This window comes from Pseudomonas congelans (assembly GCF_900103225.1).
In the GTDB taxonomy this organism is placed as follows: Bacteria; Pseudomonadota; Gammaproteobacteria; order Pseudomonadales; family Pseudomonadaceae; genus Aquipseudomonas; species Aquipseudomonas congelans.
Window position 1 is genome coordinate 219,185 of sequence record NZ_FNJH01000003.1, and the last position, 55,907, is coordinate 275,091.

The window sequence follows — 55,907 nt, forward strand, 5'->3', positions numbered from 1 at the left end:
CGCTGGAGCGTGAGGAACGAGAATCCCGACTATCGTGCGACGCTCTGCGTCGCATGCATTTCCGGACGCTCTGCGTCCGATGTTGAGTGGGCGTGGCGCGAGATCGTGCAGCCAATAAAAAGCCCCGCTGAAAAGCGGGGCTCTGTGGCGCGGGCAGTCAGGGCGATCAGCTACCTTTGACGGCCTTGCCGTTGACGGTGCCGTCCAGCAATACGATGTTGTATTCCTTGCCGTCGGTTTCAACCTGTTGCAGGCGGACCAGCAGGTAATCCCAGTCCTTGGCGAACCACAGCACGGTGGTGCGCTTGCTTTGCGTCGGGTCACGTACGCGCTCGACCTTGATCGCATCGACCTGGCCTGTCTTGGTGGTGACTTTTTCCGAACCCAGTACGCGGAAGTCGTAGGTGTCCACTTCATCACCGTCGACAACCTGGTAGCTCATGCTCTTCTTGCCCTCAGCGATGTCGTGTTGCAACGCCAGCTGATAGGTGGACTTGTCGAGGATGCCACGGTTGAGCGGCAGCTTGATCGCATCGCCACGGTCGGTGCCGGTGACGAACTTGGTGTTCCAGTCGAAGGCCAGATCGACCTTCTTGGATTTACCCAGGCCACTGCGCTCGAAGCTGTAGGTCTGTGGCAGCAGGGTGTCCTTGTCGACCTTCAGCGTGCTGACTTCCGTCAGGCTGGCGATCATCATCGAGGCCTTGAAACTCAGGGTCCAGGTGCCATTGGCGCCGGCTTCCAGGCTGCGTTCAGCCGTGCCGCTCATGGGCAGCTGTTTCCAGTCGGCGGTGTAGCTGGCGGAGAAGGGTTGAAGGTCTGCGGCCTGTACGGCAGGCAATGCGAGCAGAGCGAAAGCGAAGAGCAGAGCGCGACGCATAGTATCTCCTAATGTCGAATCAGATGGCCGCTGGCCGGGAGTAACTGGCTATCGAGTAACGCACCTTGTTCACCAAGGCTCAGTCGGCCTTCGGCAAACCAGCGAATGGCCAGTGGGTAAATACGGTGCTCTTGAACATGGACCCGTTGCGCGAGCGTTGCGGGCGTGTCGTGCAACTGTACCGAAATAACTGCCTGTACGACCAGTGGGCCGCCATCGAGTTCCTCGGTAACGAAATGCACGCTGCAGCCATGCTCGGTGTCGCTGGCTTCCAGTGCACGCTTGTGCGTGTGCAAGCCTTTGTAACGCGGCAGCAGGGAAGGGTGAATATTCAGCAGGCGGCCATGATAGTGGCGGACGAACCCGGCGCTGAGAATGCGCATGAACCCGGCCAGTACCACCAACTGTGGCTGAAAGGTGTCGATCAGTTCGATCAGCGCTGCATCGAAGGCCTCACGGCCGTCGTATGCGGTGTGATCCAGTACGCAGGTTTCGATGCCTGCGTCCCGGGCGCGTTGCAGGCCGAACGCATCTGCGCGGTTGGAAATCACCGCGCAGATGCGGACGGGGCTGGCCCCGTCCTTGAAGCTGTCGATCATCGCTTGCAGGTTGCCGCCGGTGCCTGACAGCAGCACCACGACGTCGCAGATGGCTGGCATCAATGCGCCTTGAGGTTTTTCAGCTCGACTTGCGCTGCGCCTTCGGCAGCGGTGGCGATCTGGCCGATCACCCAAGGCTGTTCGCCTGCGTCACGCAGCACCTTCAGTGCCACTTCAACGTGCTCCTGAGCTACGCAGATCACCATGCCCACGCCGCAGTTCAGCACGCGGTGCATCTCGTTTTCCGCAACGTTGCCCTGCTGCTGGAGCCAGTCGAACACGGCCGGACGCTGCCAGCTGGCGACGTCGACCACGGCCTGAGCGCCTTTCGGCAGTACGCGTGGAATATTGTCGAGCAGGCCGCCACCGGTGATGTGGGCCATGGCCTTGACTGCGCCGGTTTCCTTGATCAGCTTGAGCAACGGCTTCACGTAGATGCGAGTCGGCGCCATCAGCAGTTCGGTCAGCGGTTTGCCGTCCAGCTGGATGTTTTCGATATCGGCACCTGCCACTTCGATGATCTTGCGGATCAGCGAGTAGCCGTTGGAGTGCGGGCCGGACGATGGCAGGGCGAGCAGGGCGTCACCGGCAGCGACTTTCGAGCCGTCGATGATTTCGGCCTTTTCCACCACGCCGACGCAGAAGCCTGCCAGGTCGTAGTCTTCGCCTTCGTACATGCCCGGCATTTCAGCGGTTTCGCCGCCGACCAGCGAGCAGCCAGCCAGTTCGCAGCCGGCGCCGATGCCGGTGACGACCTGAGCGGCGGTGTCGACGTTCAGCTTGCCGGTGGCGTAGTAATCGAGGAAGAACAGCGGCTCTGCACCGCAGACCACCAGGTCATTGACGCACATGGCGACCAGGTCGATGCCGATGGTGTCGTGCTTGTTCAGGTTCAGCGCCAGACGCAGTTTGGTGCCCACGCCGTCGGTGCCGGAAACCAGAACCGGTTGCTTGTAGCCGGCTGGAATTTCGCAGAGGGCGCCGAAGCCTCCCAGGCCGCCCATGACTTCCGGACGCTTGGTGCGCTTGGCGACGCTCTTGATGCGTTCGACCAATGCTTCACCGGCGTCGATGTCTACACCGGCGTCTTTATAGCTCAGGGAGGGTTGCTTGCTCATAGAAAATCCAGGCCTTTAGGGGGGATTCGGAGGTATCGACCGCTGCGTTAGGGCCCGTTCAGCACCGCGCTGTGATGCGGTGGTAATGTTGGGGCCATGGCGATTGCCGGTCTGCGAAGGCGCGCGATTTTATCAGGCTTGCTCACCAGGGGCCATCCTTGCGCCGACAACAGGGCGGTGTTGCACCAAATAAACCTCAACCAGGTGGCCTGTCAGTGCGAGTCTGGACGTTTAAGGTGTACTTTATGCGCGAACTGAATGATGGGTGGCTTATGTCTGTCCCAGACTTGTACGCCTACTGAAACAGCTTCTTTTTACTTTTTTCCGTTCGGGAACTGTCCATGCGTTTTTCCAGAATTCTTTTAATCGGCTGTTTGTCCCTGATCAGCCTTCCCAGCCTTGCCGAAACGGTCAGCAACCTTTATCAGGTCCGCGAGCCGGTCAATGGCCAATCGCCCGATGAACGTACGCGGGCCACGCAGGCCGCCGTCGAAACCCTGGTGCTGCGCCTGACCGGCGACGCCAAGGCCGTGCAGGGTTCGGCCATCGCCGCGCTGCGCAAGGACCCACAGCAGATCATCAGCCAGTTCGGCTACGAGGCCGGACCGCCGGAAACCCTGCTGGTGGACTTCGATCCGGCAACCACCGACCGTGCCTTGCACGATGCGGGTCTGTCGATCTGGGGCAGCAATCGTCCGTCGATCCTCGGCTGGTGGCTGAATGACTCGGTGGAAGGTTCGAATCTGGTCGGCGACGGTCAGGCCGCCGCCGAACCCTTGCGCCAGGCCGCTCAGCACCGCGGACTGCCACTGCGTCTGCCGCTGGCTGATTTGAGCGAGCAGGGCATCGGTAACGCCAAAACCCTGGAGGGCACTGACCCCGCGCCGCTCAAGGAAGCCTCCGAGCGCTATGGCGCTGACGCGATACTGGCCGTGCATGCCAGGGAAGATGGTGGTCAGTGGCAAGGCAAATGGCGCCTGTGGCTGGGTGATCAGCGCGAACAGGGCACCGCAACCGGTGCCACCTCCGAGGCCTTGGCTGACGCGGTGCTGCTGTCGGTAAGCGAGCGTCTGGCGCCGCGCTTCGTGGCCAAGCCCGGTGCGTCGACCGGCATGCTGATCCAGGTTCAGGGCATGACGCTCGAGCGCTATGCGCAACTGCTTCAGTTACTCGAACCGTTCGGCGTGCGTCTGAGTTCTGTCGAAGGCGATAAAGTGGTGTTTGAGGTCAGTGGCAGCACCGAGCAGCTACGCTCGCAGTTGTCGCTGGCCAAACTGCAGGAAGTGCCCGCAGCCGAGGCAGCCGCTACCGCCACGCCGCCTGCTGCGCCTGTCGATGCGACTGCACCGGTTGCGCCGGCGAATGGAGCTGCTGCTGTTCCGGCACCTGCGCCCGCACCGATGATTGTTCCGGCGTCCGCGCCACAACTTTATTTCCGCTGGTAACCCGGCAAGAACGCTTTTCCATTGGCTTGAGGGATGTTGATGACTGATATGCGGCGTTGGTTCTGGATCGGCGGCCTGGCCTTGCTGGTCGCATTCGTGGTGCTCTTGCACCCAATCCTCACTCCTTTTCTGGTGGCGTTGTTACTGGCCTACATGGGCGATCCGCTGGTGGATCGCCTGGAGCGCGCCGGACTGTCCAGAACCCTGAGCGTGGTGGTGGTGTTCGGGCTGTTCACGCTGGTGCTGATGGCGTTGCTGCTGGTTCTGGTGCCGATGCTGGCCAAGCAGTTGTTCCGGCTCTACGAGCTGGCGCCGCAGATTCTCGACTGGCTGCAGCACGCGGCATTGCCGTGGGTCCAGGCCAAGTTCGGGCTGGCAGACGGGTTCTGGAAGTTCGACAAGATCAAGGCAGCCATCTCCGAGCACATGGGCCAGGCCGGGGACATCGTCTCTATCGTGCTGTCCCAGGCCACGGCTTCCAGCCTGGCGCTGATTGGCTGGCTGACCAACCTGGTGCTGATTCCCGTGGTGTGTTTCTACCTGCTGCGTGACTGGGACATCATGACCGGCAAGATCCGTGGCCTGCTGCCGCGTCAGCGTGAAGCGCAAATCGTCAAGCTGGCGGGCGAATGCCACGAAGTATTGGGCGCGTTCATACGCGGTCAGTTGCTGGTGATGGTGGGCCTGGGTGTGATCTATGCGGCCGGTCTGATGCTGGTCGGGCTGGAACTGGGCCTGTTGATCGGCGTCATTGCCGGTCTGGCGGCCATCGTGCCTTACATGGGCTTCGTGATCGGTATCGGTTCGGCGCTGGTGGCCGGGCTGTTCCAGTTTGGCGGTGACCTGTACCCGATGATGGGGATTGTGGCGGTGTTCATGATCGGTCAGGCCCTTGAGGGTATGGTGCTGACGCCGTTGCTGGTCGGCGATCGCATCGGCCTGCACCCGGTTGCAGTCATCTTCGCGATTCTGGCGGGTGGCGAGCTGTTCGGTTTCACTGGCATTCTGCTGGCCCTGCCGGTGGCGGCGGTGATCATGGTGCTGGTGCGCCACATGCACGATCTGTACAAGGACTCGGAAATCTACGCAGGCGCGGAAGATCCGGAGCTGTAGGAACGATGCAAGCCTCTTCGCCGCCCGGTGAAGAGGCTCATGCCTTGAGTGCATACACACCTTCAAACGCTCTTTCCTGAGCGGCGCTTTACTCACCCTGACGCAAACCTTTGATTTTGCTTGAGGTCTGTCGCATTGTGCGACCAGCGTCACGGGTATAAACTTTGCGCTCTTTACACAGAGGCCCTTGACGGTTTGCATGAGCCGTTAGTCAGCATGAAACCGATTCAGCTGCCCCTGAGTGTGCGTCTGCGTGATGACGCCACTTTCGTCAATTACTATCCAGGCGCCAACGCCGCTGCACTCGGCTATGTCGAGCGGCTGTGCGAAGCCGATGCTGGCTGGACCGAAAGCCTCATCTATCTGTGGGGCAAGGACGGAGTAGGGCGCACGCACCTGCTGCAGGCTGCCTGCCTGCGTTTCGAGCAGTTGGGCGAGCCTGCGGTGTATCTGCCGCTGGCCGAGGTCATAGACGAAGGCATCGAGCTGTTCGATCATCTGGAGCAGTACGAACTGGTGTGTCTGGACGACCTGCAGGCGATAGTCGGCAAGCCGGAATGGGAAGAAGCGCTGTTTCACCTGTTCAATCGTCTGCGTGACAGCGGGCGTCGTCTGCTGATTGCCGCATCCAAGTCGCCCCGCGAGCTGCCGGTAAAGCTTCCCGACCTTAAATCGCGCCTGACGATGGCGCTGGTGTTCCAGATGCGCGGGCTGTCCGACGAGGACAAGCTGCGTGCCTTGCAACTGCGTGCTTCACGGCGTGGCCTGCACCTGACCGACGATGTCGGGCATTTCATCCTGACGCGTGGTACGCGCAGCATGAGCGCGTTGTTCGAATTGCTTGAGCGCCTCGATCAGGCGTCACTCCAGGAAAAGCGCAAGCTGACCATTCCCTTCCTTAAAGAGACCCTCGGGTGGTAGATCAGGCGTTGTTGATGCAGACGGCGGCTGCCTTGCGCCATGCACGACGGATTCTGGTGATCACCGGGGCGGGTCTGTCTGCCGATTCGGGGCTGCCTACCTATCGCGGCGTGGGCGGGCTCTACAATGGCAAGACCGACGACGGCCTGCCTATCGAAATGGCCCTGTCCGGGCCCATGCTGCGCCGTGACCCTGAGCTGTGCTGGAAATACATCGCCGAGCTGGGCAAGGCGTGCCTGGGTGGCGAGCCGAACGTCGCGCATTACGCCATCGCCCAGTTGCAGCGCATCAAACCCGAGTGCTGGGTGCTGACCCAGAACGTCGACGGTTATCACCGCGCGGCGGGCAGTCCGCCGGAGCGCCTGATCGAAATTCACGGGCAGCTCTCGCCACTGTTTTGCCAATCCTGCGGTGCTGAAGATTCGCAATTGAGTGAGCACCTTCAGCGTCCCTTGCCCCCCTTATGCCCGGCATGTAGTGGCATTTTGAGACCGTCCGTCGTTCTTTTTCAGGAAATGCTTCCCGAAAAAGCGCTGGAAACACTGTATGAACAGCTGGCTATAGGCTATGACGCAGTGCTGAGTATCGGCACCACCGCAAGCTTCCCCTATATTCACGAACCGGTCATTCGCACCAGAGTTTCCGGGGGTTTCACCGCCGAAATCAATCCGCAGCCGACTGATCACAGTGCGCAGATGGACGTCTTTTTGCCGTACCGCGCGGCACATGTCATGGCCGAACTCATAAGTCACATCTAGTTCGATTGAATTTGCAAATCACTTTCATAAAAGGCATAGTCTCGCCATCTTAACTAGTCAGCCACGGTTGTGCCCATGCAAGTTGTTCGCTTCGCACCCCTCGTGCCTCTCGCACTCGTTACATTCCTCTTCGGTTGCTCGGCCAATATGCCGGTCGCACAGCAGGAACAGGCCCAGCCGGTTCCACGCTACCAGAGCGCAATCAACGCCAATGCCCAGTCCGCAGCCCGTCGCGCCGACGCAGCAGTTTTGCAGGACGAGCTCGCGACCGAAGACGAACTGGCCCAGTTCGCTGATAACAAGTCTTACCAACTGCCGGCCCTGGCCGACAGCATCCTTGAGCGTGGCAAATCCCTGATCGGCACACGCTACAAGTTCGGCGGCACGTCGACTTCTTCGGGTTTCGATTGCAGCGGTTTCATCGGCTATCTGTTTCGCGAAGAGGCGGGCATGAGCCTGCCACGTTCGACGCGTGAAATGATCAACGTCAACGCACCTTTGGTGGCGCGCAACAAGCTTCAGCCGGGCGATGTGCTGTTCTTCAGTACTCGCGGTCGCGGTCAGGTGAGCCACGCAGCGATCTACGCCGGTAATCAGCAGTTCATCCACTCCAGTAGTCGCCGCAGCGGCGGTGTGCGCATCGATAGCCTCGATGACGCCTACTGGAGCAAGACCTTCATTGAGGCCAAGCGGCCTCTGGCGATGGCGCCGGGTACTGTTGCAGTAAAATCGACACCTGAAGTAACGCAGACAACGGCGATGACTTCGACTACAGTCAAGACCGCGCCCAAGCGGCGTAAATAAATAGAACGCGCAGTACAAGACCTTCGGGTCTTTCTGCGTTTTTGAGCTTCTCGGCAGCGTAAGCCGCATCCGGATAGGTTGTTGTGGTTATGTCGATTGCGTTGCGCCTGTTAGTCATCTCTGTTGCTGCGTTGCTCGGTGCCTGCGCCAGCGCGCCGCCTCCGCCCAAAGCGCCCCGGATCGTTCAGCGTCCGGTGGTCACTGCACCTCCCCAGATTCTTTCTCCTGCTGCCGAAGACGTGCTGTTTCGTGCGTTGGGGCTGGTCGGCACGCCTTACCGCTGGGGTGGCAACACGCCTGACTCCGGTTTCGATTGCAGCGGTCTTATAGGTTATGTCTATCGTGATGCGGCGGGTATTTCCCTGCCGCGTTCCACGCGCGAGATGATCGTGATGGGCGCGCCGAATATTCGTCGCGAGCAATTGCAGTCAGGTGATCTGGTGTTCTTCGCCACATCGGGCGGTTCGCAGGTGTCCCACGCGGGGATCTATGTCGGCGAAGGCCGCTTCGTGCATGCCCCGGCCAGCGGCGGCACGGTGAAGCTCGACAGCCTCGACAAGCCTTACTGGCAGAGAGCCTATCTCAACGCCAAACGCGTGATTCAGCCGTCCAGTCTGGCGCAGAATCGGCCTTAAGCGCTTCGCGCTGATTGCTCTGCGCCCGCTCAAGAGCGTCCAGAAGTGCATGCCCACGCCCACGCGGAGCGCTCAACGTTACACCTAGTCTGCTTTTGATTCTGGCCGTAGGCCGTAGGAGCGAACTTGTTCGCGAAAGGGCCTGTATGATCGCCGAAAATGCATCTTCTGAAACACCGCCTTCGCGAACAAGTTCGCTCCTACGCCCTTCGGGCAGAACCCTGAAAGGCACGTATTCCGGGCTCTCCAGGACTTGTGTGTAACGCCGAGTGCTGGAGCGTAGGGAACGATGATCTCAACTATCGTGCGACGCTCCGCGTCAAACCTCTACGCTCCGCGTTACTGAGCTGCCTTGGCTGATATCACACGCCAGATCTTGTTGCCGACATCGTCGGCCACCAGCAATCCGCCGCGCTGGTCATTGACCACGCCAACCGGACGACCCATGGCTTTTTCATCCTTGTTGAGGAAGCCGGTCAACACATCGACCGGTGTGCCGTTGGGTTTGCCGCCACTGAATGGAATGAACACCACCTTGTAGCCGCTGTGCGGTTTGCGGTTCCATGAGCCGTGCTGGCCAATGAACAGGCCTTCGTTGAACGGTGCAGCCAGTGTCTTGCCGTCGGCGAACACCAGGCCCAGCGAAGCGGTGTGCGGACCGACTGCGTAATCCGGGGCAATCGCCTTGGCGACCAGTGCCGGGTTCTGCGGCTTGACGCGCTCGTCGACGTGCTGGCCGTAGTAGCTGTAAGGCCAGCCATAGAACGCGCCGTCCTGTACCGAGGTCACGTAGTCAGGCACTAGGTCGCTGCCGATCTCGTCGCGCTCGTTGACCGCTGTCCACAGCTTGCCGGTCTTCGGTTCCCAATCCATGCCGTTGGGGTTGCGCAGGCCGGAAGCGAAGATCCGGTGGTTGCCGGTCGCCGCGTCCACTTCCCAGATCGCTGCACGACCTTCTTCCTTGTCCATGCCGTTCTCGGCCACGTTGCTGTTGGAACCCACGGTCACGTACAGCTTGCTGCCATCCTTGCTGGCAATGACGTTCTTGGTCCAGTGGTGATTGAGCGTGCCGCCTGGCAAGTCGACTACCTTGGTCGCCTGCGCGCTGATCGAGGTCTGCCCGGATTCATACGGGAAGCTGATCAGGCGGTCGGTGTCGGCGACATACAGCTTGTTGCCCACCAGGGTCATACCGAACGGCGAATTGAGGTTTTGCAGGAAAACCGTGCGGGTCTCTGCAACACCGTCCTTGTCCACGTCGCGCAGCAAGGTAATGCGGTTGGCGCTGGGCACACCGGCACCGGCGCGGCCCATGACTTTCTCCATCACCCAGCCGCGGATGCCCTTGGAATCATCCGGTTTGGCAGGCGAATTGGTTTCCGCCACCAGCACGTCACCGTTGGGCAGCACATACAGCCAGCGCGGGTGGTCGAGGTTCTCGGCGAATGCAGCCACTTGTGTGCCCGGCGCAGCAACCGGCTTGGCGCCTTTTTCCCAGCCTACGGCGGGTGCGATGTTGACGGTCGGGATCAGCGTCTTGTTGGGCTCCGGCAGCTTGGGCGAGGGGCCTGTTCCATCCGAGACTTTCAGGGTCGACGACTCGCCGCAGGCAGCGAGGCCGCCGGCGACCAGAAGCAACACTGCATAGTGGGGTCTGAGTTTGAACATGATCGATCTCCATAAACAAGGGCGTGGTCCAGTAACTGATAGAGGCGTCGCCAACCCGCTAGGTTCAATCACGTTCCGCGGCGACGGTGTCGATTGACGCTCCCGGCCCAACCCTCTACCCTTCGCGGTTTGTTTCAGGTGCTCTGCAATCCTCGATTGGCAGAGTGAAACAGGGAAGCCGGTGTGGGTCGACAGATCCGATCCCGGCGCTGCCCCCGCAACGGTAAATGAGTCAAGGCTGTGCCTGACGCCACTGTGTTTCGACATGGGAAGGCGCACAGCCGGGGTGACCCGCTCATGAGCCCGGAGACCGGCCTGAATCACTCAATGGCATCACGGAGGGTGATGTTCTGTGCAGGGCGTTGCCGTGCTGTCCAGTGCTGTCCTTCCGTCTGTTGTCGCCTGCCCCGAGCGGAGAACCCAGATGAACGAATCCCCCGAACGCGACGAACGCCATCTGGCGCGCATGCTGCGCAAGAAAGCCGTCATGGACGAGCGTATTGCCAGCTCGCCCAACGAGTGCGGCCTGCTGCTGGTATTGACCGGCAATGGCAAGGGCAAGAGCAGCTCTGCATTCGGCATGCTCGCCCGAGCCATGGGTCACGACATGCAGTGTGGTGTGGTGCAGTTCATCAAGGGCCGTAACAGCACGGGCGAAGAAATGTTTTTCCGCCGTTTCCCCGAGCAGGTGCGCTATCACGTGATGGGCGAGGGCTTCACCTGGGAAACCCAGGATCGCCAGCGCGACATCGCCGCCGCTGAAGCCGCCTGGGCCGTGTCTCGGGAAATGCTTCGCGATCCGGCCATTGGTCTGGTGGTGCTCGACGAACTGAACATCGCCCTGAAACATGGCTACCTCGACCTTGAACAGGTGCTGAGCGACCTGCAGGCCCGTCCGCCGATGCAGCATGTGTTGGTGACTGGCCGCGGTGCCAAACCCGAATTGATCGACCTGGCCGATACCGTTTCCGAGATCGGCGTGGTCAAGCACGCGTTTCAGGCCGGTATTCGTGCGCAGAAAGGTATCGAGCTGTGAACCCTTCATCATTGAGCACATTGCAATGAGAGCCCCGCGTGATTGTCCGGCGGTATTGATCGCTGCGCCTGCCTCCGGGCAAGGCAAAACCACGGTGACCGCTGCACTGGCACGCCTGCACCGCAACCAGGGGCGCAAGGTTCGGGTCTTCAAGTGCGGACCGGACTTTCTCGACCCGATGATTCTCGAGCGGGCCAGTGGCGCGCCGGTCTATCAGCTGGACATGTGGATGGTCGGCGCCGATGAAAGCCGTCGCCTGTTGTGGGAAGCGGCCGGCGAGGCGGACCTGATTCTGATCGAAGGGGTCATGGGCCTGTTCGATGGCACGCCGTCGAGCGCCGACCTGGCCCGGCATTTTGGCGTGCCGGTGCTCGGTGTGATCGACGGCACGGCCATGGCGCAGACGTTTGGCGCACTGGCGCTTGGTCTGGCGCGCTATCAGCCTGATCTGCCGTTTGCCGGCGTGCTGGCCAATCGCGTCGGCACGGTACGCCATGCGCAGTTGCTGGAGAACAGCCTGACCGAAGGCCTGCGCTGGTACGGCGCACTGTCCCGGGAAGTCGGCTTCGAACTGCCCAGCCGTCATCTGGGGCTGGTCCAGGCCAGTGAGCTCAACGATCTGGACGTGCGTCTGGACATGGCCGCTGCGGCGCTGGCCAGTACGTGTGAAGTGGCCTTGCCGCCGGCCGTGACCTTTACCGCGCCCGACCCGGTTCAGGTCGAGCCGCTGCTGCGCGGCGTACGCATCGCCATCGCGCGCGACGAAGCCTTCGCCTTTCTGTATGGCGCGAGCCTGGACCTGCTGAGGCACATGGGCGCCGAGCTGAGTTTCTTCTCGCCGATCCATGATCGCGAGCTGCCCGACGCCGACAGCCTGTACCTGCCAGGCGGCTACCCTGAGCTGCACCACGTTGCGCTGGCCGCCAACGGCACGATGCAGGCTTCGATCAGGGCTCACCATATTGCCGGCAAGCCGATTCTGGCCGAGTGCGGGGGCATGCTCTATTTGCTCGAAGCCTTGACCGATGTCGAGGGCGTGCGCGCTGAACTGGTCGGCTTGCTGTCCGGTGAAGCGGTCATGCAGAAGCGTCTTGCCGCGCTGGCGTTGCAAGCCGTCGAGCTGCCCGAGGGTACGCTGCACGGTCACACCTATCACCATTCGCTGACCAGCACCGAGCTGCAGCCGATTGCCCGTGGCGTCAGCCCCAATGGCGGGCGCGGCGCAGAAGCGGTTTATCGCCTGGGTCGCCTGACCGCGTCCTACGTGCATTTCTATTTTCCGTCCTGCCCTCGGGCGATAGCGGCGCTGTTCAAACCATGACCGAGCAAGCGTTCAGCCCCGAAGAGCGGGCTGCGGTGTACCGCGCCATCGCCGAACGTCGCGACATGCGCCACTTCATCGGCGGCACGGTCGCGCCCGAACTGCTGGCACGTGTGCTGGCGGCCGCGCATCAGGCTCCCAGCGTCGGGCTGATGCAGCCGTGGCGCTTCATCCGCATCAGCGACCCGTTATTGCGCGGCAGGATGCAGGCGCAGGTAGAGGAAGAGCGTATTCGTACCGCCGAGGCGCTGGGTGAGCGAACCGACGAGTTCATGAAGCTCAAGGTCGAAGGCATCAATGACTGCGCAGAAGTGCTGGTCGCTGCGCTGATGGAAGGGCGTGAGCAACACATTTTCGGCCGGCGCACCTTGCCGGAAATGGACATGGCGTCGCTGTCCTGCGCGATCCAGAACCTTTGGCTGGCTTCGCGTGCAGAAGGCCTGGGCATGGGCTGGGTGTCGCTGTTCGACCCCGAGGCGCTGGCCGAACTGCTGGGCATGCCCGACGGCGCCAAGCCGCTGGCGATCATTTGTCTGGGCCCGGTCAAGGAGTTTTATCCTGCGCCAATGCTGGTGATGGAAGGCTGGGCGCAAGCGCGTCCGCTGCATGAGCTGCTGTATGAGAATCAATGGGGAGTGAGTCAATGAGTGTGGCGCTGCTGAGCGTCGCCGGGGTCGCGCTGGATGCGCTGCTCGGTGAGCCTAAACGATGGCATCCGCTGGTGGCGTTCGGCAACTTCGCCAGTCGGGTCGAGCAGCGTTTCAACAGTGGCGGCCGTGGCTGGCGCAGTCATGGCGTCACCGCCTGGGTCATTACCGTTGTGCCGTTGACGCTGTTGGCCACCTTATTGAGCTGGCTGCCTTATATCGGCTGGCTGTTCGACATTCTGGCGCTGTACTGCGCGCTGGGCATGCGCAGCCTGGGCGAGCACGTTCAGCCAGTGGCGCAAGCACTGCGCAGTGATGATCTGGTCGAAGCGCGTCAGCGGGTCGGTTATCTGGTCAGTCGCCAGACCACTGAGCTGGACGCTACCGAAGTCGCCCGCGCAGCCACCGAGTCGGTGCTGGAGAACGGCAGCGATGCGGTGTTCGCTGCGCTATTCTGGTTTGTCGTGGCGGGTGCACCCGGTGTGGTGCTGTACCGGCTGAGCAATACGCTGGACGCCATGTGGGGTTATCGCAACGAGCGCTTTGAGCGTTTTGGCTGGGCTGCGGCGAAGATCGACGATCTGCTCAACTACATTCCCGCACGTCTTGTGGCACTGACCTACGCCTTGCTGGGCAAGACCCGACTGGCGCTGCGTTGCTGGCGTACGCAGGCTCCGGCCTGGGACAGTCCGAATGCCGGTCCGGTGATGGCCGCTGGCGCTGGCGCACTGGGTGTCGAGCTGGGTGGCGCGGCGATCTATCACGGCGAGCTGCATCAGCGTCCGCAACTGGGGGAGGGTGCGCCTGCCGATGCGGATTCGATCGATCGCGGCTGGCAACTGGTGCAGCGGGGCGTCTGGTTGTGGCTGCTGGTCATCTGCGTGGCAGCTGAATTTTATGCTTGAGCACGGCGGGCGGTTGCGCGCGGCGGCGCAGCATTATGGTATCCATCTGGCCGACTGGCTGGACCTATCCACCGGGATCGCGCCGTGGTCGTGGCCCATCCCGGAGATTCCGACGCGTGCCTGGGCGCGGTTGCCCGAGACCGACGATGGCCTTGAAGCAGCGGCCTGCACTTATTACGGCGTGTCCCGGTTATTGCCGGTGTCCGGTTCGCAGGCTGCGATTCAGGCGCTGCCCAGGGTGCGCAGCGGAGGGCGGGTCGGCGTACTGTCGCCATGCTACGCAGAGCACGCGCATGCCTGGCGCAAGAACGGTTTCGTGGTGCGTGAGGTCGGTGAGCAGGAGGTCGAATATTTTCTCGACAGTCTGGACGTGCTGGTGGTGGTCAACCCCAACAATCCGACTGGTCTGCACCTGAGCGCCGAGCGCCTGCTGGAGTGGCATGCGCGACTGGCCGAGCGCGGTGGCTGGCTGGTCGTCGATGAAGCGTTCATGGATAACACGCCGGGCATGAGCCTGGCGGCCGAGACCTGGCGTGCCGGGCTGATCGTCCTGCGTTCGTTTGGCAAGTTTTTCGGCCTGGCGGGCGTCAGGCTCGGTTTTGTCATGGCCGAGCCGGTACTGTTGAGAATGCTGGCGCAGGAAATCGGCCCCTGGTCGGTCAGTGGGCCCACGCGGATCATCGGTCAGGTGTGCCTCAGCGATCAGCAGGGGCAGGCGCGCCAGCGTGAGCGCTGTGAGCAGGCCCGCGACCGGCTGGTGGCGTTGCTCGACCGCTACGGCCTGAGCCCGCAAGGCGGCTGTGCGCTGTTCCAATGGCTGGTGACCCCTGAAGCGCAGACGCTCTATGAGTTTTGTGCGCAGCGTGGCGTGCTGCTGCGCCTGTTCAAGGGTGACACCTCCGAGTCGTCCAGTCTGCGTTTCGGTCTGCCGTGCGACGAGGCCGACTGGCTGCGGCTGCACGATGTTCTGCTTGAATACCGCAAGGAATACCCATGAGCACGCTGATGGTACAAGGCACCACCTCCGATGCCGGCAAGAGCACTCTGGTGACGGCCCTGTGCCGCTGGCTGACCCGCCAGGGCGTCAAAGTCGTGCCGTTCAAGCCGCAGAACATGGCGCTCAACAGCGCGGTGACTGCAGACGGCGGCGAGATCGGTCGCGCACAGGCCGTGCAGGCCCAGGCGTGCTACCTCGAACCGCACACCGACATGAACCCGGTGCTGCTCAAGCCCAACAGTGACACCGGCGCGCAGGTGATCATTCACGGCCGCGCCGTGACCACCATGAATGCGGTGGCGTATCACGGCTACAAAGAGATCGCCATGCAGGCGGTGCTGGAATCGCATCGGCGCCTGGGTGAACGCTATCCGGTGATCGTCGTCGAGGGCGCGGGTTCTCCGGCCGAGATCAATCTGCGCACCAACGATATTGCCAATATGGGCTTTGCCGAAGCGGTCGACTGCCCGGTGCTGCTGATTGCCGACATCAATCGTGGCGGGGTGTTTGCCCATCTGGTCGGCACGCTCGAGTTGCTGTCGCCCAGCGAGCAGGCGCGGGTCAAGGGTTTCATCATCAACCGTTTTCGCGGCGACATCGCCTTGCTGCAGCCAGGCCTGGACTGGCTGGAAGCACGTACCGGCAAGCCGGTGGTCGGCGTGCTGCCCTACGTGATGGATCTGCACCTGGAGGCCGAAGACGGCCTGGACCAGCGTCAGACCGACAAGGTCGAGCATGTGCTGAACGTGGTGGTCCCGGTGCTGCCTCGCATCAGTAATCACACCGATTTCGACCCGCTGCGCCTGCACCCTCAGGTCAATCTGCAATTCATCGGCCCCGGCCAGGCGATTCCGCCTGCGGACCTGATCATTCTGCCCGGCTCCAAGAGTGTGCGCAGCGATCTGAACTACCTGCGCAATAATGGCTGGGACACCGCCATCGATCGACATTTGCGTTACGGCGGCAAGCTGATGGGGATTTGCGGCGGTCTGCAAATGCTCGGTGAGCAGGTACATGATCCACTCGGGCTGGAAGGCGCAGCCGGGTCCAGCGCCGGGTTCGGCTTGCTGGCCATGAGCACGGTGCTGGAAGCGGAAAAGCAATTGCGCAATGTGCGCGGTCGTCTGACCCTCGAAGACGCCGAGGTCAGCGGTTACGAAATTCATGCCGGTGTCACGACAGGGCCGGCGCTTGAGCAGGCTGCCGTGCAACTGGACGACGGGCGTTGCGACGGCGCGCAGAGTGTCGACGGGCAGGTGCTGGGGACTTACCTGCACGGCCTGTTCGAATCACCTGCTGCCTGTAGCGCGTTGCTGCGCTGGGCGGGGTTGGCGAACGTGCAGTCCGTCGATTATCACGCCCTGCGCGAGCGCGACATCGAACGCCTGGCGGACCTGGTGGAAAAGCACCTGGACGGCCCATTGCTTCGCGAACTGTGCGGCCTGGAGGCGAACTGAATGCTGCAATTGATCCTCGGCGGCGCGCGTTCCGGCAAGAGTCGCCTGGCGGAAAAACTGGCCGCCGACAGCGCGCTGAGGGTGGTCTACATCGCCACCAGTCAGCCTCTGGACGGCGAAATGAATCAGCGTGTTGCCAGCCATCGCGCACGCCGTCCCGAACATTGGGGACTGGTCGAAGAACCGATCGAGCTGGCGCGCGTGCTGCGCGAAAACGCGGCGCCCGATTGCTGCCTCTTGGTCGATTGCCTGACCCTCTGGCTGACCAATCTGCTGATGCTCGACAACCCCGAGCGCCTGCTTCAAGAACGTGAATCCCTGCTCGACAGTCTTGCCGGGCTGCCGGGTGAAATCATTTTTGTCAGCAACGAAACCGGGCTTGGCGTCGTGCCGCTCGGCGAACTGACCCGTCGCTATGTCGATGAAGCCGGCCTGTTACATCAGGCGCTGGCCGAGCGTTGCCAGCGTGTCGTGTTGACCGTTGCCGGCTTGCCCCTGACGTTGAAAGGAACCGCGCTATGAGTAATTCCTGGTGGCTCAAGCCTGCACAGGCCATTGATGTGCCAATGCGCGAGGCGGCACTGGCCCGTCAGCAGCAACTGACCAAACCCGCCGGTTCGCTGGCGCAACTGGAGCGTCTGGCAGTGCAGCTGGCCGGCTTGCAGGGGCGTGAGCGTCCGGCCGCCGATCAACTGTGGATCTCGATTTTTGCCGCGGATCACGGCGTCGTCGCTGAAGGCGTGTCGGCGTACCCGCAGGAAGTCACCGGGCAGATGCTGCACAACTTCGTCAATGGCGGCGCCGCGATCAGCGTGCTGGCGCGTCAGCTCTCCGCGCAACTGGACGTGGTCGATCTGGGCACCGTGTCGCCAATGGATTTGCCCGGGGTGCGCCATCTGCGCATTGGCGCGGGCACCGCCAATTTTGCCCAAGGGCCGGCCATGAGTGTCGAGCAGGGGCTCGCCGCCCTGCAGGCCGGGCGTGACAGCGTATTGCGCGCCAAGGCTGTCGGCACCGAACTGTTCATCGGTGGCGAGATGGGCATCGGCAACACCACAGCCGCCAGCGCAGTCGCCTGCTCGCTGCTGGAGTGTGCCGCGCCATTGCTGGTCGGTCCGGGCACCGGGCTGAACGCCGAGGGTATTCAGCACAAGACTCATGTCATCGAACGCGCGCTTGCATTGCACGCCGAGCAGGCCGGTGACCCGTTGAATAGCCTGTTCTGTCTGGGTGGCTTCGAAATCGCCGCGTTGACGGGCGCTTACCTGGCCTGCGCGCAGGAAGGTATCGCGGTGCTGGTCGACGGTTTTATTTGCAGCGTGGCCGCGCTGGTGGCGGTGCGCCTGAACCCTTCCTGCCGCAACTGGCTGCTGTTCGGTCATCGGGGTGCCGAACCGGGCCACCGGCATCTGCTGGAAACGCTGCAAGCCGAACCGCTGCTGGACCTCGGTTTGCGTCTGGGCGAGGGCAGTGGTGCCGCACTGGCGGTGCCGCTGGTGCGCCTGGCGTGCGAGCTGCATAACGGCATGGCGACGTTTGCCGAAGCGGCTGTGGCGGATCGCCCCGCATGACCTTGCACCTTGATCTGTTGCGTCATGGCGAAACCGAACTGGGCGGCGGCCTGCGCGGCAGTATCGATGATGCCCTGACCGAGTCTGGCTGGCAGCAGATGCGTGCAGCAGTGGCCGACGGCGGACCCTGGACGCGGATTGTCAGCTCGCCTCTGCAACGTTGCGCACGTTTCTCCGAAGAGCTGGCGCAGCGCTTGTCGTTGCCCCTGCACCTGGAGCCCGGTTTGCAGGAGCTGCATTTCGGTGACTGGGAAGGGCACAGCCCTGCGCAACTCATGGAAACCGACGCCGAGGGCCTGGGTCTGTTCTGGGCTGATCCCTATGCCTTCACGCCTCCCGGTGGCGAGCCGGTGCTGTATTTCTCGAATCGGGTATTGAGTGCCGTTCAGCGTCTGCATCAGGCTTATGCCGGCGAGCGCGTGTTGCTGGTCAGTCACGGCGGTGTCATGCGCATGCTGCTGGCGCAGGCGCGTGGCTTGCCGCGTGAACAACTGTTGCAGGTGGTGGTCGGGCATGGCGCGCTGTTGTCGATTCAGGTCGCTGCTGATCGCGTACTCACGGAGATCTGAGATGCTGCCGTTCTGGATCGCCCTGCAATTTCTCGGCAGCCTGCCGATCAGACTGCCCGGCATGCCGCGCCCCGAAGAGCTTGGACGTTCCTTGCTGTACTACCCGTTGGTCGGCGCGGTGTTCGGCACGCTGCTGCTGGGGTTCAACACCCTGCTCGGTGGTGCGCCGCCCATGCTCCACGCCGCGCTGGTACTCAGTGCCTGGGTATTGCTCAGCGGCGGCCTGCACTTGGACGGGCTGGCCGACAGTGCTGACGCCTGGCTGGGCGGCTTCGGTGACCGTGAACGCACCTTGAAGATCATGAAGGACCCACGCAGCGGGCCTATCGCCGTGGTCACGCTGGTCCTGGTGCTGCTGCTCAAGTTCGCCGCGATTCTGGTGTTGATCGAGAGCCATGCCAGTGTCTGGCTGCTGTTGGCTCCAGTGATCGGGCGCGCGGCCATGCTTGGACTGTTTCTGGGCACGCCGTATGTGCGTTCCGGCGGGCTGGGGCAGGCACTGGCCGATCACTTGCCGCGTGGCCCTGGACGCAAGGTTTTGCTCGCCACTGCCATTGCGTGCGTGCTGCTCGCCGGCTGGTCAGGGGTAGCCGTGTTGCTGGTCTGCGCCGCCTGTTTCTTCTGGCTGCGGCAGTTGATGATGCGCCGGCTGGGCGGATGCACCGGCGATACGGCCGGTGCATTGCTCGAGCTGCTGGAGTTGGCGGTGCTGTTGACGCTGGCGCTGCTTTGAGACCCTGCTCAATGCGTTGTTGACAGCTTTTACCGGCACCGCGTAGTTTCGCGAATCGCGGGTAAAACCATGTAACACAAAGCGCAGGGAGCTTAACCATGACATCGATCTGGCGTACCAGTGGCTGGGTTTTGCTGGGCAGTGCGTTGATTCTTGCGCTTTCGCTTGGTACGCGGCACGGCTTCGGTCTGTTTCTGGCGCCCATGAGCGCCGAGTTTGGCTGGGGGCGTGAAGTCTTTGCCTTTGCCATTGCCTTGCAGAACCTGATGTGGGGGCTGGCGCAGCCATTCGCCGGGGCGCTGGCAGATCGATTTGGTGCGGCGAAGGTCGTCTTCGTCGGCGGTGTGCTGTATGCCGCAGGTCTGTTGTGCATGAGTACCGCCGATTCTTCCCTCAGCCTTTCACTGAGCGCCGGTCTGCTGATCGGTATCGGTCTGTCCGGCACATCGTTTTCGGTCATCCTCGGTGTCGTGGGGCGCGCGCTGCCTGCGGAAAAACGCAGCATGGGCATGGGGATCGCCAGCGCAGCCGGCTCATTCGGTCAGTTCGCCATGCTGCCCGGTACATTGGGCTTGATCAGTTGGCTGGGCTGGTCCGGTGCCTTGCTGGTACTGGGCGTGATGGTGGCGTTGATCCTGCCTTTGGTGGGCATGCTCAAGGATACGCCGAGCGTATCCACAGGCGTCGAACTGACCCTCGGCGAGGCGCTGCGTGAGGCGTGCTCGCATTCAGGATTCTGGCTGTTGGCGCTGGGGTTCTTTGTCTGCGGCTTTCAAGTGGTGTTCATTGGCGTGCATTTACCGGCCTATCTTGTGGATCAACACTTGCCCGCCAAGGTCGGCACTACGGTGCTGGCCCTGATCGGCCTGTTCAATATCTTTGGCACCTACACCGCAGGCTGGCTGGGCGGACGCATGTCCAAGCCCCGGCTGCTGACCGTGCTTTACCTGTTGCGCGCGGTGGTGATCGTGTTGTTTCTGTGGATACCCTTGAGCCAGACCACGGCGTATCTGTTCGGTGTGGCGATGGGCTTGCTGTGGCTGTCCACTGTGCCGCTGACCAACGGTACGGTGGCGACACTGTTTGGTGTGCGCAACCTGTCGATGCTGGGCGGCATTGTCTTTCTGTTTCACCAGTTGGGCGCCTTCCTCGGTGGCTGGCTGGGCGGGCTGGTGTATGACCGCACCGGCAGCTACGACCTGATCTGGCAAGTCTCGATACTTCTGAGTCTGCTCGCCGCGGCGCTCAACTGGCCGGTGCGCGAGCGCCCGGTGGCACGGTTGCAGGCGCAGGGCAGTCTGGCATGAGTCGGCGCTGGCCTCTGCTGGCGGCGCTGCTGGTGGGCGCGGTGGTGCTGGGATTGCTCTGGTGGGCCTGGCAGCATGTCGGGCTGGCCGCATTGCAACTGGGAATGGGCGCTTGCTAGGCAGACGCTCCGGCATGGGGTAGCGTGTCGGCAGACGACAACAATATTCAGGGCCGCCATGATGAACATTCGCTTTTTTTCGATCCCTCTTTTGCTGCTGGCCATGAGCGGTGCTGCAATGGCCGCCGACTGCCCGCCGTTGCTGCAAGGCGAGCTGCCCAAGCTGCGCGCCAAGGAAAACATCGACCTGTGCAAGCGCTTTGCCGGCAAGCCGCTGGTGGTGGTCAATACTGCCAGTTTCTGCGGCTTCGCACCGCAGTTCAAAGGCCTTGAAGAACTGAGTCAGCGCTACAAAGGGCAGGGGCTGGAGGTGTTGGGCGTGCCGTCCAATGACTTCAAGCAGGAAGCCAAGGATGGTGAGGAGACCGCCAAGGTCTGCTACGTCAATTATGGCGTGACCTTCACCATGACCGAGCCGCAGGCCGTGCGCGGTGACGATGCGACCCATTTGTTCAAGGTGCTGGCCGAGCAGAGCAGTGCGCCGCGCTGGAACTTTTACAAGTACGTGGTCGACCGCCAGGGCAAGGTCATCGCCAACTTCTCCAGCATGACCAAGCCGGATGATCCGGAACTGATCTCAGCCATTGAAAAGGCGATTGCGTCGAAGCCTTAGGGGGCAAAAAAGGGCGGCTTGAGTCTTGTCTGAATCGACCTGGCATCGCAAAAACCTTGTGTGACGCGGAGCGCCACATAGAGGACGCAGAGCGTCCAGAACTGCATGCCGACGCGGAGCTTCGGCACGATAGTCAGTCAAGGACGCGGAGCGTCGGCACGATAGTCAGTCAATGCAGGTCTGAGCGCACCAGAAACGCAATAAAAAGCCCGCAACCATTACTGGTTGCGGGCTTTTTTTCAGCCAGGCAGTTGCTTATCAGAAGCGATAGGTAACCGACGTGCCCAGGCCGTGAGCGGTGTTGCGGTAGTCGGCGCTGTACGAACCTTTGGTCGCGCTGGAATCGCGGATCTTGGTTTCGTCTTCACGCAGGTACGAGTACGCCACGTCGATGGTCAGGTCGTCGGTCGGGCTCCAGCCTGCACCGAAGCTGATGATCTTGCGATCGCCAGTCGGGATGCGTGGGGAGCGGTTGACGTTGTTGGTCGGCGACTGATCAACGGAGAAACCGGTGCGCAGCGTCCACTCTTTATTGACCTTGTACGAAGCACCGATGGCATGTGCCCAGGTGTCGTGCCAGTTCTGTTCTTCGCTGATGGTGCCGATAGGGCCGGCCGAGCCGCCCAGCAGGGCAGGGACGCCATCGTTGTTGACGGTGATGTCTTGCAGGCGGCTCCAGCGAGTCCAGGTGCTGCCGGCATAGACCGTCCAGTTCTCGTCGATCTGCTGGGTGATGGAGAAGTCCACGGACTCAGGCGTGGAAATGTCCAGCGAAGCGTCATACTTCTGACCGCCGAAAGGACCGAAGCCCGAACCTTCGATCTTGGTCTTGCCCTTGAGCTTGTAATCGACCTTGGAGTGGTAAGTCAGCCCCAGACGAGTGGTGTCGGTTGCCTGCACCAGGATACCGGCATTGAAGCCGATTGCGGTGTCATCGCCTTCGATCTTTACCTTGCCGTCGTTACGGCCCGGTGTTGCGGCGTTCAATGTTGCCGAGGTCAGCTCGCCGTCAATACGGTTGATCGTCGGGCCGAAACCGATGGAGACCTTGTCATTGAATGCATAGCTGACAGTCGGCTGGAAGGTCACGACCTGGACGTGACTCTTGTCACCCCAGTAGCGGCCAGCGAAGCCTTTTTCGTAATCGGTGACCAGGCCGAACGGTACGTACACGCCCAGACCAAATGCCCAGTGATCATCGATTGGTTTGACGTAGTAGCCCATGGGTACGCCGACCACCGGAACCATATCGCCGTCGTTGCTGCCGCCAAATGTGCCACGACCGTTGTCGATATCGGTCTTGGCGATCACGGCAGCCGCGCCGCCGCTGATTTGTTCACGTTTGAGGCGGGACATACCGGCAGGGTTGCCGAATACGGTGCTTGCGTCATCTGCTGACGAGGAGCGACCTGCAAAGCCGGTGCCCATGCCGCTGATGCTTTGTTCGTTGAGGGCAAAGCCGGCAGCGAGCAGTTGAGAAGAGGCCAGACCCAGTGCGAGTCCAAGTGTTGTCCGGTTCAATGCTTTTGTCATTATTTTCATTATTAGAACTCCTTGTTGTTCACCGGTCGAAAATTACCAACATTTTCGACGGCGCGCTATAGGCTGAGGAGCCCGATTTAGAGCTATTCTTGTAGGACAATCCTGGCCAAGGAGTAGGAACTGTGAATTAGTGCAGGTTCAGAGCCTTATCCTTGGATGATGACGCTGTTATAAAGCGCGCATAAAAAAAGCCCCGCCTTTGCAGTGCGGGGCTTTCGGCTTGCGGTGCAGCGTTTTCGTCAGGCGATGAGGGCCTGACGGGTACGCTCGATCACGGCCTGCAGCGGTTCGGCGCTGGCGTACTGATCGGGGTACAGGCGTTCGCTGTGGCGGGCGATGCCGTGTTCATTGACGATGGTGAAACTGAAGCAGCCTTTGCGAGCGGCCATGATCAGGCAGTTCATTGGAGCAAAAGCGTTGGTCAATGTGTGAATTGCATGTTGAGTCTGAGTATTCATATTCAAGGTGTTTCCTGAAGCAACACGGAACAATACCGTGCAAAAATAAAGATTCCAGTAAACGCGGGCCGACATTTGATACAAAAGCCTGGCTGGGCGGAGAACCTGACTGGAACAAAGACAGGCAGTTGAAGCGCGCTTTATCGTATGGCGCTCTGGCTGACCGGTAGGTACTTAGGAGGGCAGGCAACACAACAGGAGCAAAGGTTCTACGCTCCGGGTGAAGATCCTGATCAATTGCAGGCTGGTTGAAGCAGACCATGAGAGCCATGACTGCACTGTCACCCCAAATGGTGCATCAGCGCGAAAGGTTCATGTCTGGAAACCATCGAGGTGGTCGATCCCTTGTTGCCAACATTCTCGTCGCATGGAGGAGTGTCTGTCGGGGGACTTGTCGACCGGAATTGATTTTCAGCTTGGTACTAACGGCGGCGATATTACCCGCCTCATCAGGACATTGCAAGTGGCAGTGAATAAATCTTCACCAATGCCCTGCCAGGCGATAGATCAGCACGGTGACTGACGCAACCATCGAGCAGCCCAGCAGGTAGGCAGTGATGGTAAGCCGCAGCGACCTGCGGCTTTCGATGGCGCGCATGATATCGCCTGTCGCGTTGATACGCCCGTTGCTCAAGTCACTGCAGATGATCAGCATCAGGGCGATCGCTGACAGCAGCACGCTGTAGGCGAACACGCCGCCGTCCGGGGGTGGCAGTACGATACTGACTGCCAGGGCGACGAGGCAAACGGCCAACAATAGCAGGAAGAACTTGGCTATCTCCTTCATGGATTCCTTCACTGAATCGTTGGTAAATTAGAGTGGGGGTGCATTTTTGGCAGTGCTTGGACCGCAAAATGTGCAATTTGTCGCCCGCTTCGCTTTGTTGCCCTGAATAATGCGCGAAATGCGTCGTCACACATCTCTAACCAGAAACTGAAAACCTGCTGAAAGCCTTGTATTCATTGAGAATGCGATGCAATTGGACATGCAATATATGATGCATGAAATGACGAAAAACGGCCTTGAGGATGAGTTGTGCACATTAGCGGCACAAGCTGCCACATCACTGTCACAAGCGCAGCTAAGGGTTTGATTTATGATGGTGAATTATTAAGTCAATGAAAAACATCGTTTTTTTTAGCTGGTGAAAAAATCGTCAGTTTGAGCGCAGGCCCCATCCTGCTTGCGTTTGCGGAAGTTAAAGGGGGGTTGTCCACTGAGTTATCCACAGCTTCTGTGGATTGTCCCGAGCAAAATGTCCCCCTAATAGGGGCTGTGTGCTTTGCTGAAAACGCGTACAATCCGTTCCCCCGATTTGCCCCCGCCTGTTGATCCCGTCTCACCCGAGACTATGTTTCTGCTGCACTATCACGCTCTACCCAATCTGCCGCTGGCTTTATTATTCAGCCCGCATGGAGTCTTTATGGCACTGGACCTGAACAGCTTGTTACTGGGGCTTGCCGCAGCAGCGTTGCCCTTGCTGGCCCTGCTCTGGCATCTGCAGCGCCGCATGGCTGCTCGGCAGGCTGAGAGCGCACTGCTCGATGAGCGTCTGAGCATGGCGCAAATGGCACAGGAAGGTCTCAATGCCCAACTGGATGCATGCCGTGACGAAGTCAGCGACCTCAGTCAGGCCAACGCTGCCAAGCAGGCTGATCTTGCGGCGTTGCGCCGCGAGGTCGAGTTGCTGCGCCAGGAAAGCGATAGCGCCCGCGAAACGGCACAGGGCTGGAATCATGAGCGTGCCGCCAGAGAGGCAGAGTTGCGTCGTCTTGATGCGCAGTGTGCAGCGCTTAACGCTGAGCTGCGTGAACAGCAGGATGGCCATCAGCAGCGCCTGAACGATCTGCAGGGTTCCCGGGATGAGCTGCGCGCGCAGTTCGCCGAGTTGGCGGGCAAGATTTTCGATGAGCGCGAGCAGCGCTTCGCCGAGACCAGTCAGCAGCAGTTGGGCCAATTGCTCACGCCGCTCAAGGAGCGTATCCAGTCGTTCGAAAAGCGTGTCGAGGAAAGTTACCAGAACGAAGCGCGCGAACGCTTTTCCCTGGCCAAGGAACTAGAGCGTCTGCAGCAGTTGAATCAGCGTTTGAGTGACGAGGCGACCAACCTGACACGCGCCTTGAAGGGGCAGAAGACCCAGGGCAACTGGGGCGAGCTGATTCTGGAGCGTGTGCTGGAGCATGCCGGGCTTGAAAAGGGCCGTGAGTACCAGACGCAAATCAGCCTCAAGGGGCCGGACGGCGAGCGCTTTCAGCCTGACGTGTTGATCATGTTGCCGGGCGACAAGCAGGTGGTGGTCGACGCCAAGGTCAGCCTGACGGCTTACCAGCAATATGTGTCTGCCGATGATGAGGTCATTGGTCAGGCTGCGCTGAAGCAGCACGTCCTGTCGTTGCGTAACCATGTCAAAGGCTTGTCGGGCAAGGATTACAAGCGTCTCGAGGGGCTTCACAGTCTGGATTTCGTTCTGCTTTTCGTACCGATCGAAGCAGCCTTCTCTGCCGCCTTGCAGGCCGAGCCGAACCTTTTCCAGGAAGCCTTCGACCGCAATATCGTGATTGTCAGCCCCACGACCTTGCTTGCCACCTTGCGGGTAATTGACAGCCTGTGGAAGCAGGAGCGTCAGAGCCAGAACGCCCGTGAGATTGCCGAGCGGGCAGGCTGGCTTTATGACAAGTTCGTGTTGTTCATCCAGGACCTGGATGAGGTAGGCAACCGCCTGCAGCAGTTGGACAAGGCCTATTCGGCAGCGCGCAACAAGCTGACGGAAGGGCGCGGCAACCTGATCAGCCGCAGCGAACAGCTCAAACTGCTGGGCGCGCGGGCCAGCAAGAGTCTGCCCGCCGATCTGCTGGAACGGGCGATGACCGATAATGATGGCCTGATCAGCCCGCCTGACTGAGCCGTAGGGCTCGTCGGCGTAATGTTCAGTAACAGGCCGTCCGTCGCAAAGACTAGAAGCGATCCTGCACAAATGTCACATTGACTCCATCGGGAAAATTGTTTCCCGGTGCACTCGGCTAACAGTTCATTTGCTTCTATGATCTCTAGTGAGTGATGAGTACGGATCGACTGCCGAGTATTTCCCTCAAGGGGGCTCTATGAATAGCAAACTGCAAGAATGGCTCCACGATGTAGGCGTTGCATTGGGTTTGATAGAACGCCCAAAACTGCAACCGATTCCGGTTCGTGCCGATGATGATGATCGTCGCCGCCAGCGCCGGTAAGCCTCTCGCCTGACCCCTGGCCACAGGGTAATGCGCATGTTGAATTTCGTCGGGGCGCACCGGGCGTCCCGATATCCCGATAAAAGGGCCTGCTTTCAATGCTGATGCCCTGGCCCTTTCTCCGACTTTGCCGATCCCTTTTTCGTCTCCTGCAAAATCAGCTTGATGATCCTGTGCAGCGCAAACTGCTCAGGTCTGGCGATTGCCTGTCTCCTGATGGCTTCAGGCAGAGTGAAATCGAAGGCTGCCTCCAAAGCGAGGAAAAAGCGCTCGATATCATCGTCATCAAGGGCCAGATCGATGAGCGTGGCGTCATCCTGAATGGCGCTCTTGTCCACTAGAATGATGCCTAGGGCGTCGAATACCTTTTGCCTGATCTCTTCGCGATTCATGAAAGCCCCTGATGTGGATCTTGTCAGATACAGCAGGCGTACTTCATTTCTCCAGCCCAGATCCATGAGGCTAGCTCAAATCGCTCTTGCAGCTAGGGATTGCTCCGCCGTTACGGTGATGATTTGTTTAAAATGCCTGGCTGTTCGACAGGCGGTTTGCGACAACGCTGATTCGTCGCGCAGCGCAGCCTCTTTAACCTTGTGAGATTGACCGAGTACAGATCGATGTCCCGCGCCCGTTGTGAACGTTGTCTGCGTCCTGCCACGCATTGTCTGTGCGCCCTGATTCCCCGGCTGGACAGTCGCACGCGGGTATTGATCCTGCAGCATCCCGATGAAGTCGGCCACGCCTTGAACACTGCGCGACTGGCCGCGCTAGGCCTGGTCAATGCGCAGTTGGTGGTGGGCGAAGTGTTCGATGATCTGCAAGCGCTTCTGAATCTGCCGGGCTATCAACCGCGATTGCTGTTTCCGGGTGACGCTGCGCAGACGTTGACGCCCTATGCTCAGGATTCGCTGCCCATGCTGCTGGTCGTGCCGGATGGCACCTGGCGCAAGGCGCGCAAATTGCTGCACCTCAACCCCTTGCTCGCCGAGCTGCCTAGGGTGACGCCGGGCGCCGCGCCTGTTTCGCGTTATCGCTTGCGCAAGGCGCCGGGTCCGGAGGCTTTGTCGACGCTCGAGGCCATCGTTCATACCTTGCAGACGCTGGAAGCACCTAACTCGTTCGAAGCGTTGCTGAAGCCGTTCGACGCGTTGATCGAAGGTCAGATTCAGGCAATGGGCAGTGAGACCTACCTTCGCAATCACGGCGGCCAAAGTTAAAGAACAAAATTCGCGCCGTTAACTGCGCCCAGCTGTAACTGTCGCTTTGCCGATCAGCGCCTAGAATGAGTGTTCTGTTCTATCTCTTGCGGAAGTTGCGATGCACATCTCGTCTGGTCGCTGGGTCTATGGCCTTTGTCTGTCACTGTTGACCGCGCTGCTGTGGGGCATTTTGCCGATCAAGCTCAAGCAGGTGCTGCAGGTGATGGATCCGGTGACCGTGACCTGGTTCCGCCTGGCTGTGTCCGGGGCGCTGTTGTTTATCTGGCTGGCGTCGGTCAGGCGCCTGCCCAGCTTCAAGTTACTGGGGCGCAAGGGCAGGGTGCTGGTCGGTCTGGCGGTATTCGGTCTGGTCGGCAACTATGTGCTGTACCTCATAGGCTTGCGGCTGCTGAGCCCGGGTACCACGCAATTGCTGGTTCAGGTCGGTCCGATTTTTCTGTTGATCAGCAGCATCTTTCTGTTCAAGGAGCGTTTCAGTCTGGGACAGGGCATCGGCCTGATGGTGCTGTTGGTGGGCTTCGGGTTCTTTTTCAATCAGCGTCTGGTGGAGCTTTTCACCTCGTTGGGCGATTACACCCTGGGCGTGCTGGTGGTGCTCCTGGCCTCGACCATATGGACGTTCTACGGGCTGAGCCAGAAGCAGCTTCTGACGGTATGGAATTCGCTGCAGGTGATGATGGTGATCTACCTGTTTTGCGCCCTGTTGCTCACGCCGTGGGCACACCCCGCCGAGGCTTTGCTGCTGAGCCCGTTGCAAGGCTGGCTGCTGCTGGCTTGCTGCCTGAATACGCTGGTGGCCTACGGCGCCTTTGCCGAAGCGCTGGCGCACTGGGAGGCCTCGCGAGTCAGTGCGACGCTTGCGCTGACGCCCTTGGTCACGCTGACCGCTGTGGCGGTTGCCGCCTGGCTGTGGCCGGATTACGTGCAGGCTGAAGAGTTGAACACGGTGGGTTACGGGGGTGCGCTGCTGGTGGTGACCGGGTCGGCGCTGACTGCGCTTGGCCCTTCGCTGGTCGCCGGCCTCAGGGCACGCAAGGCCCGGCTGGCGCAGGCCTGAATGGCGGAGGCTCGAGCCGATCAGCGCCTGCCCAGGCCCTGCGCCTGAATAATCCATTCCTGACGCTGCTGTTCGCTGGCACTGTGCACCGGTGCGAACTCGGTCAGGCGTTTGGTCTTTATCCCGCAAAAATCGAGAATGGTGCGCACCATCTGCCGGTGCGCTGGCGCGCCGTAAATCCAGTGAAAATAGCGCGGCGGTGTGTCCATGGCGACCAGCAGTTCCGCCGTCCGGCCCCGGAGCAGTTCATTGGATGAGTGCTTGCGGCCATGCACCTTGAACGCAAAACCGGGTGTCAGTACCCGGTCGAAAAAGCCCGTCAGCAATGCCGGCAAGCCGCCCCACCAGACCGGATAAACGAAGACCAGATGCTCGGCCCAGTGAATCTGGCGCTGAGCTTCGAGCAGATCTGGCTCAAGTGTCTGTGTCTGATCGTAGCCGTTGTGCAGAATCGGATCGAAGTCCAGTTCGCCGAGCTTGATGACCCGCACCACATGCCCTTCACCGCGCGCCGTCTGCGCATAGGCGTCACCCAAGGCATGACAGAAACTGATGGCCTTCGGCGTGCCGTAGACCATCAGGATTCGTTTGCCATTCCCTTCCAGTGGCGTTGCGCCGCTTCTGGCATCAGCCATTACTGCCTGCCTCGAGCATTTTGTCCGGCCGCACCCAGGCGTCGAACTCTTCATCGGTCAGGTAACCCAGCGCCAATGCCGCTTCGCGCAAAGTCAGGCCCTCGGTGTAGGCTTTCTTGGCAATCTGCGCCGACTTGTCATAGCCGATATGCGGATTGAGTGCGGTGACCAGCATCAGGCCGCGCTCCAGGTGCTCGGCCATTTTTTCGCCATCCGGCTCCATGCCCGCGATGCAGTGTTCGTTGAAATTGCTGCAGCCGTCGGCCAGCAGTCGAATCGACTGCAGAACGTTATGAATGATCACCGGCTTGTACACGTTCAGTTGCAGGTGACCCTGACTGGCGGCGAAGCCGATGGTCACGTCGTTGCCCATGACCTGACAGGCGAGCATCGACAAGGCCTCGCACTGCGTCGGGTTCACTTTGCCGGGCATGATCGAGCTGCCTGGCTCATTGGCGGGCAGTCTGACTTCTGCCAGCCCGGCACGCGGGCCTGAGCCCAGCAGGCGCAGGTCGTTGGCGATTTTCATCAGCGTACCGGCCAGCGTCTTCAATGCACCGGACAACGCTGCAAGTGGCTCATGACCGGCCAGCGCGGCGAACTTGTTGGGCGCGGTGACGAACGGCAGGCCGGACAGCGCAGCCAGTTCTGCGGCAATGGCCTCGGCAAAGCCTTTGGGTGCATTGAGCCCGGTGCCGACTGCCGTCCCGCCCTGAGCCAGCTCGTAGACGGCGGGCAGGGCAGCGCGAATGGCCTTTTCAGCGTAATCGAGTTGCGCGACAAACCCCGACAGCTCCTGGCCGAAGGTAATCGGCGTCGCGTCCATCATGTGCGTGCGCCCGGTCTTGACCAGCTTCATGTGCCGCGTGGCCTGTTCGGCCAGCCCGCTGGACAGTTCGGCGATGGCGGGCAGCAACTGCTCCTTGACCGCTTGGGCAGTGGCGATGTGCATGGCCGTCGGGAAGCAGTCATTGGAGCTTTGCGAGCGGTTGACATGATCGTTGGGGTGGACTGGCGACTTGCCGCCCCGACCCTGGCCAGCCAGTTCGTTGGCGCGGCCCGCGATCACCTCATTGACGTTCATGTTGCTTTGCGTGCCACTGCCGGTCTGCCAGACCACCAGCGGAAATTGCGCGTCATGCTGACCGTCGAGCACTTCGTCGGCAGCCTGCTCGATCAGGCGGGCGATGTCGGCAGGCAAATCGCCATTTCGATCGTTGACACGTGCAGCGGCTTTCTTGATCAGGGTCAGCGCGTGCAGGACGGGCAGCGGCATTCGCTGGTCGCCAATCGCAAAATTGATCAGTGAGCGTTGGGTCTGCGCGCCCCAGTAGGCATCTTCGGGGACTTCGATCGGGCCAATGCTATCGGTTTCGGTGCGGCTCACTGTTCTTACTCCTTTAAGTGCGTTGCAGGGTTAGGTGTCCATATGCCCACAGGGTTCCCGCGCAGTGCTTTTTAACCGCTGGGTGAACCGGGGGTTGAGCCAAAAGCCCAGATAAGCGCAGAATGGTCGGCCCTGGGGTAATGCCTCGTTTGCTAGATAAGGAAACTCGATGACCCGTCTTCGTGCCATTTGTACCGCGGTAGCCCTGGTCTGTGCCAGCGGCCAGGTCTTCGCCGACACCGCCAGTCACAACGCGAGCGCCGAAACGTTCCTGAAGCTTGCCAACGCCGATCGCCTTGGCGCTCCGGTCTACGCTCAGGTTCAGCAGATGTTCGCTCAGCGTTTTGCTGAAACCAAGGCACCTGCATCGAAAAAAGCCCTGCTTGAAACCTATCAGGCCAAGGCCAACACCGCTCTGGACCAAGCCATTGGCTGGAACAAGCTCAAGCCCGAGATGGTCAAGCTGTACACCGCCAACTTCACTGAAAGCGAGCTGAAGGATCTGGTTGCGTTCTACCAGTCGCCACTGGGCAAGAAAGTGATGACCAAAATGCCTGAGCTGGCTCAGCAGTCGGCCCAGCTGACCCAGAGCAAGCTGGAAAGCGCTGTTCCGGTCGTCAACAAGCTGCTGGCTGACATGACTGCCGAACTGGAACCTGCCAAGGCAGCTGCTCCGGCTCCGGCCAAAAAGCCCTGACAGGCGATTTCCATCATGACCATGCAACAACGAATCGAGTCGGCGCTTGCGCTGCTGCAACCGCACCATTTGCAAGTGCTCGACGAGAGTCATATGCACAGTCGTGGTCAGCAGACCCATTACAAGGCTGTTCTGGTCAGTGATCAGTTTCAGGGCCTGAATTCGGTCAAGCGGCACCAGAAGGTTTACGCCACGCTGGGGGCGCTCATGGGCGAGTTTCATGCACTGGCGTTGCATACCTACACGCCTGAAGAATGGTCGAAGGTCGATGCGGCGCCTGCTTCGCCGACCTGCGCCGGCGGGCATTGATCAGGGCTTTTTACTGATCCTGCCCCCTTGCCGGGGCGATTGCCCCGCCGAGCTGTCTGCTGTACTCCGGTTTTTGCTAGAATCCGCACCGCGCCGCCTGGCCGGTGCGTTTTTTTGGTCCGCAATTTTTTACCCGGTAGGCCCTTTGCGAGGGTCGCCACTGGAGAAATACATGACTCAAGAGCCGATGACTCAGCCGATCGTCGTGGCCGCGCTGTACAAGTTCGTCACCCTCAGCGATTACGTGGAGCTGCGCGAGCCGCTGTTGCAGGCGATGGTCGACAACGGCATCAAGGGCACGCTGTTGATCGCCGACGAGGGCATCAACGGCACAGTGTCCGGCACTCGCGAAGGCATCGATGGCCTGATGGCGTGGTTGAAGAACGACCCGCGCCTGATCGATATCGACCACAAGGAATCCTACTGCGACGAGCAGCCGTTCTATCGCACCAAGGTCAAGCTCAAGAAAGAGATCGTGACCCTGGGTGTCGAAGGCGTCGACCCGAACAAGAGCGTCGGTACTTATGTCGAGCCCAAGGACTGGAACGACCTGATCAGCGATCCCGAAGTGCTGTTGATCGATACTCGCAACGATTACGAAGTCTCTATCGGCACCTTCGAGGGCGCCATCGATCCGAAGACCACGTCGTTTCGAGAGTTTCCGCAATACATCAAGGCGCATTTCGACCCGGCAGTGCACAAGAAGGTCGCCATGTTCTGCACCGGTGGCATCCGTTGCGAAAAAGCCTCGAGTTACATGCTGGGCGAGGGCTTCGAAGAGGTCTATCACCTCAAGGGCGGCATTCTCAAGTACCTGGAGGAGGTCCCCGAGCAGGAAAGTCATTGGCGTGGCGAGTGTTTCGTGTTCGACAATCGGGTCACGGTTCGCCATGACCTGACCGAAGGCGATTACGATCAGTGCCACGCGTGTCGCACGCCCATCAGTGCCGAGGATCGCGCCAGCGAGCATTACTCGCCCGGCGTCAGCTGCCCGCATTGCTGGGATTCGCTGAGCGAGAAGACGCGCCGCAGCGCCATCGACCGGCAAAAGCAGATCGAACTGGCCAAGGCACGTAACCAGCCTCATCCGATCGGTCGCAACTATCGTTTATCCTCAGAGGCCTGAGCCATGTCTGCCCGCCTGATCTATGTCATGGACCCGATGTGCTCCTGGTGCTGGGGCTTTGCTCCGGTTGCCGACGCGTTGGTGCAACAGGCTCGGGCGGCGGGCGTGCCGCTGCATCTGGTCATGGGCGGGCTGCGCTCCGAAGGTGCTGCGCTGGAGCCGGCCAAGCGGCGTTACATTCTCGAGCACTGGCAGGCGGTCGAAGAGGCCACCGGCCAGCCGTTTCGTCGCGAAGGTGCTCTGCCGGAAGGATTTGTTTACGACACCACGCCTGCCTGTCTGGCCGTCACGGCGGCACGGCAGTTGGACCCGGACCGCGCCTGGGAACTGGTCGGACTGATTCAGCGAGCGTTCTACAGCGAGGCCCGGGATGTGACGCGTCCGTCGCTGCTGGCTGAACTCGCGGAGCAGACGGGGCTGTCGCGTCAGGCATTTGCCGATGAGTTCGAAAGTCCCCAGCGCCAGGCGGCCACTGCCGCCGATTTCGCCTGGGCACAGGATCTGGGCATTGCCGGCTTCCCGACGCTGCTGGCCGAGCGCAACGGTCAGCTGGCGCTGCTGACCAACGGTTACCAGCCGCTGAGCAGCCTTTCGCCTTTGCTGGGTCGATGGCTGGAGCGTGCAGCCAGTGCATGACGAAGCGCCTGAGGCTGGCCGGTCGTCGCACGCTGTTCGCAGTGATGCGCTGAGCTGGGCCGAAATTCGTCGTCTCGCACTGCGGCATAAAAAAGCCCTGTGGCTGGCCAACGGTGTCGCGGTTCTGGCCACGTTGTGCAGTGTGCCTATTCCGTTGCTGCTGCCGTTGCTGGTCGACGAGGTCCTGCTCGGCCGTGGCGATGCTGCGCTCAAGGTCATGGATCATCTGCTGCCTGGCAACTGGCAGAAGGCGGCGGGCTACATTGGCCTGATGCTCTCGTTGACGCTGGTGCTGCGGGTCGGGGCGCTGGTGTTCAACGTTCTGCAGGCGCGGCTGTTCGCCGGGCTGGCCAAGGACATCGTCTATCGTATCCGGCTGCGGCTGATCGAACGGCTCAAGCGCATTTCCCTGCGTGAATACGAAAGCCTGGGCAGCGGTACGGTGACCACGCATCTGGTGACCGATCTGGATACGCTGGACAAGTTCGTCGGTGAAACCCTCAGTCGTCTGCTGGTGGCCACGCTGACACTGGCTGGCACTGCAGGCATCCTGATGTGGATGCACTGGAAGCTGGCGCTGCTGATCATGCTGTTCAACCCGCTGGTCATCCTGCTCACGGTGAAACTGGGCAAGCGCGTCAAGCACCTCAAGAAGCTGGAGAACGACAGCACGTCGCGGTTCACTCAGGCACTGAGCGAAACGCTGGATGCGATTCAGGAAGTCAGGGCGGGGAACAGGCAAGGCTTCTTTCTGGGACGCCTGGGCGTACGTGCGCAGGAAGTGCGTGACTACGCAATCAATTCACAATGGAAAAGCGATGCCTCGGGCCGTGCCAGCGGTCTGCTGTTCCAGTTCGGCATCGATATCTTTCGCGCCGCGGCAATGCTTACGGTGCTGTTCTCGGACCTGTCCATCGGGCAGATGCTCGCGGTGTTCAGCTACCTGTGGTTCATGATGACGCCAGTCGAGCAACTGCTGAACCTGCAATACGCCTACTATGCGGCCGGCGGGGCTCTGACGCGCATCAACGAACTGCTGGCGCGTGCCGACGAGCCGCAATATGCCGGTGGCACCGACCCGTTCGAGGGCAAGGAAACCGTAGGGGTCGAGGTGCGTGGCCTGAGTTTCGGCTATGGCGAAGACCTGGTCCTGGACCAGTTGAACCTGAACATCGCGCCGGGAGAAAAGGTCGCTATTGTCGGTGCCAGCGGTGGCGGCAAGAGCACGTTGGTGCAGTTGCTGCTGGGGCTCTATACAGCCCGTACCGGCGTGATCCGTTTTGGCGGCGTCAGCCAGCAGCACATCGGCCTGGAAACCGTGCGCGAGAATGTCGCCGTGGTGCTGCAGCATCCGGCCCTGTTCAATGACACCGTGCGCGCCAACCTGACCATGGGCCGCGACTGCAGCGATGAAGCCTGCTGGCGCGCACTGGAAGTTGCACAACTCGATCCTGCGATCCGCGATCTGCCACAAGGCCTGGACAGCGTGGTCGGGCGCTCCGGGGTCAGAATGTCGGGTGGCCAGCGCCAGCGCATGGCCATCGCACGCATGGTGCTGTCCGATCCCAAGGTTGTGATCCTCGATGAAGCCACCTCGGCGCTGGACGCTGCCACCGAGTACAACCTGCATCAGGCGCTCGCACGTTTTTTGCGCAGCCGCACGACACTGATCATTGCCCATCGCCTGTCGGCCGTTAAGCAGGCTGACCGGGTACTGGTGTTCGATGGCGGGCGTATCGTTGAAGATGGTGACCATCAGCAGCTGATTGCCGATGGAGGTCTGTACGCCAAACTGTACGGACATTTGCAACAAATCTGATGCGCGAAGCCTCGATCAGCGCACAGGTTGGCTCGATTGCGGGAGAATCACCTGCCATCACGGACGAATTTAGCCTAGTCTTTGCGCTAGACGTTTATTCAGGCATGTGGTGACGTGAAACCCATGAAGCAAGCATGGACCTTCTCCAAGCCCCGTCTGTTGGGCATCGTGTGGCCTTTCATTGCTGTCGCCCTGTTTCAGGCGTTGCTGGGGTGCGTCAGTCTCTACACCATGTCTGCGGTACGCAGCTATGTGGCGGGGGAGAGTCTTTGGTCCAAGGGACAGAAGGACGCCATTCACTATCTGAGCCTGTACGCCAGCCGTCACGATGAGCGTGACTATCTCAAGTATCAAAAAGCCTTTTCCGTACCTCAGGGCGGTCAGGCGCTACGCAAAGCCCTTGATCAGCCCAACCCTTCGCTGGCCGATGCCAGAAGTGGAATCATTCAGGGCGGCAATCACCCGGATGACGTAAACGGCATCATCTGGATGTACCTGAATTTCCACAACTTCAGTTTCATGAAGCAGGTCATTCACTTCTGGGAAGTGGGTGACGGCTACCTCATGCAGCTTGATGAGCTTGCGCGGCATATTCATGAGCGGGTCGTTCAGGGCGCTGTGAGCGCCGCCGAGGTCGATCAATGGCGCGAGCAGATCAATGTCATCGATGAAGGCGTAACGCCTGCTGCGCGCGCGTTCAGTGATGCACTGGGCGAAGGCTCCAGGCTGATCCTCAACCTGTTGATAGCGGTCAACCTGGTGACCGCTGTGGTACTAATTCTCCTGGCGCTGCTGCGGGTGCGACGTCTGATCGTTCAGCGGCGCGTATTTGCCGATGCCCTGCAACTGGAGAAGGAGCGCGCACAGATCACGCTGGAGTCTATCGGCGACGGGGTGATCACCATCGATGTGGCCGGCGCCATTGTTTACATGAACCCCGCCGCCGAGGGCCTCACCCACTGGAAAAGTACTCAGGCCAGCGGGCTTCCCCTGGCGGCACTGTTCAATCTGCTGGATGAAAACGATCAGAAGGACCAGTCAACGCTGGTCGAGCAGATCATCACCGGCAAGCTCAAGGGCGGCAGCGCCAACAGCAAGCTCATTCAGCGGCTTGATGGCAGCACGGTGTCGGTCGCGCTGGTAGGGACGCCGATCTACACCGAAGGCGTGATCAGTGGTGCGGTGCTGGTGCTGCATGACATGACCCAGGAGCAGCAGTACATCGCCGATCTGTCCTGGCAGGCTGCCCATGATCCGTTGACGGGGCTGGTCAACCGCAGTGAATTCGAACGTCGCTTGCAGCGAGTGCTCGATGAAGACTGCGGTCAGGGCCGCAGCCACTGCCTGATGTTTCTCGATCTGGATCAGTTCAAGCTGGTCAATGATACCGGTGGCCATGCGGCGGGTGATGAGCTATTGCGGCAGCTTTGCCGGGACTTGCCGCATGGCTTGCGTGACGGGGATACGCTGGCCCGGCTGGGAGGTGACGAGTTCGGTGTGTTGCTGGTCGATTGTCCTGCCGAAACGGCGCTCGATATTGCCGAGGCGTTGCGCGAAGTGGTGCAGCGTCTGCATTTCATGTGGAAAGGTCGGCCATTCATGACGACCGTCAGTATCGGCCTGGTGCACCTAGGCGATACACCTGCGAGCCTGGAAGGGTCATTGTCTGCCGCTGATATGGCCTGTTACATGGCCAAGGAAAGAGGTCGCAACCGGGTCCAGGCCTATAGCGTGGATGACCTGACGCTGTCGATGCGTTTTGGCGAGATGGCCTGGATACAGCGGTTGCACATGGCAATGGACGAGAATCGCTTTTGCCTTTATGCGCAGGAAATTGCATCGATAAAGGGCGAAGTGGGCGAAGTACGGCACATTGAAATTCTCCTGCGTCTGCGCGACGAGTCCGGGCGAATGGTCGTGCCGGATAACTTCATTCCGGCCGCCGAGCGCTACGGACTCATGACTACGCTGGATCGCTGGGTAGTGCACAATGTGTTCAAAGTCATCGCCCAGTGTCAGAGTGATGATCGGCATCAGGTGCCGCAGGCACTATGTGCTATAAATTTGTCTGGATCGAGTATCGGGGATGATACGTTTCTCGAATACCTGAAACAGCAATTCGAGACGTTTGCGGTATCGCCCGAGATGATCTGCTTCGAGATCACCGAGACCAGCGCGATTGCCGACCTGCAAAGTGCGATCAGATTCATCAACGATCTGAAGGGGTTGGGTTGTCAGTTTTCCCTTGATGATTTCTGCTCGGGCATGTCGTCTTTTGCCTATCTCAAGCACTTGCCGGTGGATTTCCTGAAGATCGATGGCAGTTTTGTAAAGGACATGCTCGACAACCCGATCAACAAGGCGATGGTCGAGGTGATCAATAACATCGGTCATGTCATGGGCAAACGCACCATTGCAGAGTACGTTGAAACGCCGCAGATCGAATCTGCGTTGCAGGAAATGGGCGTGGATTTTGCACAAGGCTATCTGATTTCCCGCCCTGAATTGTTCACTTGCGAGAGTCTTTATATTCAGCCCGTACGGCCTGACCCCCTGATGTTCGGCGCGCCAGGAACGCTACGTTAATCAGTTGAAACCCTCATAAGGAGATACCCCAGTGATCGATGCTTTCGATAGAACCGGTCCGCTCATGGATGCCAGCAGTTATCCGGCCTGGGCGCAGCAGTTGATCAAGGATTGCAGCGCTGCAAAAGCACGGGTGGTCGAGCACGAGTTGTACCAGCAGATGCGTGACGCGAAGCTGAGTCCGCAGATCATGCGCCACTACCTGATCGGCGGGTGGCCAGTCGTTGAGCAATTCGCGGTGTACATGGCCAAGAACCTCACCAAGACCCGTTTCGGTCGTCATCCTGGTGAAGACATGGCGCGCCGCTGGCTGATGCGCAATATCCGCGTCGAACTCAATCATGCCGACTACTGGGTGAACTGGTGTGCGGCCCATGAAGTGACGCTTGAAGACTTGCATGATCAGCGAGTAGCACCCGAGTTGCATGCGCTGAGCCACTGGTGCTGGCAGACCAGCTCTTCGGATTCGCTGGCAGTGGCTATGGCGGCAACCAACTACGCCATTGAAGGGGCGACCGGCGAATGGTCGGCCGTGGTCTGCTCCAGCGGCGTTTACGCGGAAGCGTTTCCCGAAGAGACCCGCAAGAAAGCCATGAAGTGGCTCAAGATGCATGCACAGTACGACGACGCGCACCCTTGGGAGGCGCTCGAGATCATTTGTACGTTGGTGGGTAACAAGCCGAGTGTGCAATTGCAGGCCGAGCTGCGTCAGGCCGTTACCAAAAGCTACGACTATATGTACCTGTTTCTTGAGCGTTGCATGCAGCTGGACAGGGTCAAGCCGCGAGGACGTGTTGCCGCGCTGGAGGCGTAGGGGCGGGCGAGAAGACGGGAGAGAGTGCTAGCTTGCCATGGCGATACGATTGCGGCCTTCGCGCTTGGCGACGTACAGAGCATTATCGGCACGGCGCAGCAGGCTGTCGGCTGTTTCAGTCGGCAGCAGTGTCGAGCAGCCCAGGCTGACAGTCATGGTCAATGCCGGGCTAAGCTCGCGAAACTCTAGATTTCGCACGGCCTGGCACAGTCGCTGACCAATCAGTTCGGCAGAATCGGCGCCAGTGTTGGACAGAATTACCACGAACTCTTCGCCGCCATAGCGGAACACCCGATCGATATTGCGCAATTGTGCTTTGAGGCTCTGTGCGACGGTTTTCAGCACATCGTCACCGGTGTGATGACCGTATTCATCATTCACTTTCTTGAAGTGGTCGATATCCAGCATCAGCAGGGACAAGGGTTGCTTGTGGCGACGTGAAATCTCGATTTCACGGGCCAGGCCCTGATCCATGGCGATGCGGTTGCCGGTGCTGGTCAGCGGGTCGCGCAGGGCGGTCTGAGTGGCAATGCGGTACAGCAGCGCATTCAGCAAAGGGTACACCAGGCACACCAGCAGGGATTCGAGATCGCTCAGTTGACGCGTGTCGAATGGCCTGGAGCCCTGAAACTCCAGTTCGCCGATGCATTTGCCTTCGTGACGCAGATGAAAACTGGCGCTGTCGGATGACATCTCGCCCAGGCGCAGGTGCAAGTCGCTTTCGATATGTCGATACATCAGACCGCTCAATGGCAGGAACCGTTGTACGCCTTGAAAGAACAAGGTCAGTATCCGCTCGGCTTCCAGACTGGTCTGCAATTGTCGCCCAAGCTGGTAGATCAGCTCGGGCAGTGACGGGGGGGGAAGCACGGCGTCAGGTCGATTTCTAAAACCGAGGCGTTGCAGTTCAGCCGTATCGAAGTCGATTGCATGGGTCTGGGTAGGAAAATTCATCTCTTCGCTCCTCAGCACATATTGCTGGCTTGGCTGGGTTAGAGGGGACGTGGCGCCATTCGGTTCATTTTTGGCCAGACTTATTAAAATCAGTGGTTTAGCTGACGCCATCTCTCTGACAGTGGCGCCAGATCGGCAATTCATTGACTTTAAAAGCCGCTTGAAACGGCCTTTGTGACGGTTTTTCGTCACAACAGTCTTCTTATGTCACTGAGCATTCAATGCCTGCCCGTTGATGCCTTTGCTGTCCGGCCCAAGAAGGTACAGATAGACAGGCATGATCTCTTCGGGTGCCGGATTGTTCTGCGGGTTTTCATCCGGATAGGCCTGCGCGCGCATGCCGGTCCGGGTTGCGCCCGGGTTGATGCTGTTGGCGCGTACCGTACTGACGCCTTCCAGCTCGTCAGCGAGGGTTTGCATCAGGCCTTCGGTGGCAAACTTCGACACGCCGTAAGCGCCCCATTGCGCGCGTCCCTTGCGGCCCACGCTGCTGGAGGTGAAGGCTATCGACGCATCCTCCGAACGCTGAAGCAGCGGCAGCAGTGCCTGAGTGAGCATGAAGGTGGCATTGACGTTGACGTGCATGACCTGCATGAAGTCTTCGCCGGGCAGATGTTCCACTGAAGTGCGCGGTCCGATGATCGAGGCATTGTGCAGCAGCCCGTCAAGACGGCCGACGGTGCGCTCGATCATGGCTGCCAGGGCGTGGTACTGCGCAGGGTCGGCGCTCTCCAGATCGAAGGGGATGACCAGCGGCTGCAGCAGACCTGCTGCCTTTATATCGTCATGGACCTGAACCAGGCTGGCTTCGGTCCTGCCCAGCAGCAACACGGTGGCGCCATGCGCTGCACAGGCTTTGGCGGCTGCGGCACCGATGCCGCGAGCGGCGCCGGTAACCAGAATGATCCGGCCCTTGAGCAGTTCCGGGTGCGCGGAGTAATCAAACATGTAAAGCCTCGTTTAGCAGCTGCACAGTGCGTTATCCAGCACCTTGCGCAATTCCAGCGGATGATCGACCACCACGTCGGCGCCCCAGTGATCGGGGTTGTCGTCGGGGTGGATGTAGCCGTAGCGCACCGCGGCGGTTTTAGTGCCGGCGTCGCGCCCGGACTCGATGTCGCGCAGATCGTCGCCTACGAACAGAACACTGGCCGGGTCCAGGTCAAGCATCCGGCAGGCCAGAATCATCGGTTCCGGGTGTGGCTTGCTGTGTGTGACATGGTCAGGGCAGATCAGCAGCGCCGAGCGTTCCGCCAGGCCGAGCCGCTCCATGATGGGCTGAGCAAAGCGCACCGGCTTGTTGGTAACCACTCCCCAGATCAGGCCGGCCTTTTCGATGTCGGCCAGCAGTTCGTCCATACCGTCGAACAGTTTGCTGTGGACGGCGCAGTCACGCTGATAGCGTTCCAGAAACTCCAGGCGCAATGCCTCGAATTGTGGATCCTCGGGGGACATCGCAAAGCTGGCCGCGACCATAGCTCTGGCGCCGCCGGAAACTTCGTCGCGGATCAGTTTTTCCGGCACCGCAGGCATGTTGCGATCGGCAAGCATTGCCTGGGCGATTGCGATGAAGTCCGGTGCGGTGTCGAGCAGGGTGCCGTCCATGTCGAATAAAACTGCTCTCAGGCGCATCTGTCATGCCTCCCGCAGGGTCTGGATCATGTAGTTGACGCCAACATCGGAGGTCAACTTGTAGTGCTTGGTCAGCGGGTTATAGGTCAGACCGATGACGTCCTTGACCTGCAGGCCGGCATCACGGCTCCAGGCGCCCAGCTCGGAAGGGCGGATGAATTTCTTGAAGTCGTGGGTGCCGCGCGGCAGCAGGTTGAGGATGTATTCGGCGCCGACCACGGCGAACAGATAGGCTTTCGGGTTGCGGTTGATGGTCGAGAAGAACACCTGGCCGCCAGGCTTGACCATGCGGTAGCAGGCGCGGATCACCGAGGATGGGTCCGGTACGTGCTCGAGCATTTCCAGGCAGGTCACCACATCGTATTGCTCGGGCATTTCTTCGGCCATGTCCTCGGCGGTGATCTGCCGGTACTCGACGCTGACACCCGATTCGAGCTGATGCAGCTGTGCGACTGCCAGCGGCGCTTCGCCCATGTCGATGCCAGTCACCGTCGCGCCGCGCAGGGCCATCGCCTCGCTGAGGATGCCGCCACCGCAGCCGACGTCCAGCACCTTCTTGCCCGCCAGACCGACACGCTCGTCGATCCAGTTGACGCGCAGCGGGTTGATGTCATGCAGCGGCTTGAATTCGCTTTCGCGGTCCCACCAGCGATGGGCCAGGGCCTCGAATTTGGCGATTTCTGCGCGGTCGACGTTGCTCATGGGTGTCCCTCTTGAACTCAAAATTCTTTTTCATCAGTCAGACTTATAGATAAGCCTGACTGGCATGTGTTCGGTCCGAATCGAATTATTCGGCTTTACCGGAAATACGTTGACCCCACGCAATCGCGGTATCGCGCAGTGCGTGTTCATCCATACGGGTCAGTTGGCGAGCGTCGAGCAATTGCTTGCCGGCCACCCAGACATGGCTCACGCAATCGCGGCCAGTGGCATATATAAGTTGCGATACCGGGTCGTAGACTGGCTGCTGGGCCAGACCCGACAGGTCGAAAGCAACCATATCCGCCGCCTTGCCGATCTCCAGCGAGCCGGTCTCGGCCTGAATACCCAGGGCGCGCGCGCCATTCAGCGTCGCCATACGCAGCGCGCGGTGTGCATCCAGCGCCGTGGCCGAGCCGTCGACAGCCTTGGCCAGCAAGGCGGCAGTGCGGGTTTCGCCGAGCAGGTCCAGGTCATTGTTGCTGGCGGCGCCGTCGGTGCCCACTGCAACGTTCACGCCGGCCTGCCACAGTCGTTCGACCGGGCAGAAACCGCTGGCCAGCTTGAGATTGGATTCGGGGCAATGAATAACGTTGGTATTGCTTTCCACCAGCAGGGCCAGATCATCGTCGCTGATCTGCGTCATGTGCACGGCCTGGAAGCGAGGTCCGAGCATGCCCAGCCGGTTGAGGCGGGCGAGGGGGCGTTCCTGGCGCTGTTCGACAGCCTGCTCGACTTCAAATGCGGTCTCGTGGACGTGCATCTGGATCATGGCGTCCAGTTCGTCGGCGATAACCCGGACCTTCTCCAGGTTCTCGTCGCCCACGGTATAGGGCGCATGCGGGCCGAAGGCGATCTTGATGCGTGGATGGTGGGCAAGGTCGTTGAACAGTTCGATGCCGTTGTGCAGGGCTTCAGCCGTGGTGTGGGCGCCTGGAATCGGAAAATCCAGCACCGGGACGGTGATCTGCGCGCGCATGCCGCTGACGTGGACGCGTTCGGCGGCCACTTTGGGGTAGAAATACATATCGGAGAAACAGGTGATGCCGCCCTTGAGCTGTTCGGCGATGGCCAGATCGGTGCCGTCACGCACGAAGTCTTCATCGACCCACTTGCCTTCGGCAGGCCAGATATGGTCCTGCAGCCAGGTCATCAGTGGCAGATCGTCGGCCAGCCCGCGAAACAGGGTCATCGCCGCATGGCCATGGGCGTTGATCAGGCCGGGGCTGAGCAGCATGCCGGGCAGTTCCTGAACCTGCACGGCGTTTTGCCGCAGCGCTTCGGCGCGTGGGCCTATATAGACGATACAGCCATCGCGAATGCCGATGCCGTGGTCCTTGAGCACGACGCCTGCGGGCTCGACCGGCACCAGCCAGGCGGGCAGGAGCAAAAGGTCGAGCGGTGCTGTAGCGTTCGGCATGAGAAGGTTTCCATCGTTTATTACGTTGATGACGAAGTATACCCGAGCGTCTTCGCAGGCGGCTCGCTATAATCAGCGGCTTTTGATGCTGGGTTTCGGATGTTCAAGATGGAGTTGGCGATGCGCGATCGAATGTTGGCTGCGGAGAAAGTTAAGGCCATCGATTGGCGGGACGACGCTCTGTACCTGCTGGACCAGCGGGTACTGCCGTTCGAGGAAGTCTGGCACCGCTATACCACCGCCGAGGGAGTCGCCGAAGCGATTCGCACGATGGTCGTGCGCGGGGCGCCGGCCATCGGCATCAGTGCCGCCTATGGTGCGGTGCTGGCCGCACGTGCGCGTATCGCGCAAGGTGCAGACTGGTATCCGGCGCTGGAAGAGGACATGCAGTTGCTGGCCGATTCACGCCCGACGGCAGTGAACCTGTTCTGGGCGCTGAACCGGATGCGTGATCGTCTGATGCGCGTGAAGGATGGCGATGACCCGCTGGCAGCCCTCGAGGCCGAAGCCGTGGCTATTCACCTGAGCGACCGCGAGGCCAATCTGACCATGGCGCAGCTGGGTGCCGACCTGATCCGCAAGCATCAAGGCAACCTGCAGACGGTGCTCACCCACTGCAATACCGGGGCGCTGGCCACGGGCGGCTTCGGCACGGCGCTTGGCGTGATTCGCGCGGCGCATCTGGAAGGCATGATCGAACGGGTCTACGCCGACGAAACCCGGCCCTGGCTGCAGGGCTCGCGGCTGACCGCATGGGAACTGGCCAATGAAGGCATCCCGGTGACCCTGAACGCAGATTCCGCCGCCGCGCACCTGATGCGCACCAAGGGCATCACCTGGGTCATCGTCGGCGCCGACCGCATCACCGCCAACGGCGACGTTGCTAACAAGATCGGCACCTATCAGCTAGCCGTCGCCGCCATGCACCACGGGGTGCGCTTCATGGTGGTGGCGCCGAGCTCGACCATCGACATGGACATGGCCAGTGGCGACGACATCATCATTGAAGAACGTGACGGCCGCGAACTGCTCGAAGTGGGCGGTCAGCGGGTCGGTGCCGAGGTCGAGGCCTTCAACCCGGTGTTCGATGTGACGCCGGCAGACCTGATCGATGCCATCGTGACCGAAAAGGGCATTGTCGAACGCCCCGATACCGCACGCATGGCGCAATTGATGAGCCGTAAACACCTTCACTGATGCTCACAGGTCCGACCCATTGCCGCTGTGCAATGCGGCTGGGCGGGCCTGTAAGCGTTTCTCAGGCGTGTTATGCGTCTGTGGCTCGCTTTCAGCGCCTGCAAAGGATGTGAGCGCCTCGGCGATTGTGGTAATATCCGGCGGTTATCGGGGACACTGATTGTGGTCACCCACGCTGCGTAGATTCATGGCATAACTCGTTGATTTGTCGTAAGTCGCTGCCCTGCACATGCTGGCAGCGGCGAGCTTCGTATACCCCGAATGGGTTTGCGAGGTTTCACCAGAAAAAGGAATCAGGCTTCTCATGGGCGAACTGGCCAAAGAAATCCTCCCGGTCAATATCGAAGACGAGCTGAAGCAGTCCTACCTCGACTACGCAATGAGCGTAATCGTCGGTCGGGCACTGCCCGATGCGCGCGACGGCTTGAAGCCCGTGCACCGGCGCGTGTTGTTCGCAATGAGCGAGCTGGGTAACGACTGGAACAAGCCGTACAAGAAATCCGCCCGTGTGGTTGGTGACGTGATCGGTAAGTATCACCCGCACGGCGATACGGCTGTGTACGACACCATCGTTCGTATGGCTCAGCCATTCTCGCTGCGCTACCTGCTGGTAGACGGTCAGGGCAACTTCGGTTCGGTCGACGGCGACAACGCGGCCGCCATGCGATACACCGAAGTGCGCATGACCAAGCTGGCGCACGAGCTGCTGGCCGACCTGCACAAGGAAACCGTGGACTGGGTGCCGAACTACGACGGCACCGAGATGATCCCGGCGGTGATGCCGACCCGTATTCCCAACCTGCTGGTCAACGGCTCCAGCGGTATCGCCGTGGGCATGGCGACCAACATTCCGCCGCACAACCTCGGTGAAGTCATCGACGGTTGCCTGGCGCTGATCGACAACCCCGAGTTGACGGTCGACGAGTTGATGCAATACATCCCCGGCCCGGATTTCCCGACTGCCGCGATCATCAACGGTCGCGCCGGCATCATCGAAGCCTATCGTACGGGCCGCGGACGCATTTATATGCGTGCGCGCTCCATCGTCGAAGACATCGACAAGGTCGGCGGTCGCCAGCAGATCGTCATCACCGAGCTGCCTTACCAGCTGAACAAGGCGCGTCTGATCGAGAAGATCGCCGAGCTGGTCAAGGAAAAGAAACTCGAAGGCATCACCGAACTGCGCGACGAGTCCGACAAGGACGGTATGCGCGTGGTCATCGAGCTGCGTCGTGGCGAAGTGCCTGAGGTTATCCTCAACAACCTTTACGCCCAGACCCAGCTGCAAAGCGTTTTCGGTATCAACATCGTTGCCCTGATCGATGGTCGCCCGCGCATCCTGAACCTCAAGGACCTGCTGGAAGCCTTCGTTCGTCACCGCCGCGAAGTGGTTACCCGCCGTACCGTGTTTGAACTGCGCAAGGCGCGCGAACGTGGCCACATCCTTGAAGGTCAGGCGGTTGCGCTGTCCAACATCGACCCGGTCATTGCCCTCATCAAGGCCTCTCCGACGCCTGCCGAAGCCAAGGAAGCGCTGATCAAGACGCCTTGGGAATCGAGCGCAGTGGTCGAGATGGTCGAGCGTGCCGGTGCCGATTCGTGCCGCCCCGAGAACCTCGATCCGCAATACGGTCTGCGTGAAGGCAAGTATTTCCTGTCTCCGGAACAGGCTCAGGCCATTCTGGAATTGCGTCTGCACCGCCTGACCGGTCTGGAGCACGAGAAGCTGCTGGGCGAATACCAGGAGATCCTCAATCAGATCGGCGAGTTGATCCGCATCCTGAACAGCGCCACGCGCCTGATGGAAGTGATCCGCGAAGAACTGGAACTGATCCGCTCCGAATACGGCGATGCCCGTCGCACCGAGATTCTCGATGCACGTCTGGACCTGACGCTGGGTGACCTGATCACCGAAGAAGAGCGTGTGGTGACCATTTCCCACGGCGGCTATGCCAAGACTCAGCCATTGGCGGTCTATCAGGCTCAGCGTCGTGGTGGCAAGGGCAAGTCGGCCACCGGCATCAAGGATGAGGACTACATCGCTCACCTGCTGGTCGCCAACAGCCACACCACGCTGCTGATGTTCTCCAGCAAGGGCAAGGTCTACTGGCTCAAGACGTACGAGATCCCGGAAGCGTCCCGCGCTGCTCGTGGTCGTCCGCTGGTCAACCTGTTGCCGTTGAGCGACGGCGAATACATCACCACCATGCTGCCGGTCGACCTCGAAGCCATGCGCAAGCGTGCCGATGAGGAAGGCGAGGCGCTGGAAGGCGAGCTGGACGACGCGGAAAACAGCAGCGAGAGCGAAGAAGAGCGCAAGGCCCGTATCAAGGCTGCCGACAAGAAGAAGGCTCCGTTCATCTTCATGTCCACCGCCAACGGTACCGTCAAGAAGACCCCGCTGGTTGCATTCAGCCGTCAGCGCAGCTCGGGCCTAATCGCCCTTGAGCTGGACGAGGGCGACATCCTGATCTCTGCGGCCATTACCGATGGCGAACAGGAAATCATGCTGTTCTCCGACGGTGGCAAGGTGACCCGCTTCAAGGAATCCGATGTGCGCGCCATGGGCCGTACCGCTCGCGGTGTTCGTGGCATGCGTCTGCCAGAAGGGCAAAAGCTGATTTCGATGCTGATCCCGGAAGAAGGCAGCCAGATTCTTACCGCTTCCGAGCGTGGCTACGGCAAGCGTACGGCCATTTCCGAGTTCCCCGAGTACAAGCGTGGCGGTCAGGGTGTTATTGCCATGGTCAGCAACGAGCGTAACGGCCGTCTGGTCGGCGCGGTTCAGGTGCTCGATGGCGAAGAAATCATGCTGATTTCCGACCAGGGCACGCTGGTTCGTACCCGCGTCGGTGAAGTGTCGAGTCTGGGTCGTAACACCCAGGGCGTTACCCTGATCAAGCTGGCCAGCGACGAGAAACTGGTCGGTCTGGAGCGTGTTCAGGAGCCGTCGGAAGTCGAAGGCGAAGAGCTTGAGGGCGAAGAGGTTGTCGACGGCGTGATCGTCGATGTTGCTGAAGTGGACGATGCCGGTGAAGACCTGCAGGCGGATGCTGCGTCAGACGAAGACGAACCACAGAACTAAGCGGTAACGTAAATCAGGTAAGGGCTGGCTCGTCTGTGCATGCATCTGCATTCCAGGCAAGTCCAGCCCTTGCGGCATTCGGCCAGCCCGGCGGCCGGAGCAAAATTCCCGCAAGGAGCTGCCAGTCGCTGCGGCGTCTGTCTGCTCGTGGCAAGCAACCAGAAACAAGCGCATACAGACCCAACGTATTTGACGAGAGTGGATATGAGCAAGCGAGCCTTTAACTTCTGCGCAGGTCCTGCTGCGCTTCCTGAAGCTGTTCTGCTGCGTGCCCAGGCGGAACTCCTCGACTGGCACGGCAAAGGCCTTTCCGTCATGGAAATGAGCCACCGCAGCGATGAGTTTGTCTCCATTGCCACCAAGGCCGAGCAGGATCTGCGTGACCTGCTGTCCATTCCTTCGAATTACAAGGTGTTGTTCCTGCAAGGCGGTGCCAGCCAGCAGTTCGCCCAGGTTGCGCTGAACCTGCTGCCTGAAAACGGCAAGGCCGACTACATCGACACCGGTATCTGGTCGCAGAAGGCTATCGACGAGGCGTCGCGCTACGGCGCGATCAACGTCGCGGCCAGCGCCAAGGCCTACGATTACTTTGCCATTCCCGGCCAGAATGAGTGGAAGCTGTCCAAAGACGCGGCTTACGTCCACTACGCGCCAAACGAAACCATTGGCGGCCTGGAATTCAACTGGATTCCGGAAACCGGCGACGTGCCTCTGGTAGCCGACATGTCTTCGGACATCCTCTCGCGTCCGCTGGATATCTCGCGTTTCGGCATGATCTACGCCGGTGCCCAGAAGAACATCGGCCCCAGTGGCATCGTGGTGGTGATCATTCGCGAAGACCTGCTGGGCCGCGCACGCTCGCTGTGCCCGACCATGCTCGACTACAAGGTCGCTGCCGACAATGGCTCTATGTACAACACGCCGCCGACCCTCGCCTGGTACCTGTCCGGGCTGGTCTTCGAATGGCTGAAAGAGCAGGGCGGTGTCGAAGCGATCGGCAAGCGCAACGAAATCAAGCAGCGCACGCTGTATGACTTCATTGACGCCAGCGAGCTGTACAGCAATCCGATCAACAAGCCTGATCGTTCGTGGATGAACGTGCCGTTCCGTCTGGCTGACGATCGTCTCGACAAGCCGTTCCTTGCCGGTGCCGATGCAAACGGGCTGCTCAACCTCAAGGGCCATCGCTCGGTGGGCGGCATGCGTGCCTCCATCTACAACGCAATCGATATCAACGCCATCAACGCGCTGGTGGCCTACATGAAAGACTTCGAGAAGGAGCACGGCTGATGTCCGAGCAAGAACTCAAGGCGCTTCGCGTCCGTATCGACAGCCTCGATGAGAAGGTTCTGGAGCTGATCAGCGAGCGTGCCCGCTGTGCCCAGGAAGTGGCCAGGGTCAAGATGTCCTCGCTGGCTGAAGGTGAAGTGCCTGTGTTCTATCGTCCGGAGCGCGAAGCTGCGGTGCTCAGGCGAGTCATGGACCGCAATCGCGGTCCGTTGAGCAACGAAGAAATGGCGCGTCTGTTCCGCGAGATCATGTCTTCCTGCCTCGCATTGGAACAGCCGCTCAAGGTCGCCTATCTTGGCCCTGAGGGTACGTTCACCCAGGCCGCCGCGATGAAGCATTTCGGCCACGCAGTCATCAGTCTGCCGATGGCAGCAATTGACGAAGTGTTTCGCGAAGTGGTCGCCGGTGCCGTGAATTTCGGCGTGGTTCCGGTGGAAAACTCCACCGAAGGCGCGGTCAATCACACCCTCGACAGCTTTCTTGAACACGACATGGTGATCTGCGGCGAAGTCGAACTGCGCATTCACCACCATTTGCTGGTGGGCGAAAGCACCAAGACGGAAAGCATCACGCGCATCTATTCCCATGCTCAGTCACTGGCCCAGTGCCGTAAATGGCTGGATGCCCATTACCCGAATGTCGAGCGCGTCGCCGTTGCCAGCAACGCCGAAGCCGCCAAGCGGGTCAAGGGCGAGTGGAACTCGGCGGCCATCGCCGGCGATATGGCGGCAGGTCTGTACGGCCTGACCCGTCTGGCGGAAAAGATCGAAGATCGTCCGGACAATTCCACGCGCTTTCTCATCATCGGCAATCAGGAAGTCCCGCCGACCGGCGATGACAAGACCTCCATCATCGTGTCGATGAGCAACAAGCCGGGCGCGCTGCACGAGCTGCTGGTGCCCTTCCACGAGAATGGCCTGGACCTGACGCGGATCGAGACCCGTCCTTCGCGCAGCGGCAAGTGGACCTACGTGTTCTTCATCGACTTCGTCGGGCATCACAAGGATCCGCTGGTCAAGGCGGTGCTGGAGAAAATCAGCAGTGAAGCCGTGGCCTTGAAGGTCTTGGGTTCCTACCCGAAGGCGGTTCTCTGAGTGCGCTGTCCATGATTCGTTTGTTTTTTACCTTGCCGGGCTGCCAGGTATGTTCGCGTGGTTGAAGTGATTGCAGAGCAGTCAGTACGTCCCGTTATAGGTCGTCTGGTGGTTGTCGGGCTCGGGCTGATCGGTGGTTCCTTTGCCAAGGGCGTGCGCGAAAGCGGCCTGTGTCGCGAGGTGGTCGGCGTCGACCTTGATCCACAGTCACGACAGCTGGCGGTCGAGCTGGGTGTCGTGGACCGTTGTGAGGCTGACCTTGCCACTGCTTGCCGTGGCGCGGACGTGATTCAACTGGCGGTGCCGATACTGGCCATGGAAAAGCTGCTTGCGCTGCTGGCGCCGATCGATCTGGGTCATGCAATCCTGACCGATGTCGGCAGCGCCAAAGGCAATGTGGTGAGGGCTGCGCGTCAGGCGTTCGGGCATATGCCGTCGCGCTTCGTGCCCGGTCACCCGATTGCCGGTTCCGAGCAGAGCGGCGTCGAGGCGTCCAACGCGGCGCTGTTTCGCCGCCATAAGGTCATTCTCACGCCGCTGGCTGAAACCGACCCTCAGGCGCTGGCGGTTGTCGACCAGTTGTGGTCAGCCCTTGGGGCCGACGTAGAGCACATGCAGGTCGAGCGCCATGATGAGGTGCTGGCTGCCACCAGCCATCTGCCGCATCTGCTGGCATTCGGTCTGGTCGACTCACTGGCCAAGCGCAATGAAAACCTGGACATATTCAGGTATGCCGCAGGCGGGTTTCGTGACTTCACGCGTATCGCAGGCAGCGATCCGACCATGTGGCATGACATTTTCATGGCCAACCGTGATGCCGTACTGCGCACATTGGACAGCTTTCGCACCGATCTCGACGCCTTGCGCGACGCAGTGGATGCCGGTGACGGCGCGCAGTTGATGGACGTATTCACCCGTGCGCGCGCAGCGAGGGAGCACTTCGGCAGAATCCTTGCCAGCCGTGCCCGTGTCGATACCACACCTGGCGAGCCGCGTGAAATTCACGGCGGATCTGCAGAGGGTGTCAGTCATCGCATCAAGGGGCCGGTGGATGTGACCTCGGCGGTGCTGTTCATGGTCGCCACGTCGATCAGTGAAGGTTGCGACCTGCTGCTGGAGGACGTTCCTGTCAGTTCCTCGTGCGAGGGTGCGATCGATATTTTGCGCCTGATGGGCGGCGATATCGTGCTGCAGAATGTCCGCAAACTGGCGGGTGAACCGGTCGCGGACCTGCACGTACGCTCGACCCGGCTCAAAGGCGCTGACATCCCCGAAGCGCTGGTGCCGCTGGCGCTGAATGCATTTCCGGTGCTTCTTGTTGCCGCAGCCTGCGCAGAAGGGCGTACCATTCTGCGCGGCGCGCAGGCCCTGCAAGCCGATGAGTCGGAGTGCGTCAGGCTGATGGCCGACGGCTTGCTGGCTCTCGGCATCGAGGCCGAGCCGGTGCTGGATGGCATCATTATCGAAGGCGGTGCGCCGGGCGGCGGCGAGGTTGATGCTCGCGGTGATCAGCGTATCGTCATGGCGTTTCGCGTTGCATCGTTGAGGGCTTCGGCGCCCATCCGTATTCAGGCGTGCGCGGATGCCGCCGCATTGTTTCCCCATTTTCTGGCGCTGTGCGCTCAAGTTGGCATGCGTGTAGCGCAAGAGGACAAAAAGTGAAAATCAAAGCTCCTGTTATTACCATCGACGGACCCAGCGGTTCCGGAAAGGGCACTGTCGCCGGATTGCTGGCCAGGAAACTCGGCTGGTGCCTGCTCGACTCCGGTGCGCTGTATCGCCTGCTGGCTTTTGCCGCGCGCAATCACGGCGTCGACCTGACCAATGAAGAAGCGCTCAAGCTTCTGGCCGCTCATCTGGATGTTCAGTTCGAAGCGACTGCGGCAGGGCAGGGGCAGCGCATCATTCTCGAAGGCGAGGACGTCACCCACGCGATTCGCAACGAACAGGTCGGCAGTGGCGCATCGCAAGTGGCCTCGCTGCCGGCGGTACGCGATGCGTTGCTGTTGCGCCAGCGCGCGTTTCAGGAAGAGCCTGGCCTCGTCGCGGACGGTCGCGACATGGGCACAGTGGTATTCCCGGATGCACCGCTGAAGATATTTCTCACCGCCAGTGCCGAGGAGCGTGCGCGTCGACGTTACTTGCAGTTGAAGGCCAAGGGCGATGATGTTAGTCTGTCGAGTCTGCTAGATGAGATATGTGCACGCGACGAGCGTGACACCCAGCGAGCGGTAGCACCGCTGAAGCCGGCGCACGACGCCATACAGCTGGATTCCACTGAATTGTCCATCGAACAGGTGCTGGAACGCATTCTGAGTGAAATCGCGCTTCGCGGTATTGCCGGATGACGAAGAAGCGTGTGGGAGACCAGTCATAGTCCCGCAGGCTTTCTTTTACTTGAACGAAACCCACGTTGTCTGGAGCGTGGCAGATGGGCGTATTCTTCGCCCTTGATCAACAGGAATTAAAATGAGCGAAAGCTTTGCAGAACTTTTTGAAGAAAGCCTAAAGACCCTCAACCTTCAGGCCGGTTCGATCATCACCGCTATCATCGTTGATATCGATTACCAGGCAGGTTGGGTTACGGTTCACGCCGGTCTGAAATCTGAAGGCCTCATCCCGCTGGAACAGTTCCACAACGACGCTGGCGAGCTGACCATCAAGATCGGTGATGAAGTTCACGTTGCGCTGGACGCGGTCGAAGATGGCTTTGGCGAAACCAAGCTGTCCCGCGAAAAAGCCAAGCGTGCCGAGTGCTGGATCGTTCTGGAAGCGGCTTTCGCAGCTGAAGAAGTGGTCAAGGGCGTTATCAACGGTAAGGTTAAAGGCGGCTTCACTGTCGACGTTAACGGCATCCGTGCGTTCCTGCCTGGTTCTCTGGTTGACGTCCGCCCTGTGCGTGACACGACTCACCTGGAAGGCAAAGAGCTCGAGTTCAAGGTCATCAAGCTGGACCAGAAGCGCAACAACGTTGTCGTTTCCCGTCGCAGTGTCCTGGAAGCCGAGAACAGTGCCGAGCGCGAAGCTCTGCTCGAGTCCCTGCAGGAAGGTCAGCAAGTCAAGGGTATCGTCAAGAACCTCACCGATTACGGCGCATTCGTCGATCTGGGTGGCGTCGATGGCCTGCTGCACATCACCGACATGGCCTGGAAGCGCATCAAGCATCCATCGGAAATCGTCAACGTTGGCGACGAGATCGATGTCAAGGTCCTGAAGTACGATCGCGAGCGCAATCGTGTTTCCCTTGGTCTGAAGCAACTGGGTGAAGACCCATGGGTTGCTATCAAGGCTCGCTACCCGGAAAGCACCCGCGTTACTGCGCGTGTTACCAACCTGACCGACTACGGCTGCTTCGCAGAGCTGGAAGAAGGCGTGGAAGGCCTGGTACACGTTTCCGAAATGGACTGGACCAACAAGAACATCCACCCTTCGAAAGTCGTTCAGGTTGGCGACGAAGTGGAAGTCATGGTTCTGGACATCGACGAAGAGCGTCGTCGTATCTCCCTCGGCATCAAGCAGTGCAAATCCAACCCATGGGAAGATTTCTCTGGCCAGTTCAACAAGGGCGATAAAATCTCCGGCACCATCAAGTCGATCACCGATTTCGGTATCTTCATTGGTCTGGACGGCGGCATCGACGGTCTGGTTCACCTGTCCGACATCTCCTGGAACGAAGTGGGCGAAGAAGCCGTACGTCGCTTCAAGAAGGGCGACGAGCTCGACACTGTAATCCTGTCGGTTGATCCTGAGCGTGAGCGTATCTCGCTGGGTATCAAGCAGCTGGAAAGCGATCCGTTCTCCGAGTACGTCACTGTCAATGACAAGGGCGCCATCGTTCGCGGTATCGTTAAAGAAGTTGACGCCAAAGGCGCCATCATCACCCTGGCCGACGACATCGAAGCGACCCTCAAGGCTTCCGAAATCAGCCGTGACCGCGTTGAAGACGCGCGTAACGTTCTGAAGGAAGGCGAAGAGATCGAAGCCAAGATCATCAGCGTTGACCGCAAGAGCCGCGTGATCAGCTTGTCCATCAAGTCGAAAGACGTTGAAGACGAGAAAGAAGCGATCCAGAGCCTGCGTAGCAAGCCTGAAGTCGCTGAAAGCACTGGTCCTACCACTATTGGTGACCTGCTGCGCGCGCAAATGGAAAAACAGAACTAAGTTCTGCTTGACCAAAAAAAGGACGACTTCGGTCGTCCTTTTTTGTTTCTGCCGTTCAGGCCCTGCAGATTAGGGTGCCCCCGGCTTGCTCTCACGCACAGTGTGAGTCGCAAAGCGCCTCCAGCGGCCTCTCAGGCCGTCCTGTTTCGTCTATTGTCCCAGCTCCCTTCCTAGACCGCTTGCTTGTCATGTCGCTGTCATCTGTCCATGCCTGGTTAGACGGTGTTGAACATAAGTCAATAGATGGGCTGTTCAAATTCATCCGGTCATGCTAAAACCTTCCAAGCGCTGATCTAGCTGCTTGAAAAAGAAGGGAAAAATATGACGAAGTCGGAGTTGATCGAACGAATTGTCACCCATCAAGGGCTGCTCTCATCCAAGGATGTGGAGCTGGCCATCAAGACCATGCTTGAACAAATGTCCCAGTGCCTGGCTACCGGCGACCGAATCGAAATTCGGGGCTTTGGCAGCTTTTCATTGCATTACCGCGCACCGCGGGTAGGGCGTAACCCGAAGACCGGTCAGTCGGTCAGCCTCGATGGCAAGTTTGTCCCGCATTTCAAGCCAGGCAAGGAGCTTCGGGATCGGGTCAACGAGGACGAGGAAGAGGGCTTTTAAAGCCATTCACTACAGGATCACCAGATGCGTATCTTCAAACGAGTCATTTTGATCGTCGCCGTGTTGTTTGTTGTTCTGGCAACAACCGTTTTTGTGCTTGAAAACCGGCAGTCTGTCGCCGTGACGCTTTTCGGCTGGTCGGCGCCTCAGCTTCCGTTGGCATTGCCTGTCGTGCTTGCCTTGCTCGTCGGCATGGTCATCGGCCCGATACTGGCGTGGATAGCCAGCTTTAGTAAAAAGCGCACACCTTCCCCTCGCTCTGTCTGAGCAGCGCTGATAAGGCGTCGTCGGAGATCAATCTGACGACACGGTAGCGCGTGTTTTTTATTTCCTCCTGTTCAATGAAACAGCACGCGCTGCTCCGGAGCTGGCGCGCTTGTTTGTCTTCAAACGGTTTTGTTGAAAAAAGAGTCTTATAATTCTGTCGGTTTATTCTTGGCTTTTATCAAGAATAGTTACTTCGCTGTGTAGGAATATTCGCTTTTTTAATTCATGTATCCATTCTAAAGGGTTAGCCGGTTATATTCATTTTCTGCGTCGATTGCTGCTGCCCTGAGAGGGTTGTGTCAAGACTTGAACATGAGTCGTTCAAGTGCAGAATGCGCCAAACTTACTGTTCAGATTCCACTCCGGATGTTCCAGGTATTCAGGGCAGGCTGACAAGAAAAGGTGACTGCATGTCTTATCCGGAAATCACTCATCACGGCGCTGTCGATACCGTGACGGGCTCGTGCCACCAGTTGCATATGGATGCGTCGTGCAGCCTGTTGATTGATTGCGGGTCGGTGCAAGAGCGCGGCAGGCAGTCCGGGACCGCTTCGTTCGGCTTCGATCCCGAAGCGATCAGGGCGTTGATGATCACCCATGTGCAAAATGACCATGTCGGACGTATTCCCGAGCTGCTTGCATTTGGTTACACAGGGCCGATATTGTGCAGCGAACCCAGTGCCCATCTGTTGCCACTGGTCATGGAAGATCTCCTGAACATTCAATTTGCACACGACCCCGGGCAGGCAGCGCGTTATTT

General features: G+C 60.1%; 55 protein-coding genes and 1 riboswitch (1 of these 56 cut by a window edge). Of the genes, 40 read left to right on the top strand and 15 right to left on the bottom strand.

Annotation, left to right across the window (positions count from 1 at the left end):
- Positions 1-166: 166 nt before the first annotated feature.
- Genes BLR20_RS12245 through purM form a run of 3 tightly spaced genes read right to left on the bottom strand, consistent with a single transcriptional unit; the run spans position 167 to position 2,597 of the window.
- Positions 167-880, bottom strand: coding sequence for a DUF3108 domain-containing protein (locus BLR20_RS12245; protein WP_003305121.1), 714 nt, complete (start codon positions 878-880; stop codon positions 167-169).
- A gap of 8 nt (positions 881-888) precedes the next feature.
- Positions 889-1,539: a phosphoribosylglycinamide formyltransferase gene (gene purN / locus BLR20_RS12250; protein WP_032612241.1), complete on the bottom strand. Its 651-nt coding sequence runs from the start codon at positions 1,537-1,539 to the stop codon at positions 889-891.
- Positions 1,539-2,597: a phosphoribosylformylglycinamidine cyclo-ligase gene (purM, locus tag BLR20_RS12255; protein ID WP_032612240.1), complete on the bottom strand. Its 1,059-nt coding sequence runs from the start codon at positions 2,595-2,597 to the stop codon at positions 1,539-1,541. Before purM ends, purN begins: the two co-directional genes overlap by 1 nt.
- Positions 2,598-2,938: 341 nt before the next feature.
- Between purM and BLR20_RS12265 the strand changes: the two genes are divergently transcribed.
- The 6 genes from BLR20_RS12265 to BLR20_RS12290 all read left to right on the top strand — a co-directional run bounded on the left by BLR20_RS12265 (position 2,939) and on the right by BLR20_RS12290 (position 8,273).
- Positions 2,939-4,042, top strand: a complete 1,104-nt coding sequence (locus tag BLR20_RS12265; RefSeq protein ID WP_054993517.1) for a DUF2066 domain-containing protein — start codon at positions 2,939-2,941, stop codon at positions 4,040-4,042.
- A gap of 39 nt (positions 4,043-4,081) precedes the next feature.
- Positions 4,082-5,155, top strand: coding sequence for an AI-2E family transporter (locus BLR20_RS12270; RefSeq protein ID WP_032612236.1), 1,074 nt, complete (start codon positions 4,082-4,084; stop codon positions 5,153-5,155).
- A 216-nt stretch (positions 5,156-5,371) separates the two neighbouring features.
- Entirely contained in the window at positions 5,372-6,076 is a 705-nt protein-coding gene (gene hda, locus BLR20_RS12275) for a DnaA regulatory inactivator Hda (protein ID WP_003381589.1), read from the top strand.
- Positions 6,070-6,834, top strand: coding sequence for an NAD-dependent deacylase (locus BLR20_RS12280; protein WP_004411237.1), 765 nt, complete (start codon positions 6,070-6,072; stop codon positions 6,832-6,834). The genes hda and BLR20_RS12280 overlap by 7 nt, the downstream gene beginning before the upstream one ends.
- Before the next feature lie 75 nt (positions 6,835-6,909).
- A complete protein-coding gene (locus tag BLR20_RS12285) occupies positions 6,910-7,638 on the top strand; it encodes a C40 family peptidase (RefSeq protein ID WP_010434134.1) in 729 nt (242 codons plus the stop codon).
- 89 nt (positions 7,639-7,727) lie between these two features.
- Complete coding sequence (locus tag BLR20_RS12290; RefSeq protein ID WP_010434136.1) at positions 7,728-8,273, top strand: C40 family peptidase; 546 nt, start codon at positions 7,728-7,730, stop codon at positions 8,271-8,273.
- A gap of 339 nt (positions 8,274-8,612) precedes the next feature.
- Here the strand turns inward: BLR20_RS12290 and BLR20_RS12295 are convergent, their stop codons facing one another.
- The gene (locus BLR20_RS12295; protein ID WP_054993519.1) at positions 8,613-9,941 is read right to left on the bottom strand and encodes a PQQ-dependent sugar dehydrogenase; all 1,329 of its coding nucleotides are present in this window, start codon (positions 9,939-9,941) and stop codon (positions 8,613-8,615) included.
- Between the two features lie 119 nt (positions 9,942-10,060).
- A riboswitch (cobalamin riboswitch) is annotated at positions 10,061-10,274 on the top strand.
- A 91-nt stretch (positions 10,275-10,365) separates the two neighbouring features.
- Here BLR20_RS12295 and cobO point away from each other — a divergent pair.
- From cobO to BLR20_RS12355, 13 genes are all read left to right on the top strand, one after another.
- Positions 10,366-10,977, top strand: a complete 612-nt coding sequence (gene cobO / locus BLR20_RS12300; RefSeq protein WP_010433526.1) for a cob(I)yrinic acid a,c-diamide adenosyltransferase — start codon at positions 10,366-10,368, stop codon at positions 10,975-10,977.
- A gap of 25 nt (positions 10,978-11,002) precedes the next feature.
- A complete protein-coding gene (locus BLR20_RS12305) occupies positions 11,003-12,298 on the top strand; it encodes a cobyrinic acid a,c-diamide synthase CobB (protein WP_010433530.1) in 1,296 nt (431 codons plus the stop codon).
- Complete coding sequence (gene bluB, locus BLR20_RS12310; protein ID WP_010433533.1) at positions 12,295-12,945, top strand: 5,6-dimethylbenzimidazole synthase; 651 nt, start codon at positions 12,295-12,297, stop codon at positions 12,943-12,945. The genes BLR20_RS12305 and bluB overlap by 4 nt, the downstream gene beginning before the upstream one ends.
- Entirely contained in the window at positions 12,942-13,850 is a 909-nt protein-coding gene (gene cbiB, locus BLR20_RS12315) for an adenosylcobinamide-phosphate synthase CbiB (protein ID WP_054993520.1), read from the top strand. Before bluB ends, cbiB begins: the two co-directional genes overlap by 4 nt.
- Entirely contained in the window at positions 13,843-14,847 is a 1,005-nt protein-coding gene (gene cobD / locus BLR20_RS12320) for a threonine-phosphate decarboxylase CobD (RefSeq protein WP_054993521.1), read from the top strand. Before cbiB ends, cobD begins: the two co-directional genes overlap by 8 nt.
- Positions 14,844-16,304, top strand: a complete 1,461-nt coding sequence (locus tag BLR20_RS12325; RefSeq protein ID WP_010433542.1) for a cobyric acid synthase — start codon at positions 14,844-14,846, stop codon at positions 16,302-16,304. The genes cobD and BLR20_RS12325 overlap by 4 nt, the downstream gene beginning before the upstream one ends.
- Positions 16,305-16,826 carry a bifunctional adenosylcobinamide kinase/adenosylcobinamide-phosphate guanylyltransferase gene (gene cobU / locus BLR20_RS12330; RefSeq protein WP_010433545.1) on the top strand — a complete coding sequence of 174 codons (522 nt, stop codon included), beginning with the start codon at positions 16,305-16,307 and terminating at the stop codon, positions 16,824-16,826.
- Complete coding sequence (gene cobT, locus BLR20_RS12335; protein WP_054993522.1) at positions 16,823-17,875, top strand: nicotinate-nucleotide--dimethylbenzimidazole phosphoribosyltransferase; 1,053 nt, start codon at positions 16,823-16,825, stop codon at positions 17,873-17,875. Before cobU ends, cobT begins: the two co-directional genes overlap by 4 nt.
- Positions 17,872-18,444, top strand: a complete 573-nt coding sequence (cobC, locus tag BLR20_RS12340; protein WP_054993523.1) for an alpha-ribazole phosphatase family protein — start codon at positions 17,872-17,874, stop codon at positions 18,442-18,444. The genes cobT and cobC overlap by 4 nt, the downstream gene beginning before the upstream one ends.
- A gap of 1 nt (position 18,445) precedes the next feature.
- Complete coding sequence (locus tag BLR20_RS12345; RefSeq protein WP_054993524.1) at positions 18,446-19,177, top strand: adenosylcobinamide-GDP ribazoletransferase; 732 nt, start codon at positions 18,446-18,448, stop codon at positions 19,175-19,177.
- A 98-nt stretch (positions 19,178-19,275) separates the two neighbouring features.
- A complete protein-coding gene (locus BLR20_RS12350) occupies positions 19,276-20,484 on the top strand; it encodes an MFS transporter (RefSeq protein WP_003434384.1) in 1,209 nt (402 codons plus the stop codon).
- Positions 20,481-20,603, top strand: coding sequence for a hypothetical protein (locus tag BLR20_RS28245; RefSeq protein ID WP_003404263.1), 123 nt, complete (start codon positions 20,481-20,483; stop codon positions 20,601-20,603). The genes BLR20_RS12350 and BLR20_RS28245 overlap by 4 nt, the downstream gene beginning before the upstream one ends.
- Before the next feature lie 61 nt (positions 20,604-20,664).
- Positions 20,665-21,216: a glutathione peroxidase gene (locus BLR20_RS12355; RefSeq protein ID WP_010433560.1), complete on the top strand. Its 552-nt coding sequence runs from the start codon at positions 20,665-20,667 to the stop codon at positions 21,214-21,216.
- Positions 21,217-21,474: 258 nt separating this feature from the next.
- On the opposite strand, the gene BLR20_RS12360 is transcribed toward BLR20_RS12355, so the two are convergent.
- From BLR20_RS12360 to BLR20_RS12370, 3 genes are all read right to left on the bottom strand, one after another.
- Positions 21,475-22,758, bottom strand: coding sequence for an OmpP1/FadL family transporter (locus tag BLR20_RS12360; RefSeq protein WP_010433563.1), 1,284 nt, complete (start codon positions 22,756-22,758; stop codon positions 21,475-21,477).
- Positions 22,759-22,997: 239 nt separating this feature from the next.
- Positions 22,998-23,216 (bottom strand): hypothetical protein, encoded by a 219-nt coding sequence (locus BLR20_RS12365; protein WP_002554588.1) that lies wholly within the window; start codon positions 23,214-23,216, stop codon positions 22,998-23,000.
- Positions 23,217-23,697: 481 nt separating this feature from the next.
- A complete protein-coding gene (locus BLR20_RS12370) occupies positions 23,698-24,003 on the bottom strand; it encodes a hypothetical protein (RefSeq protein ID WP_010433566.1) in 306 nt (101 codons plus the stop codon).
- Positions 24,004-24,754: 751 nt separating this feature from the next.
- Between BLR20_RS12370 and BLR20_RS12375 the strand changes: the two genes are divergently transcribed.
- Positions 24,755-26,119: a DNA recombination protein RmuC gene (locus tag BLR20_RS12375; protein ID WP_162235664.1), complete on the top strand. Its 1,365-nt coding sequence runs from the start codon at positions 24,755-24,757 to the stop codon at positions 26,117-26,119.
- Positions 26,120-26,318: 199 nt separating this feature from the next.
- The gene (locus BLR20_RS28250; RefSeq protein ID WP_103359380.1) at positions 26,319-26,444 is read left to right on the top strand and encodes a PA1414 family protein; all 126 of its coding nucleotides are present in this window, start codon (positions 26,319-26,321) and stop codon (positions 26,442-26,444) included.
- A gap of 95 nt (positions 26,445-26,539) precedes the next feature.
- Here BLR20_RS28250 and BLR20_RS12380 read toward each other — a convergent pair whose 3' ends face one another.
- On the bottom strand, positions 26,540-26,836 hold the full coding sequence (locus BLR20_RS12380; protein WP_054993557.1) for a hypothetical protein: 297 nt from the start codon (positions 26,834-26,836) through the stop codon (positions 26,540-26,542).
- Between the two features lie 225 nt (positions 26,837-27,061).
- On the opposite strand from BLR20_RS12380, the gene BLR20_RS12385 reads away from it, so the two are divergent.
- On the top strand, positions 27,062-27,661 hold the full coding sequence (locus BLR20_RS12385) for a tRNA-uridine aminocarboxypropyltransferase (protein ID WP_054993527.1): 600 nt from the start codon (positions 27,062-27,064) through the stop codon (positions 27,659-27,661).
- A 100-nt stretch (positions 27,662-27,761) separates the two neighbouring features.
- The gene (locus BLR20_RS12390) at positions 27,762-28,721 is read left to right on the top strand and encodes a DMT family transporter (protein WP_054993528.1); all 960 of its coding nucleotides are present in this window, start codon (positions 27,762-27,764) and stop codon (positions 28,719-28,721) included.
- A 20-nt stretch (positions 28,722-28,741) separates the two neighbouring features.
- Here BLR20_RS12390 and BLR20_RS12395 read toward each other — a convergent pair whose 3' ends face one another.
- A complete protein-coding gene (locus BLR20_RS12395; RefSeq protein WP_054993529.1) occupies positions 28,742-29,356 on the bottom strand; it encodes an NAD(P)H-dependent oxidoreductase in 615 nt (204 codons plus the stop codon).
- On the bottom strand, positions 29,349-30,743 hold the full coding sequence (locus BLR20_RS12400; RefSeq protein ID WP_054993530.1) for a class II fumarate hydratase: 1,395 nt from the start codon (positions 30,741-30,743) through the stop codon (positions 29,349-29,351). Before BLR20_RS12400 ends, BLR20_RS12395 begins: the two co-directional genes overlap by 8 nt.
- Before the next feature lie 169 nt (positions 30,744-30,912).
- On the opposite strand from BLR20_RS12400, the gene BLR20_RS12405 reads away from it, so the two are divergent.
- The 7 genes from BLR20_RS12405 (at position 30,913) to BLR20_RS12435 (ending at position 38,730) form a co-directional block, all read left to right on the top strand.
- Entirely contained in the window at positions 30,913-31,440 is a 528-nt protein-coding gene (locus BLR20_RS12405; RefSeq protein WP_003314637.1) for a DUF2059 domain-containing protein, read from the top strand.
- A gap of 15 nt (positions 31,441-31,455) precedes the next feature.
- Positions 31,456-31,749, top strand: a complete 294-nt coding sequence (locus BLR20_RS12410) for a BolA family protein (protein ID WP_054993531.1) — start codon at positions 31,456-31,458, stop codon at positions 31,747-31,749.
- Between the two features lie 187 nt (positions 31,750-31,936).
- Positions 31,937-32,875, top strand: a complete 939-nt coding sequence (gene trhO, locus BLR20_RS12415; protein WP_054993558.1) for an oxygen-dependent tRNA uridine(34) hydroxylase TrhO — start codon at positions 31,937-31,939, stop codon at positions 32,873-32,875.
- A gap of 3 nt (positions 32,876-32,878) precedes the next feature.
- Positions 32,879-33,511 carry a DsbA family protein gene (locus BLR20_RS12420; protein ID WP_032661176.1) on the top strand — a complete coding sequence of 211 codons (633 nt, stop codon included), beginning with the start codon at positions 32,879-32,881 and terminating at the stop codon, positions 33,509-33,511.
- Positions 33,504-35,330 carry an ABC transporter ATP-binding protein gene (locus tag BLR20_RS12425; protein WP_054993532.1) on the top strand — a complete coding sequence of 609 codons (1,827 nt, stop codon included), beginning with the start codon at positions 33,504-33,506 and terminating at the stop codon, positions 35,328-35,330. Before BLR20_RS12420 ends, BLR20_RS12425 begins: the two co-directional genes overlap by 8 nt.
- 123 nt (positions 35,331-35,453) lie before the next feature.
- Entirely contained in the window at positions 35,454-37,916 is a 2,463-nt protein-coding gene (locus tag BLR20_RS12430; RefSeq protein WP_010433594.1) for an EAL domain-containing protein, read from the top strand.
- Between the two features lie 31 nt (positions 37,917-37,947).
- Entirely contained in the window at positions 37,948-38,730 is a 783-nt protein-coding gene (locus BLR20_RS12435) for an iron-containing redox enzyme family protein (protein ID WP_032612209.1), read from the top strand.
- A 27-nt stretch (positions 38,731-38,757) separates the two neighbouring features.
- Here BLR20_RS12435 and BLR20_RS12440 read toward each other — a convergent pair whose 3' ends face one another.
- From BLR20_RS12440 to BLR20_RS12460, 5 genes are all read right to left on the bottom strand, one after another.
- Positions 38,758-39,684, bottom strand: coding sequence for a GGDEF domain-containing protein (locus BLR20_RS12440; protein WP_024640836.1), 927 nt, complete (start codon positions 39,682-39,684; stop codon positions 38,758-38,760).
- Positions 39,685-39,891: 207 nt separating this feature from the next.
- Positions 39,892-40,632, bottom strand: coding sequence for a YciK family oxidoreductase (locus BLR20_RS12445; protein ID WP_054993533.1), 741 nt, complete (start codon positions 40,630-40,632; stop codon positions 39,892-39,894).
- Between the two features lie 12 nt (positions 40,633-40,644).
- Complete coding sequence (gene mupP, locus BLR20_RS12450) at positions 40,645-41,316, bottom strand: N-acetylmuramic acid 6-phosphate phosphatase MupP (protein ID WP_032612205.1); 672 nt, start codon at positions 41,314-41,316, stop codon at positions 40,645-40,647.
- Positions 41,317-41,319: 3 nt separating this feature from the next.
- Positions 41,320-42,018 carry a bifunctional 2-polyprenyl-6-hydroxyphenol methylase/3-demethylubiquinol 3-O-methyltransferase UbiG gene (gene ubiG / locus BLR20_RS12455; RefSeq protein WP_003369710.1) on the bottom strand — a complete coding sequence of 233 codons (699 nt, stop codon included), beginning with the start codon at positions 42,016-42,018 and terminating at the stop codon, positions 41,320-41,322.
- 85 nt (positions 42,019-42,103) lie between these two features.
- On the bottom strand, positions 42,104-43,435 hold the full coding sequence (locus tag BLR20_RS12460) for a TRZ/ATZ family hydrolase (protein WP_054993534.1): 1,332 nt from the start codon (positions 43,433-43,435) through the stop codon (positions 42,104-42,106).
- 120 nt (positions 43,436-43,555) lie between these two features.
- On the opposite strand from BLR20_RS12460, the gene mtnA reads away from it, so the two are divergent.
- The 10 genes from mtnA to BLR20_RS12510 all read left to right on the top strand — a co-directional run.
- On the top strand, positions 43,556-44,632 hold the full coding sequence (mtnA, locus tag BLR20_RS12465) for an S-methyl-5-thioribose-1-phosphate isomerase (protein ID WP_010433617.1): 1,077 nt from the start codon (positions 43,556-43,558) through the stop codon (positions 44,630-44,632).
- Between the two features lie 304 nt (positions 44,633-44,936).
- A complete protein-coding gene (gene gyrA, locus BLR20_RS12470; RefSeq protein ID WP_054993535.1) occupies positions 44,937-47,717 on the top strand; it encodes a DNA gyrase subunit A in 2,781 nt (926 codons plus the stop codon).
- 204 nt (positions 47,718-47,921) lie between these two features.
- Positions 47,922-49,007 carry a 3-phosphoserine/phosphohydroxythreonine transaminase gene (gene serC / locus BLR20_RS12475; RefSeq protein ID WP_054993536.1) on the top strand — a complete coding sequence of 362 codons (1,086 nt, stop codon included), beginning with the start codon at positions 47,922-47,924 and terminating at the stop codon, positions 49,005-49,007.
- Positions 49,007-50,101, top strand: coding sequence for a prephenate dehydratase (gene pheA / locus BLR20_RS12480; RefSeq protein ID WP_010433626.1), 1,095 nt, complete (start codon positions 49,007-49,009; stop codon positions 50,099-50,101). The genes serC and pheA overlap by 1 nt, the downstream gene beginning before the upstream one ends.
- 57 nt (positions 50,102-50,158) lie before the next feature.
- On the top strand, positions 50,159-51,763 hold the full coding sequence (locus tag BLR20_RS12485; protein ID WP_010433628.1) for a prephenate dehydrogenase/arogenate dehydrogenase family protein: 1,605 nt from the start codon (positions 50,159-50,161) through the stop codon (positions 51,761-51,763).
- The gene (gene cmk / locus BLR20_RS12490; RefSeq protein WP_002554563.1) at positions 51,760-52,449 is read left to right on the top strand and encodes a (d)CMP kinase; all 690 of its coding nucleotides are present in this window, start codon (positions 51,760-51,762) and stop codon (positions 52,447-52,449) included. The genes BLR20_RS12485 and cmk overlap by 4 nt, the downstream gene beginning before the upstream one ends.
- 121 nt (positions 52,450-52,570) lie before the next feature.
- On the top strand, positions 52,571-54,262 hold the full coding sequence (gene rpsA, locus BLR20_RS12495; RefSeq protein ID WP_002554562.1) for a 30S ribosomal protein S1: 1,692 nt from the start codon (positions 52,571-52,573) through the stop codon (positions 54,260-54,262).
- A 321-nt stretch (positions 54,263-54,583) separates the two neighbouring features.
- Positions 54,584-54,880, top strand: a complete 297-nt coding sequence (ihfB, locus tag BLR20_RS12500) for an integration host factor subunit beta (RefSeq protein WP_002554561.1) — start codon at positions 54,584-54,586, stop codon at positions 54,878-54,880.
- Between the two features lie 24 nt (positions 54,881-54,904).
- Positions 54,905-55,147 (top strand): lipopolysaccharide assembly protein LapA domain-containing protein, encoded by a 243-nt coding sequence (locus BLR20_RS12505; protein WP_032612201.1) that lies wholly within the window; start codon positions 54,905-54,907, stop codon positions 55,145-55,147.
- A 410-nt stretch (positions 55,148-55,557) separates the two neighbouring features.
- Positions 55,558-55,907 carry the start of an MBL fold metallo-hydrolase RNA specificity domain-containing protein gene (locus tag BLR20_RS12510; RefSeq protein ID WP_074594739.1) on the top strand. 1,093 nt of this gene lie beyond the right edge of the window, so the window shows 350 of its 1,443 coding nt (coding positions 1-350); the start codon lies at positions 55,558-55,560; its stop codon lies beyond the right edge, outside the window.

What these genes read in the sequence shown, in the direction of transcription:
- BLR20_RS12245 (WP_003305121.1), bottom strand. Translation starts at nt 880, where the DNA reads ATGCGTCGCGCTCTGCTCTTCGCTTTCGCTCTGCTCGCATTGCCTGCC.
- purN (WP_032612241.1), bottom strand. Translation starts at nt 1,539, where the DNA reads ATGCCAGCCATCTGCGACGTCGTGGTGCTGCTGTCAGGCACCGGCGGC.
- purM (WP_032612240.1), bottom strand. Translation starts at nt 2,597, where the DNA reads ATGAGCAAGCAACCCTCCCTGAGCTATAAAGACGCCGGTGTAGACATC.
- BLR20_RS12265 (WP_054993517.1), top strand. Translation starts at nt 2,939, where the DNA reads ATGCGTTTTTCCAGAATTCTTTTAATCGGCTGTTTGTCCCTGATCAGC.
- BLR20_RS12270 (WP_032612236.1), top strand. Translation starts at nt 4,082, where the DNA reads ATGACTGATATGCGGCGTTGGTTCTGGATCGGCGGCCTGGCCTTGCTG.
- hda (WP_003381589.1), top strand. Translation starts at nt 5,372, where the DNA reads ATGAAACCGATTCAGCTGCCCCTGAGTGTGCGTCTGCGTGATGACGCC.
- BLR20_RS12285 (WP_010434134.1), top strand. Translation starts at nt 6,910, where the DNA reads ATGCAAGTTGTTCGCTTCGCACCCCTCGTGCCTCTCGCACTCGTTACA.
- BLR20_RS12290 (WP_010434136.1), top strand. Translation starts at nt 7,728, where the DNA reads ATGTCGATTGCGTTGCGCCTGTTAGTCATCTCTGTTGCTGCGTTGCTC.
- BLR20_RS12295 (WP_054993519.1), bottom strand. Translation starts at nt 9,941, where the DNA reads ATGTTCAAACTCAGACCCCACTATGCAGTGTTGCTTCTGGTCGCCGGC.
- cobO (WP_010433526.1), top strand. Translation starts at nt 10,366, where the DNA reads ATGAACGAATCCCCCGAACGCGACGAACGCCATCTGGCGCGCATGCTG.
- BLR20_RS12305 (WP_010433530.1), top strand. Translation starts at nt 11,003, where the DNA reads ATGAGAGCCCCGCGTGATTGTCCGGCGGTATTGATCGCTGCGCCTGCC.
- bluB (WP_010433533.1), top strand. Translation starts at nt 12,295, where the DNA reads ATGACCGAGCAAGCGTTCAGCCCCGAAGAGCGGGCTGCGGTGTACCGC.
- cbiB (WP_054993520.1), top strand. Translation starts at nt 12,942, where the DNA reads ATGAGTGTGGCGCTGCTGAGCGTCGCCGGGGTCGCGCTGGATGCGCTG.
- cobD (WP_054993521.1), top strand. Translation starts at nt 13,843, where the DNA reads ATGCTTGAGCACGGCGGGCGGTTGCGCGCGGCGGCGCAGCATTATGGT.
- BLR20_RS12325 (WP_010433542.1), top strand. Translation starts at nt 14,844, where the DNA reads ATGAGCACGCTGATGGTACAAGGCACCACCTCCGATGCCGGCAAGAGC.
- cobU (WP_010433545.1), top strand. Translation starts at nt 16,305, where the DNA reads ATGCTGCAATTGATCCTCGGCGGCGCGCGTTCCGGCAAGAGTCGCCTG.
- cobT (WP_054993522.1), top strand. Translation starts at nt 16,823, where the DNA reads ATGAGTAATTCCTGGTGGCTCAAGCCTGCACAGGCCATTGATGTGCCA.
- cobC (WP_054993523.1), top strand. Translation starts at nt 17,872, where the DNA reads ATGACCTTGCACCTTGATCTGTTGCGTCATGGCGAAACCGAACTGGGC.
- BLR20_RS12345 (WP_054993524.1), top strand. Translation starts at nt 18,446, where the DNA reads ATGCTGCCGTTCTGGATCGCCCTGCAATTTCTCGGCAGCCTGCCGATC.
- BLR20_RS12350 (WP_003434384.1), top strand. Translation starts at nt 19,276, where the DNA reads ATGACATCGATCTGGCGTACCAGTGGCTGGGTTTTGCTGGGCAGTGCG.
- BLR20_RS28245 (WP_003404263.1), top strand. Translation starts at nt 20,481, where the DNA reads ATGAGTCGGCGCTGGCCTCTGCTGGCGGCGCTGCTGGTGGGCGCGGTG.
- BLR20_RS12355 (WP_010433560.1), top strand. Translation starts at nt 20,665, where the DNA reads ATGAACATTCGCTTTTTTTCGATCCCTCTTTTGCTGCTGGCCATGAGC.
- BLR20_RS12360 (WP_010433563.1), bottom strand. Translation starts at nt 22,758, where the DNA reads ATGAAAATAATGACAAAAGCATTGAACCGGACAACACTTGGACTCGCA.
- BLR20_RS12365 (WP_002554588.1), bottom strand. Translation starts at nt 23,216, where the DNA reads ATGAATACTCAGACTCAACATGCAATTCACACATTGACCAACGCTTTT.
- BLR20_RS12370 (WP_010433566.1), bottom strand. Translation starts at nt 24,003, where the DNA reads ATGAAGGAGATAGCCAAGTTCTTCCTGCTATTGTTGGCCGTTTGCCTC.
- BLR20_RS28250 (WP_103359380.1), top strand. Translation starts at nt 26,319, where the DNA reads ATGAATAGCAAACTGCAAGAATGGCTCCACGATGTAGGCGTTGCATTG.
- BLR20_RS12380 (WP_054993557.1), bottom strand. Translation starts at nt 26,836, where the DNA reads ATGAATCGCGAAGAGATCAGGCAAAAGGTATTCGACGCCCTAGGCATC.
- BLR20_RS12385 (WP_054993527.1), top strand. Translation starts at nt 27,062, where the DNA reads ATGTCCCGCGCCCGTTGTGAACGTTGTCTGCGTCCTGCCACGCATTGT.
- BLR20_RS12390 (WP_054993528.1), top strand. Translation starts at nt 27,762, where the DNA reads ATGCACATCTCGTCTGGTCGCTGGGTCTATGGCCTTTGTCTGTCACTG.
- BLR20_RS12395 (WP_054993529.1), bottom strand. Translation starts at nt 29,356, where the DNA reads ATGGCTGATGCCAGAAGCGGCGCAACGCCACTGGAAGGGAATGGCAAA.
- BLR20_RS12405 (WP_003314637.1), top strand. Translation starts at nt 30,913, where the DNA reads ATGACCCGTCTTCGTGCCATTTGTACCGCGGTAGCCCTGGTCTGTGCC.
- BLR20_RS12410 (WP_054993531.1), top strand. Translation starts at nt 31,456, where the DNA reads ATGACCATGCAACAACGAATCGAGTCGGCGCTTGCGCTGCTGCAACCG.
- trhO (WP_054993558.1), top strand. Translation starts at nt 31,937, where the DNA reads ATGACTCAGCCGATCGTCGTGGCCGCGCTGTACAAGTTCGTCACCCTC.
- BLR20_RS12420 (WP_032661176.1), top strand. Translation starts at nt 32,879, where the DNA reads ATGTCTGCCCGCCTGATCTATGTCATGGACCCGATGTGCTCCTGGTGC.
- BLR20_RS12430 (WP_010433594.1), top strand. Translation starts at nt 35,454, where the DNA reads ATGAAGCAAGCATGGACCTTCTCCAAGCCCCGTCTGTTGGGCATCGTG.
- BLR20_RS12440 (WP_024640836.1), bottom strand. Translation starts at nt 39,684, where the DNA reads ATGAATTTTCCTACCCAGACCCATGCAATCGACTTCGATACGGCTGAA.
- BLR20_RS12445 (WP_054993533.1), bottom strand. Translation starts at nt 40,632, where the DNA reads ATGTTTGATTACTCCGCGCACCCGGAACTGCTCAAGGGCCGGATCATT.
- mupP (WP_032612205.1), bottom strand. Translation starts at nt 41,316, where the DNA reads ATGCGCCTGAGAGCAGTTTTATTCGACATGGACGGCACCCTGCTCGAC.
- ubiG (WP_003369710.1), bottom strand. Translation starts at nt 42,018, where the DNA reads ATGAGCAACGTCGACCGCGCAGAAATCGCCAAATTCGAGGCCCTGGCC.
- BLR20_RS12460 (WP_054993534.1), bottom strand. Translation starts at nt 43,435, where the DNA reads ATGCCGAACGCTACAGCACCGCTCGACCTTTTGCTCCTGCCCGCCTGG.
- mtnA (WP_010433617.1), top strand. Translation starts at nt 43,556, where the DNA reads ATGCGCGATCGAATGTTGGCTGCGGAGAAAGTTAAGGCCATCGATTGG.
- gyrA (WP_054993535.1), top strand. Translation starts at nt 44,937, where the DNA reads ATGGGCGAACTGGCCAAAGAAATCCTCCCGGTCAATATCGAAGACGAG.
- serC (WP_054993536.1), top strand. Translation starts at nt 47,922, where the DNA reads ATGAGCAAGCGAGCCTTTAACTTCTGCGCAGGTCCTGCTGCGCTTCCT.
- pheA (WP_010433626.1), top strand. Translation starts at nt 49,007, where the DNA reads ATGTCCGAGCAAGAACTCAAGGCGCTTCGCGTCCGTATCGACAGCCTC.
- rpsA (WP_002554562.1), top strand. Translation starts at nt 52,571, where the DNA reads ATGAGCGAAAGCTTTGCAGAACTTTTTGAAGAAAGCCTAAAGACCCTC.
- ihfB (WP_002554561.1), top strand. Translation starts at nt 54,584, where the DNA reads ATGACGAAGTCGGAGTTGATCGAACGAATTGTCACCCATCAAGGGCTG.
- BLR20_RS12505 (WP_032612201.1), top strand. Translation starts at nt 54,905, where the DNA reads ATGCGTATCTTCAAACGAGTCATTTTGATCGTCGCCGTGTTGTTTGTT.